This is a genomic window from Pseudoalteromonas sp. 1181_04 (assembly GCF_052850545.1).
Genome location: NZ_VXCS01000001.1, coordinates 1 through 57,671, shown reverse-complemented (window position 1 = coordinate 57,671; position 57,671 = coordinate 1). Strand labels below are relative to the sequence as shown.

Here is a 57,671-nt window from a genome sequence, read left to right as displayed (position 1 = left end):
CGTGCAAAACATGCCCCAACGGTAGAGCTATCAATCCTTCCTCTACCCTACTCTCTCGAAGACGAATAAATAGGAGTGACTATGATCGTTGCAACAAATAAAGTGGTAAAAATGCATTATTCAGTTATGGATAATGACAAAAACTCTATCGATAACTCATTTGATGGTGAGCCACTGATCTTTATCGTTGGTACCGGTTACTTAATTCAAGGCCTAGAAGATGCCCTGCAAGGTAAAAAAGCGGGCGACACACTCAGCGTTACTGTGCCACCAGAGCAAGGTTATGGCGAACGCCATGATGATCTGATGCAAGCAGTACCTAAGTCGATGTTTGAAGGTATGGAAATTGAAGTTGGTATGCAATTTCGTGCCTCAACAGATGACGGCGATCAATCTGTAATGATCATTGATATTCAAGAAGACGATGTAATTGTTGATGGTAATAATCCACTCGCTGGCATCACTTTAAACTTTGATGTAGAAATACTTGAAGTGCGTGATGCAACAGCAGACGAGCTAGAGCATGGCCATGTTCATGGTGATGGCGGCTGTGGTCACGATCACTAATATCGACTTAGTGAACTAAACCGACAATAAAAAAAGCGCTACTGCGCTTTTTTTATATCTATAATTTAATCAAACGGGTGTAGGCTCTGCTACTGGCTCACTTATCTTACCCGCCAACGCTGCCAGTAAACCATCTTGGTCGTTAGTTCCCAAGCGATATTGGCTACCATCTTTTAAAGTTAGCTGTACCGCGCTAAATCCTGACACTGTGTATACCCAACCATCATGGGTAATACGTAAGCCAATACCATGACGAAAAGAATTTTCTACTGCTTTAGCTTCAATAATATCCACTAACTGTAACTTATCACCAAACACACCAGGACCAAAACCCCAGCTAATTTGGCTGTCGTCAACTTTAATGGTTAAACCATGGAACAAAAAACCCACCAGCACTAAAATCGCTGCAAATACCATTAACGGCATATCAGCACCAATTAAATACCAAGCTAAACCAACAAAGCTGGCAATCCAACTTAGAATAACAAAAATGAACAATGCAAATTGCTTATGTTGATACATAATACTCTCTTAAAAACTATAAACTAATGTCGCACTTAGTTCTGAATCAAACTTTAACTTATCGTCTTCCGGCTTAGAATTATAACGATATAAATAAGTAAACTTTAATGATACAGCGCCCATTAGTTGGCTGATCAATGATGTTTCTGACTTTAATCGTGAGTTTAATCCTGACAATGATTGCTCAATACTTAAATCTTGATTGAAACGTGTTCGAGTCGAGACCGTACGCTCCCACTGCAGTGCTAAACGTAATAAATAACCGGTTTTGGTTTTGTCTTGCTCATCTTCAAGCTCAGCATCATCTTGTGCTACCGAGCGGTATAAACCAGGCCCTATATCAAAATCAACTTGGTTTTTTACCCCTTGATATAAACGATTACCATAACCTGCCGCAAGTGTGCTTTTAAACTCAAGACCACTGAATTCATCTTCTTCATAATCACCATACATAAAGAATGAGGCATTTTTTACCCCAACTTTATAGTTGCCCTGCGCAGAGAAAAATATACGGTTTGCCGAGACTTCATCATTGCCAGTGGTGTCGTTACGATCACGTTTATATAAACTATCTATTTTGAATTGATTACGCCAATTCTCAAGATCTTGATATAAGTTACCTTTGAACTTAAAACTGGTCGAATTAGTATTACCGCGACTAACAATAAATCCAAATTCAGTATCGCCGTATAATAGTTCGCCTTGATGGATTTTATGGATCTCTTCATCTGAGAGTTGACCATACTCATGAAAGTCTTCAAAAGGATCAACCGCCCAGACTCTAAAGCTAAGCAGACAGCCCAACAACAGCAGTAACCTAATCACTGTTCGCTCACTGTGTTGATATTTAAAACAAGGCTGTTTTCACTAAGATACTGCATCGAGATTATTCGCTATCTTTCCATAATATATGACAAAACGGCGCGTCTTTATCACGGCTAATCAAAATTTTAGCAAATAAAATATCTTGATTATCGAATTCAAGTCCCACTAACACCTGAATAAATAATTCTGGCTCTATTTCTAATGCGACAAAATCTTGCCATTGGTCATCAGGCTCACCTTCTTCAATAAAGCCAAGCTCTTCACGATGCTGGTTAAAATCATCAACATCTTGCTCACTAAGGTTATCTGGGGCTAACTCTAAAAAGATATCGTAAGCTTGATGCGTTACTTCTTCTTCACTGTATAAACGGGGTCCTGTCATTGCCATAAACCTTTCATGATGCTAATGCCAGATATAGTATCAAACCTCAGCAAATTTTTGACAAAAAAAAGCCAGGTTTCCCTGACTTTTTTTATACAGGGCTTATTTTACGTTTGCGTTGTCGCTGTGCCCTTTACTTTTTCGCGCATTGACTGCACCAAACTATAAAATAATGGCACCAGCAAAGTACCCAATATAGTCGCGGCTAACATGCCGGCTAGCACAGTGACACCAAGCGATACGCGGCTTCCAGCACCCGCGCCAGTTGCAAATACTAACGGTAATACACCTAATACAAATGAAAGAGCAGTCATTAATACCGCACGAAACCTCATTTTGGCTGCACTAAGAGCCGCATCAAAAATACTCTTGCCGGCAAGCCGTTCTTCCATCGCAAACTCTACAATCAAGATTGCAGTTTTGGTCGACATACCTATAAGCAGTACTAACCCCACTTGTGCATAAATATTATTTTCCATACCCAGTACGTATAACGCTAACATTGCGCCAAACATCGCCAGTGGAATTGCGGCTATAACTGAAAAAGGGATCGTCCAACTTTCATATTGTGCAACCAAGAACAAGTAAACAAAGATAACGGCCAAAGCAAATAGCAACGGTGCCATATTGCCAGCTTCAATTTCTTGTTTAGATTGCCCTGCCCATTCAAATACATAGCCATTAGGTAACTGCTTAGCTAGCTCTTCCATGGCAGCTATTGCATCACCACTTGAGAACCCCGCAGCTGCTTGACCACTGATACTCGCACTACGATATAAATTAAAGTGCTTAAGGGTTGTTGGCCCAAGAATTGGTTCAAGTTTAGCAAGTGTCGTTAATGGCACCATGTCGCCTTCATTATTACGCACAAAATAATGCTGTAAGTCGGAAGGATTTTTACGGAACTCACTCTCAGCTTGCATGATTACTTTATAAGTACGACTAAACTGATTGAAATCGTTAATATATAATGAGCCGAGCTGGGCTTGGAGCGTTAAGAATATGTCACTTAATGCAACCCCTTGAGCCTTTGCTTTATTGCGATCTATCTCTAAAAAGTACTGCGGTACATTTGCTCTAAAAGTACTGTACACATTACTCAAGCTTGGATGTTGGTTCGCTTCATATACCAGACCATTAAGTACTTGCGCCAATTCAGTCGGATCCCGACCTTCACTGTCTTGTAGGCGAAACTCAAAACCAGCGCTATTACCTAAACCAGGAATTGGCGGCGGGTTAAATACCATTATCTGCGCATCTGGCATGGCCCACATTTTTCCCATCAAACGACCAATCACTGACTTTAAGCCTAGTTCAGCACTAGTGCGTTCTTCCCAGTCTTTTAAAATAACAATACCTAAAGCATTATTTGAGCCCGCCCCGCCAATCAAAGAAAAACCGGATACCGCAATAAAATCAGTTGCTGCAGGTTCTTGTTTAATAATGTCACCTATTTTATGCATCACATCAGCAGTGCGACCAGAAGCCGCCGCATCTGGTAATTGCACATCTACAAACACAAAACCTTGATCTTCGGCTGGCACAAATCCTGTTGGAACGCTTTTAGCCAGCCAGCCTGCCACCACAAAAATAACTAAGGCAAAAATACCCACTCGTGCCGAGCGTTTTAAAACAAAGTGGATGATTTTAGAATAGATGGAAGTTGATTTAACAATGCCTTGCTCGACTGGCGCCAGCCATTTTATCGGTTTCATTGACTTTTCTGTTAACAATAGCGCACATAAAGCTGGACTTAGGGTTAATGCGTTAACCGATGAAATTAATACCGCAAACGAAATCGTTACAGAAAACTGCTTATAAAGCTCCCCGGTAATACCAGGCATAAAGCCTACAGGCACAAATACGGCTAATAACACCAACGTGGTCGCAATAATAGGCCCGGTTACTTGCTCCATCGCTTTAGTGACCGCCTCCTTAATCGGCAACTTTTCTTCTTTGAGGATCCGCTCAACATTCTCAATTACAATAATTGCATCATCTACCACAATACCAATCGCCAGCACTAAACCAAATAAGGTAATTAAGTTAATTGAGTAACCCATAGCCATCATAAAAGCAAACGTGCCCACCAACGATACTGGAATGGCAATAGTTGGAATAAGTGTCGCGCGCCAATTTTGTAAAAACAAAAACACCACTAAAACAACCAGGCCAACAGCTTGAAATAATGTAACAATCACTTCTTCGATTGAGCGATTGATAAACTCTGTCGTATCGTATGGTATTGAGTATTCAACACCATCTGGTAATTGCTTAGCAAGCTCTGCCATGGTGGCTTTAACATCACTTGCCACTTGCGTTGCATTGGCATCGGTTAATTGGTAAATAACTATAAAAGCGGTATCTTGCTGATTTAACTTAGCGTTAATACTGTAATCAGCTGAGCCAAGTTCGATGCGGGCAATATCAGTTAAACGTACAAAGTTACCATCTTGATTAGCACGAATAATTGTTTGGCCAAACTCTTCTGGAGTTTTTAAACGCCCTTTAGCTTGAATTGAATATTCAAACTGCTGACTTGGTAAACTCGGTGCAGCACCTAATTTACCAGCTGCCACTATGGTATTCTGCTCTTGTAATGCTGCTCTAACTTCGCCTACTGTCAGCCCTAACGCCGCCATTTTATCTGGACGTAACCACAATCGCATTGAATAGGTTTTCTCACCCATAACCTCAGCCGATGCCACGCCTTTAATTCGTCCCAGCGGTTCCGTTAAGTAATTTGTTGCATAGTTACTTAAAAAAATAGCATCAATGTTTGCTTGGCTAGAATACAAGTTAATACCCAATAACATTGAACTGGATTTTTTCTTAACCGATACACCTTGGCGTGTTACTTCGCTGGGTAACCCCGGCTCAGCTAACGCGACACGGTTTTGTACATTGACTTGAGCAATATCAGTATCCGTGCCCACCTTAAAGTATGCAGTTATCGTAGCAGTGCCGTTATTGCTGGAGCTGGACTCGATATACATCATATCTTTTACACCATTAACTTGCTCTTCAATGGGTCTGACCACAGACTCTTCCACTATTTGCGCACTGGCACCTGGGTAAACTGCGGTGATCTGTATTTGCGGTGGAGTAATCTCGGGATACATATTAACTGGCAGCAAACCCATGGAAATCAAACCCGCTAGCGTAATCACTATCGAAATGACTAGGGCAAATTTAGGCCGCGCGATAAACGTTTTACTTATCATGTGCGTTTCCTTTAGTTTGCAGCGTCTGATTGACTAGAAATTGTACCGGTGGTGTGATCGACCTTTTTTTCAACTGGTTTAACTTCGACCCCTTGACGTACTTTTTGTAAACCTTCAACAATCACTTGCTCACCTTCTTCAAGGCCCGATTGAACGACCCACATCGCATTAATGCGCCGTCCTAGTTGCACAATGCGCGTAGCAACTTTGTTATCTTCACCCACCACGAGTACAAATTTACCTTGTTGATTTTCTTGTACTGCTGCTTGAGGAATAAGTGCTTGTAATTGCTTATCTTTACTTTCAACAATTAAGGTGACAAACAAGCCTGGCATTATAATGTTTTGTGGATTGGCAAATGTCGCTCTTAATTCAACTGTGCCAGTACTGCGATCAATTTTCGTATCGGCAAAATCTAACTGCCCTTTAGCCCCCAAGTCCGAGTTATTTGGCAAACGCAGGGATAAATCGATTGGTACATTTTGAGGGTTATTAGCACTGTCTTGATGTTTTTGACGATAACTAATGTAATCACCTTCTTCGACCTGGAAGTTAACATAAATTGGATCCACATCGGTCAATTCCGCTAGTTCATTTGAGGAAGGACTCACAATATTGCCTACATCGTAATTAACCTTACCAATACGCCCTGCAAACGGCGCTTTAATTTCGGTGTAACTTAAATTTAATTTTGCTTTTTCAAGGCTTGCCCTTGCTGAGATAACAGCCGCAGCAGCTTGCTCATACTTAGTGGTTAATTTATCCAAATCAGATTGTGAGATAAACCCTTGTGCAGCAACTTCTTTACCGCGTTTTAAATCGCGAGATGCGCCATCTTCGCCAGCAAGCTTACTTTTTAAGTCCGCTTCAATTTCAGCAACAGAAGATTGATATTCACTTGGATCGATTCTCAGTAGTAGCTGTCCTTTTTCAACAAATGAGCCTTCATCAAAATGACGTTCTATTAATTCACCCTCAACACGAGCGCGAATTTTCACTTCCTGATGAGCTTCCGTGCGAGCAACAAACTCTCGATAATTCCCCACCTCTTGGGTAACAACATTAAATACTGAAACCGCAGGAGGCGGAGCGACTTGTTTGGTAGCATTATCATCTGAGCAACCAGCTAAAAAAGCGATTAATGTTGTACCAACAACCCCTTTGATCGCTAATGACATGTAAGTTCCTAAAATGCTAGGCGTGAACCTTTTTAGCATGGTTTATCTCCTTAGTAGCTGCGCGCACTACCTTTATATGTTTATTTTAAATTGTGTTTAAACGCCAAGTTACGTTCAGAGGCTATTATGGGTCGATCATATAACAAGCCACCCGATTAAAAATATAGACCACTTTGTAATCATTTGTATCTGAGGTTCACAATAACAGGCTATAAAATAGCTTGCTTTTCAAACAAGAAAGCCACGCTTTACATCAATTCAATTAGCTCGTAAGCTAAACTTAAACAGGTCAGAGGAGTTGACATGATTAATTTTGAAACACAGCAGGCAATCGCCTTCGTTACATTATCCCGAAAAGATAAACAAAATGCGTTGAATTTTGTCATGTTCAAACAGCTGACAAGTATCATTAAAAAAATTAAAAAAGACCCGACTATCCGCGCTGTCGTTATTCAAGGTGATGGTGAGCATTTTTGTGCTGGACTGGATGTTGCTGCCGTTATGAAAAGTCCCATAAATATTGCCAAGTTGCTATTTAAATGGTTACCGGGTAACTGTAATTTAGCGCAGCAAGTTGTGCTGGGTTGGCAATCACTAAGTGTGCCGGTATTCGCAGTCGTCCAAGGTAATTGCTTTGGTGGTGGCCTGCAAATAGCTCTTGGGGCTGATTATCGGATTGTGCACCCAGATGCTAAATTAGCCATTATGGAAGCGCGCTGGGGACTATGCCCTGATATGGGTGCAAATGTTGTACTACCTAGCTTACTAAAACGTGACGATGCCATGTGGCTTGCCAGTCATGCAGATCCTATTAGTGCTGATAAAGCGCTGCAATTAGGGTTAATAACCGAAGTAAATGCGGATCCAAAGCAACGCTGTTTAGCAATGATCAATACCTTATTAGCTCGCTCACCGGATACTTTAGCGGCAATCAAACGCGTTACCCAACAAAGTTTTAATACTCCAAGAAGACAAATTTTAGCAAAAGAAACCATTAGCCAAATTCGTCTGCTTATTAACAGCAATACAAAAAAGGCCATTGCAAAAGCCAAAGGCGTCGACAACATTGAGTATCAAAATAGTAAACGTTGGTAACAAATTCACTTAATATCAACGCTAAGCAATAAGTCGCATAGTTTTCAACAAGCAAATGTGATGAAGTATAATACGACCTGTAGTGAGTAAATAATCAATGGATCACCAAACACCAGTGCTTAAAAAAATCTTTCCTTATTTACTCAGCAGCTGTTTGATTTTGGGTTGCTTGGCGATAGCAAAAATAATCATGCACTGGCTGCAAGGTAGCTTTCCAGCCCCCCTATTAGCGATGCTAATGCTACTTACGTTACTTTTAACAAACGTAGTTAAAGAGCATCACTTAACTCCCTGTGCTAAGCCATTATTAAATGTCATGCCGCTTTTTTTCATCCCTGCAGGGGTTGGTTTTATCGAACACCTTGAAATCATCGCCCTGCAATGGCAATTTCTCAGTGCAGTTTTCATTTTGGTGCCATTGACCAGCTTACTGCTTATCGCAACGGTGATCAGTATATTTAAAGGCAGGATTGAACATGATTGATCTATGGTGGTTAAGTATTCCTGTAATTATCACGCTGTTTTTAGGGTTAAGGAAGCTCAATACAACCATTAACAATCCTTTATTAAAAGCGCTGACTAATCCCGTTTTTATCACTATTACGCTTATAGCCATATTACTAGTGAGTTTTTCACTGCCTTATTCGCAATTTGCTAGCCATAGCCAGCTATTAAGCTATTTACTGGAGCCTGCCATTGTTGCGCTTGCATTACCGCTATATCAACAATTTGTGCATATACGAAGAAATCTCTTGCTGATTGTTGGCTGCTGTAGTCTGGGCATAATCAATGCCACTGTGGTTGCAACCTTACTCAGTGCTGCATTTAATGTGCCTACACAATTAGCAGCATCTGTTGCCGCTTTATCGGTCACTACTCCCATTACTCTGCTAGTCACTGATTCACTCGGAGGCATCGCTTCGCTGGCAGCTGCGATGGTGATTTTTATCGGCTTATTAGGTGCTTTGTTCGCGCTACTTATTCTTCGTCAGGTGGGCATTTATAACCATCAGGCACAAGGCGTTGCGATTGGTACTGCATTTCATGCAATAGGCACCGCCGCCGCACTTGTTGAGCATCCGCGTATTGGTGCATTTGCTTCAGTGGCAATGGCATTGAGCGCATTACTTACCGCTTTAATCGTACCATTACTTTATCCTTTTTTGAGTCAAGCTCTGCTATGATGAAATAGTTTAACCACTTTATTTATGGATAATAGATGATCAGTACAGAAATCCAACAAGTTGAAAAATACTACACCATGATCACTGAGTACCTCGTTAAGTACAGCATGCAATTAGTTGGCGCATTGTTGATCTTGATTTTTGGTTTGTGGGTGGCACAAAAAATATCTAAGATGATTGCCGCTTTAATGGCGCGTAACAATATTGATATTACTCTCACTAATTTTGTCAGTAATGTAGTGAAAGTATTGTTTATCGTTATGTTCATTATTATTGCGCTGGGTAAAATTGGCATAAGTGTCACACCTTTTGTTGCTGCAATTGGTGCCGCTTCTCTTGGCGCTGGTTTAGCATTGCAAGGGATGTTATCAAATTATGGCGCAGGCTTGGCTATTATTGCCACCCGCCCCTTTATTGTTGGTGACACGATTGAAGTTAAAAATGTCAGCGGTCAAGTAAAAACCATTGAGTTAGGCTACACCATTTTGATCAACGAAGAAAAAGTCGAAATTACTATTCCTAACAAACACATCGTTGGCGAAATACTACATAACTCATTTAATTATTCATTGGTCAAAGGTGAAATTGATATTGCCTATAATGCTAGTGCTGAGCATGCTATAGAGCTTATAGAAAACGTATTGAAAGACCATGAGTTAGTCGCAAGTGAACCGCTATCACAAGTTGGCATTGAACGGTTTGCTGAAAGTGGAGTAACAATTAGTTACCGCTACTGGGTGCCGACAACGAAAATAATTGAAACCAAGCTGGCCGTAAACGGTGGCGTATATAGTGCGATTCAAGGTGCGGATATTGAAATTCCATTCCCACAACGAATTGTCACAATTAACCAACAAAGTATTGATAGCTAAGCTAGCAATACTGCAAACAAGGGAGCTAATTGCTCCCTTTATTTATACTACATCTTAACTTCATTAAAACTTATAGCGCACATTCGCAGTTACAGTTCTGCGTTGACCATAGAAGCAATCTCCACGCGCTAAACATGAGGTGATCACGGTCTTATCAGTAATGTTTTGTGCTTGCAAACTGAAACTGTATTGCCCAAAATCATAGCCAATCATAGCGTCAAAGAGTGTGTAATCGGTAGTTTTAATTGGATCAACTACTAAGCCATCTCGCTCACCATAGACACTACCGTCAGATGTCTCTCCCACATAGCGCGCACCTAAGCCCATTTTAAAACCATGCATAGTTTCTGGTCGCCATGTCGTCCAAATTGATGCTTGCTGCTTTGGTAACGCTGCAAGTGTTGCACCATCTTCACGTTGTTTATTGCTCTGACTGACGTAACCATCGCTGTATGCGTATGACGCATACACATCGACACTTTGCCAAGCTAATTGTGCTTCAAGTTCAAGTCCTTTTACCGTCACTTCGCCCTGTTGCACTTGGCCGTTTGGAGAAATTACTTTGCTATCTGTGGCTTGCTCTGCATTAAATGGGGTAGTGCGATTTTGCTCTACAATATGATATACGGCGGCCGTAAGTAGATGCTCTGTTCCGGCAGGTTGATATTTGATACCGGCTTCAACTTGCTCACCTGTTTTTGGTACAAACGCATTACCAAAGGCATCATAGCCTAGCAATGGTTCAAATGATTCACTATAACTTGCATACGGTGAAACCCCTGAGTCAAATAAATACATCAAGCCTAAACGACCGGTGGTCGCATACTGTGACTCACTTTTGCCGTTTTCAGGATTTGTTGTTGCTTTATCACGGCGTAGTGCTGCTGATACAATCCACTGCTGGGCTATTTTCATGCTGTCTTGAATATATAGGCCAGTTTGATAAGTCTTTGATGGGGGAGCGTCAATCAAATCACCCGCTGTTGGTAAATTATCTACTTTACCGTATACAGGACTAAATAAGTCTAGCGTGCCAGCGAGTCCAGAAACAGAGTCGTTATCGGTATAAGCATTTTGATAATCAAGCCCCATCACTATTGTGTGCTCAATATTACCGGTTATTATATTGCCATGAAACTGGGCATCACTGGCAATAGCCCGCGAATCAGCGGAGCTAAGATAAGACACTCGCTTGACGCTGCGCCCATCTTCTAAAAATTTAGGTGGCCAACCATAAATCGTATGATAATCAGCATGACTATCGGTGTAACGCGCAGCAAGTTTAAACTGCCAATCAGCATTAATATTTTGCTCTAAAATCGCAGTGATTGACGCTTGCTCAGTATCATAACGATCAAAACCCGGCTCAGAAACAAAACGGTTTGATGGAATTTTGCCGTTTTCGTTTTCTAAAATAGTGCCTGAGTGAGGTAAGAACGAGGTACTCGTGCCTGATTCATTCTTTTGCCAATTAGTTAATAGCGTTATTTTTGTATCATCAGTGGCATACCAGGTTAATGATGGAGAAAACACAATACTGTTATCTGGCACATAATCGGTTTGGGTATCACTCTCTCGCCATAAACCAATTACTCGCCCTTGTAATGAAGCATCATCATTTAATGCACCGGTAATATCTCCCGCAACTTGTTTGCGCGAGTAATTACCAACTTGCCCCCAAAGCTGTCCTGATGTTTCAGCTTCTGGTTTTTTACTGACTAAGTTAACAATCCCGCCAATTGACCCCTGTCCATAAAGTACTGAGCTCGGCCCTTTGAGTATTTCAATTTGCGACAATCCATAAGGGTTAGTACGAACATTATTATAACTACCATACAACGATTTTAAGCCATCTAAGTATTGTACGGGCGACACACCACGAATAACCGACCAATCGCCACGGGTATCAACACCGTATGGACCGTTATATAAACCAGACACATAACCAATTGCATCTTGAATAGTTAGTGCGCCTAAATCTTCAATTCGCTCTTGCGTTAAAACTGAAACAGACAACGGAGTTTCAATAATTGGCACGTCTGATTTTGCACCAGATGCACTCATGTATGAAATCAAACCTCGTTGGCTTTTTACCGTAATAACTTCTAAATCGTGACCTTCACTCACAGCTTGCTGTTCGGCAACAGCATTAGAAGGATTTAACAGTGAAAGAAGAGTCAAAGATAAAATACTTAACGGTGTATTTATTCCACTTAACTGCATTAATATTCCTTAGGACAAATTGAAATTGAAGGTAGTTTAATAGTACAATTATTGAAATGCAATATGAATGATAACAAATATCATTAACAATAGGTTTCACTATGGCTAAAGTAAGCAAGCGATTTTGGTTTCAATTACATGGCTGGTTCTCATTGCCTGTATGGGTTTTATTCTGTTTTATTTGTATTACAGGCACTCTCTCTGTAGTGAGTCATGAGCTTACCTGGTTAACCAACCCTGCTGCTCGAGCAAGTAATCCTAACAATTTGCCTGCAAAACCAATCGATGAATTAATAGCAGCAGTAGAACAACAACATCCAACTGCTGATATCACATCAGTATTGGTGTATGAACCGTATTTAGTAAACGCTATTATATTTACAGATCACAATAAACCCCAAGCAATTGCCTACGTAAATCAATACACAGGGCAAATACAAGCAGTTAATCAAGGCATCACCTTTATTGGTTTTATGCGCGCGTTACATGGTTGGCTGTTGTTTCCATGGCAATCTGGTTATAGCGTCGGTTATTATCTTGTATCTGCAATGGCAATAGTCATGTTTGGCGCATTAGCCACCGGGCTGATTATTTATAAAAATTTCTGGCGTGCTTTTACTCAGCCTAAATTGCGCTTCAATCAAGGTAAAAAAACCTTACTAAAAGATTTACATAGCTTGGCTGGCGTCTGGTCTATGTGGTTTTTACTCATTATGAGCTTAACGGGGTTTTGGTATTTAACTCAAGCAATTATGTGGCATAACGAAATTGATATTGAAGAGCATCCGCCGCTGGTAAGCATAGCTGATTTGCCCACCTCTAAAACGGTACCGGCCATCAGTCTAAGTCAGGCTCTACAGCTCACTAAGCAGCAGTTTACTGACTTTGAACCTCATTACATCATGTTCCCAGAACATAGCCGAGGCATGTACAGTATCAGCGGCTCGAACAACACTATTTTCTATGATGACTATGCGTTCTCAACGACGATAAATCCTTGGACAGGCGAATTAGCACAGACTAAAAGTCCCGGATCAATGAACGCTCTACAAACTATTTCTCATATTGCAGACCCTTTGCATTACGGCACAATTGGCGGGATCTGGACCAAGCTAGTTTGGTTTATTTTTGGCGTGATCTTAAGCGGTATGTCTATTACAGGCTTTATGATGTGGCGTAGTAAGTTAGCTAAGACAACAAAGGCGCAGCTGCTAACGACTGACTATATTCAGGAGGCACAATAATGGCGCGACTTAAAAGTACTTGGTGGCAACGCTATAAGTATCTACTACATGCTAGTATTTTAATTTTACCATTTTGGTTTTTATATCAATCAATGATTCTCATATTTCCTGACTCATGGGGCGAGCAAACAATGGGAGAGTTTACCCTTGCACCCATGCCACTTAATATGGCGCCCCCCTATAGCCACCATGGTGAATACGTTAAAGATTTTATGGTAATGTTTAATAAAGGAAAAATAGCAGATGTACGCCAAGGTTACATGAATATTGGCCCCACTCCTTTACCACTTAGTCAGTTATCAAAAGCCGATGAAGGTATTTTACATGGCACGCGTCATGGTCAACATGTGCACGCTATTGCACCAAAATTAATAACCAGCAAAGATAAGGCATGGATCACACTCCAAACGTGGCAAGGTGAATTGCTAGTTCAAAGCTGGGAAATTCCAAGCCAGTTTATTAACTAACAACAATGGGGAGCAAAACATGCTCCCACGCCCACCCAAACCCAACTTTTATTTAACTTAAATCACCATTTATCTTTACAAAAGTAATAATATAATAAAGTATTATAATTAACCTTTTAAAGGTTAATCGTTGAGCTGCTCATCGAATGCTAAATTTGCTTGAGCTATCGGATCATACACACACAGTACTTTGGAGATAAAATGAAATTTTCCACACAATTACTTTGCTGGCTTAGTTTAGCCGCCAGCCCATTTTTTAATAATGCATTCGCTATCGATAATGGTGTCTATACCATAAAATCAAAATATAGCGCCAAATTTGTCGAAGTCGCCAATGCATCAACTGCGGATGGCGCGAATATTAGCCAATGGGCTAATACTAATCACGATACCCAACGTTGGCTCATTACTCAGGTTGAAAATAATAACTACTCTGTAATAAACCTTAACAGCGGTAAAGCAATGGAGGTCTTTGAGTGGTCAACTAGTGATGGCGCAAACGTAGTCCAATATGACTATAGCGCTGGTGCAACGCAGCATTGGCAAATTAATAGCGAAGGCAACGGCTATGTGAGCTTTATCAATGCCAATAGCCAAAAAGCGCTCGATCTGTATGACTTTGACGGCAATGACGGGGCTAATATCAGCCAATGGGCATACAATGGCAGTGATGCACAGCTTTGGCAGCTCAATAAACTCGCCAACGTAGAATCCGCTCCCTTTGATCCTTCAACTACCAATGGCGCAACGGATCATTGGCCATTAACCGGTAGTTTAGTCACTCACGATCCAACCATCAGTTACGAAAATGGCACGTGGTGGATATTTCAAACTGGGCCTGGTATCGCTGGAAAGTGGTCAAATAATGGCGTTGCTTGGAATGATGCCGCAGCGATTTTTCCCAATGGCTTAAATTGGTGGTCTAACTATGTGCCTGAACACGATGGCATTGATGTTTGGGCGCCTGAACTTAAAAGTTACAATGGCCGCAGCTGGCTTTATTATGCAATATCAACCTTTGGCTCGCGTGTTTCGGCAATTGGTTTAACCTCAGCAAGTAGTATCTCTGCCGGTAATTGGCGTGATGATGGTTTAGTGATAAACACCACCAACAGCAATAACTACAATGCGATTGACCCAGATTTAGTCGTCGCCAAAGATGGTGCGCCATGGTTAACATTCGGTTCGTGGAATTCAGGTATCAAGTTAATGCGGATCAACCCAATAACGATGAAACCATTTGGTGAGCTCTATTCCCTTGCTAGCCGCTCAGGTGGCATTGAAGCACCAACGATCATCTATCGCCAAGGATACTACTACCTATTTGTATCTGTTGGTAAATGTTGCGCAGGAACCGATAGCACCTATCGTATCGCATATGGGCGTGCAACGGATATTCGTGGTCCTTACTTAGACAAGAATGGCAACAATATGCTCTCTGGTGGTGGCAGTATTTTAGATGCTGGTAACAGCCAGTGGGCCGGACCTGGCGGCCAAGATATTCTTAATACCGATGTAATGGTTCGCCATGCTTATGATAAAGGTGACAACGGTGTGCCAAAACTATTGATCAGCATACTAAATTGGGACTCAAATGGTTGGCCAAGATTTTAAACCAGCCAACTTAACAACATTTATAAAGCGTGTAATAACGCGCTTTATAAAAAACGCTCCATGATAGCGGAGGCGATTTGCGTAGCTATTCCACATCCCCACATATATGCACGTTGGATCGGGTAACCTCTAAAAATCCAACGCTTTCTAACATGATTAAAATTACTTAAATAATCAGCTTTGGCATCTGGCAGAGGTTGATCAGCAAGCTTTGCCCATGCTTTATAAACACCCGACATATCTGCACCACGCATAAATTGCTGTAACCAGCGAGGAAATCGCGCGTATCGTATCGTCGACTGAAAATCGATGATATACGGTTTACCATCATCACTACAAAGCACATTACCCAAATTGCGCAAATCTAAATGTACAACCCCTCGGCGATGCATTAATGCAACCAGTCGTTCAAAATCTTTAAAAAAACTAACGGGTAGCACTTCTTTTTGTTGTACTAACTGTTTAAGTGGTGTGCCTGTAATATAGTCATAGGCAACAGCAATCGGCGATAATCGTAAAAATCGCCCACTCACTCCAGTTATGCCAGCTAAACGAGCCAGCCCTTTATACTCTTGATTCACCGACAAAGGCGCAAAGGTTTTTCTGATCCACCATGGGCTATGTTGAAAATCTTTAATTACTAAATCGAGTTGCTGATCGGTATAACGATAGACAATAGCATTTGCAAAACGTCCGGTATGAACAACATTTAAATTTTCGGCTGCAAACTGATGTTCTGGAAATTGCTGCTGTAACTGCTGTAATAAAGTAGCTTCGATCATAACACCCTGCGATTTGTTAAATATAAATGCCTAGGCAACTATATTATCAAATCTCTGCACTCACAGCAATATAACCCTTAGCTAGATTTACGATTTCAAATTATGGATTGCTCTAAATAACAGCTTTGCCAACAGTTTTTTTTCATCATCAGAAAAGTCGATTAGTGCTGTGCGGTAAATATTATTCACAATAGGGAGTATTTCAGGGTAAAGCTGTTGGCCTTTTTCCGTAAGGCATAATAGCGTAGAGCGGCGATCTTCTGCGGATTGTTGTTTTGCAACTAAGCCTTTTTCTTCTAAACGAGACAACAAACGGCTCATCGCGCCACGATCATAAACCATATGCTCACATAGCTCTGCCAAAGTATGCACTTTGCCTCGAGCTAATAGCACCACAACAATATATTGCGCCGAAGTTAAATCCATTGGCGTAAGGCCAGCATCTAGATGAGTTACTAAATTTGACCGTAAATAAGCAACTAACCGACCCAGATCTTGAACGGGATCAAGATCATCAATACAACATTGTACAAGTGAAGCGGACTCTTTCATAAATTCTCAAAAACTGCGTGAAGGTCACTCATTGACCGTTAATAGCTATAATAATTCAATCAAACATAATTGCGTAGTGACACCTAATTAGTGTAGCGTCGAACAAGCTAACTAATGTTATTGAGGAATACATGCAAAGTAAACAACGAGATGTTATCAAGTATATTGCCATACTTATACTGCTACTACTTTGCTGGTCAGAGCAATTTAACAGCTACATCATGGATTTTCTTGACCAAACCTTAGTGCAGTCATCATTAGTTTATGCTTCTGCACGCAGTGTTAACGGCATTATTTCTTTATTACAGTCGGCTGAAGTCGGTATTGGTATAGCAAGCATAGCGCCTGCGCAATTGCTTGATCCGGTGAACGATTTAGCCGAATACATTGCCGATGCGATGCGCATATCATTAGGCTCACTGTTTATCCAGTGGATTTTATTTACTATTTCATCAGGGGTATTTTTTAGCGCCTTGTTTACCGCCAGCGTCATTAGTTATTTAGTCTGTGATTATTTTGGGTATTTAAAACAGCTTAAAGGTAAGTTACTCGCTAGCCTGATTTTAGTACGGTTTTTAATTCCATTTGTGGTACTTGCAACTGGGCTTGCCAGCCAAGCCTTTCTAGATGAAGAAATCAATTATCAAAATCAATATGTTGAAAAGACCGTTGACACACTTAGCGTACAGGCTAATGCAACCTCCACATTATCAGCACAACTGAGCGCAAAAATTAACAGTGACAAGCAAACAACCCTCGATGAACTCGAACTTATTGCCGTTCAGCAACAACAATTAAAAGCAATTATTACAGATAACCAACAGCAGCTTGAGCAATTAAATAAGCAAATTGACGCCATTCAAACGACCCGCAGTTTAGCCGAAAAACTCACCTTAACAGAGCTTCCCGAGGCTAAACCATTACTGCAAAAACAGCGCGAGTTAAAGCAACAACAAGCATCTATCAACAATCAGTTCGCCGCGTTATATCAACAGAAAGCTCAGCTGCAACAACAGCTGCATGATTATAACGACCGACTAGCAGGTAATTCTGGCAATTTAATTAGCAAAGTCGTTGATACCGTTACCACTGGCATTACCGATATGGCTAATTCTTTAGAGGGCTTATTTATTGAATTTTTAAACTTAGTGTCGTTACTAATCATCAAATTATTTATCATGCCTTTGCTATTCTTATATTTATTTAGTAAGGCATTTAAAGCTATTTGGCAACGTTCCGTGCTACAAGCATTAGCGCAAATGAAAACAGAAATACACACCACCATCACAGAAAAATAACCGCTATATCATGCTTAGGGTCACATCAGCTCAGCATGAAAGCGATGCTCTAATGCGCCATTTAAAAACTAAAAGTTAAAAATTAAAACCAATAAAAACAGATGGATAAAATAAAAAGCATTGAATGAAAGGAAACCTAAATAGCTTTACTCTCACTGCAGAAGTCTTTCTTTTGTCACGGTTTTGTCATAAAAGTTATTTAGCTTGCATCGCATACATGGCTAACTTAGGACTTTACTCGTGCCAACACTTAAACCACTTGCTTATGCACTGAGCATATTAACACTCACAGCAACATTAGGCGCTTGCAGCAGCCAAGATGTTAATTCCACTCAACCAAGCCAAACTACACTAAAGCTTAACAGCACACCATTTTGGCAACAAAATAATGCTCAAGGATCGCAAGCTGCTTGGCTTTTTGATGATGCATGGTTACTAGCCAGTGAAAGCCAAGGCTTAATTGTAGTAGAGCAAAATAAACAACATAGCGAAGTACTTAACGCGGGTAACTTTGAAACTCTGTCAGTGCGTACTATTGGCGATAATCGCTTTTTAGTGACCAGTATTGATAATGAACGTGATCTGGTTGCCGTTTTCACCCTAACTCAAAGTAACGGCAACTGGCAACTAACGGAGCACGCACCGATTGTTGCACCACAAGCAAAACCTGAAGCGGTCTGCCTATTTAACAATCACAATACCGGGAGTATTTCTGCTTTTGTTGCTGATGTTCGCGGCTTAATGCGCGAAACCTTAATTTATAACTTTGCCACAGAGCAAACCACTAACATTGCGGTCCGAGAATTTGCCGGTGTAAATGAAGCTGCGGGTTGTGCGGTTAATGATGTAAGCCAACAATTATTTATCAGTGAAGAAGAACTTGGCATTTGGCAAATGAACGCCAATGCAGAATCTTCAGCGAGTAAACAACCCCTTACCATGGTTGCTCCCTTTGGTGAACTGGCCAGCGGTATTGGCGCATTAACCACCAGCACTGATGGCAGCCTCTGGTTTACTAGCAGCAGCAATAACACCCTATACCGATATAATCCAGAGCAAGGTATACAACAAAAGTGGCGTGTCTCTGGAGATCTCAGTATTGGTTCTGTGGTAATTGATAATAACGCCACTACTGCTCAAGCCATTATGTATGACGATGAAAGTGGCGCGTACCGCAGCAGCCAGTTAATTTTAGACCCAATCACCAGTACGACAAAAACCAACACCACCACTGCAAAAACAGCACATGTGTATGCAAACGTGCAAACGACACCAGTTGCAGCATTTGGTGATGCCGCAGACGATCCAGCCATCTGGGTGCATCCAACCGACGCCGCTAAAAGCTTGATCATTGGCACAGATAAACGTCGCGGACTGATGATCTATAACTTAGCTGGAGAGCAAATTCAAAGCCTTGACGTAGGTAGAGTTAACAATGTTGACGTTCGTCAAAGTAGTAATATCAACAACCCAACTCACACTCTAATTGCAGCCAGTAACCGTAGTGAAAATAGCATTAGTTTGTTCACTGTCGACATACAAAACAGCGTACACCACTTAGGTAGCGTGGCTACCAATTTGAGTGAGATTTATGGCTTATGCATGTACTCATCGAAATCAGGTGACTATGTATTTGTGAATGATAAATCAGGGTTATATCAGCAATATAAAATAACCAGCCAACAGCAACAAGTCTCGGGCAAACTGGTGCGCGAATTTAATCTACCTAGCCAACCAGAAGGCTGTAGTAGTGACGATAAAAATGGGGAACTTTTTGCCGGTGAGGAAGACGCTGGTATTTGGTTTATCCAAGCAGAGCCTGATTCACAGCAAGCGCCTATTTTATTGCAATCCGTGAATGAAATGCTAGTTGATGATGTAGAAGGTATGGAGATTTATCATGGTAAAGACGAGCGCTTATTAGTGGTATCTAGCCAAGGTGACAATAGTTATGTCGTGTATCGCATAAATAAAGGTGAAAAACACCCTACCCTTGAGTTTGTCAGTAAGTTTAATATTCTTGCAAACTTAAATAACGGTATTGATGGCGTGTCAGAAACCGATGGCTTAACCGTTACAGCCAAACCGCTGCCTGGCTACCCTCTTGGCGTATTAATAGTGCAAGATGGCTACAATCGTATGCCACAGCAACCACAAAATTTTAAACTGGTGGATTGGCGCCAAGTACATTCACTTATCCATGGCGATGTTAAGTAAACTAAACAAATATAGCCGTCACTTGGCGGCTATATTACCGTTGTTAACCACCAAATAACTAACACCAACACAGTCAAACCAAGCATTGCTTTGGTTTTATGTTTTGTAATAATTCGCTCCGCTTGATTGCCAGCATAATACACCACCAGCGCCAGACCAAAATACCGAATTGAACGGGCAATAGTCGTCGCAATTAAAAACATTATTAATGAATATTTGGTCGCACCCGCTGCGAGCATAGCTATTTGAAAAGGGATTGGCACTATCCCCAACATTATTACAAACCAAAAACCTTGCTGCTGCATTTGTTGTTCTACGTGTTCAAACTGCTCTGGATTTGAAAAGGTATTGATCACCCAATCGCCAACCGCATCAAACAAGTAATAGCCAAGCGCGTAACCAAACAAAGCCCCAATAATACAGCCTAAAGTCGCCATTAAGGCTATCAGCCAAAGCTTTTCACGCCGCGCTTGCATCAACGGCACCAATACTGCTTCAAGAGGGATAGGAACTATCGTTGACTCTAAAAATGAAGCCGCCGTTATGCTGGTTAACATATGCTTTGAATCAATAAATTGTCGTGTTTTTTGCTTTAAGCGCTGCATAACAGCCATAGTATCACCTTGGTAGTGCTTATAAGTTATATTTATAAGCATATTGCAAGCTCAATACCAGCCTTGCATAATTAATAAGTACATTGTTTTATAAGCATTTTTTAATACAATTTAACAGGAACAGGCAAATAAATTTAACTGATAGTGTAAAAACCCCCAATTAAAATTGTAAATTTTACTGTAATCAATCGCTTAGGGATTAAGCAATGTAATATTGGCTACGGCCACTATTTTTCGCTTTGTACAAGGCTTGATCAGCACGTTTAACTACCTCATTAAACGCTTCTTCTGGGGCCTTAAATGACACACCAATACTTACACTTACCGTTCGATTAGCAGCAAGTTCAATGGTATGTGCAAGTGATAGTAATTGCTCACTTAAATCGCAGGCTTTTGGTCGGTCATCGCCGGGCAGGTATATTGCAAACTCTTCACCACCTAAACGTGCAAAAACACTATTATTAGGTAAAGCTTTGGCATATAAAGATGATAATTCGATCAGTACTTGATCCCCCCTATCGTGACCAAACTGATCATTAATCACTTTAAAAAAATCGATATCAATAAGCAAAATTGTATACGGGGCGGATTGATTTTTTTGCATATATTGATAAAAAAATTGGCGGTTCGCTATTTGGGTTAAGTAATCAGTGATCAGCTCTTTTGATAACTGCTGCTGCACACTTGTTAAATCGCCTATAGTTAACTTTAAACCATAACAAGTAAACAACATGCCTGCAGTACGTAAAACATCCTCAACATAAATACCAATAAACAAAGGCTGGATCAGCACTTCATCAAGTAGATCAAAGGTTAAACCCGCTGACCACAATAATAAACCGATGCTTAAATTAACATAAGCAAAAACTGATAAGTTGGCCCTTTGGACAATGATAAAAATAGCCACCACAATTAATAGGTTAATTGCGTCGGTAAGGACACCATTAAAAAAAATACTGTTATCTAATTCAGGATAGAAATAAATATACGAGGTAACTATTAAAAACAGAGTAACTACAAATACAGCTGAAAACACGGCTTGTAAGGTGTTTTTTGCCGTTTGTTGTTGAAGTTTATTATCACTGTATTTCATACACGTTTCGCTGATTAAGTGAGCGCTATATTAAATAACGCTATCACAAGCTAATGAATATATAGCTTTTAAATACAACTGCCGTTTTATATCACTGGAGCTGATTTTTTAAGTTCCTAACACCAGCACCAACCTGAGTTTACACACCTAAACAAGATATTTTAACCACAGCATTTTTTGTATTTTTTATTACTGCCACACGAACATGGATCATTACGTTGTGGTGTTTTTTCAAAAACTTGAGTAACAGGTTTATTAAGCACAATATCTAAAGGAGTAATATCTTCAGCAAGCGTACTATCAACACGAATATCTGCAAATAAATCGTTAGCTATCAAAATAGCGTTTATTTCAAGTTCACGTGCAGCGCTTTGCACCTGTAAAACGAGCGGATTTTCTTCGCTACCAGGTTTTACTTTCGGTTTAGGCTGATAAGTACCTTGATTATTTTTACCCATAATATCGGGCTTACCACGATAGAAAAATTTTGACACCTGCGTTCCTAACTGTCATTTAAAGCAACTCACCGCGAGTAGCTAAAGGCTGCGCAGTCTAACAGAATTTAATGCTGTTAGCGCGCATCTTTAAAATCGATAATGAAGCTAATAAACTTTAGTCGTCTTCAGGTGCTTGTGCTGCTTTTATTCGCTCTTGGTTTTCTTGCATTTGCTCAAATGCAGCTTTGATTTCATCAAGCACTGAATCAACATCAGCCTCAGCATGGTTATCTGCAACCTCACCGTAAAGAACAGTTTCTGCTGTTAATTCACCCGCTTGATACAAAGCCCACATTTCTTCACCAAAACGCGTATCGAGTATTTCTGGTGCGTACTGCCCGTAATACAAGCGCATATTGCGTACATCACGTAAAAACATTTCTTGCGCATTGTTATTCGCCGCCGCATTTACTGCCTGCGGTAAATCAATCACCACCGGACCGTAGCTATCTACTAACACATTAAATTCAGACAAATCACCATGCACAATACCCGCACATAGCATTAAGCGAATGTAATGAACCATAGTAGCGTGATCTTCAATTGCCTGCTCAGCAGTTAAACTCACATCATTTAAACGCGGCGCAACATCACCATCATTATCGGTGACTAAATCCATGATCAGTACACCATCGTAACAACCATGAGGTTGTGGTACTTTTACGCCAACCCGAGAAAGCGTGAAAAGCGCATCTACTTCCGCATTTTGCCACACGTTTTCTTGTTCTTTACGACCAAACTTAGAGCCTTTTTCCATCGCACGACCGCGGCGACTATTGCGTACTTTACGTCCTTCTTGGTATTTTACTGCTTGTTTAAAACTTCGGTGTTGTACATCTTTGTACACTTTCGCACAGCGAATATGCTCGCCACAGCGAACCACATAAACCGAGGCTTCTTTTCCACTCATTAATTGGCTGATGACTTCATCAACGATACCGTCTTCTATTAACGGTAAAATCTGTTTTGGCGTTTTCATGACACTCTTATACCGTACTTAGGCATACCTTGTAATCTTCTCGCAAACTATTTTATCTGACAGACCCTTACGTTAAAGCAAAAGCAGACGAAAACCAATGCTAATAAGCGCACAATTGAACTTATCAAGCATGTTAAAGAACAAAAAACTTGACTAAATCGGCTAAATCCACAAACTGCGAAGTTAACAGCCCAAATTATACTTACTTTATATGAATTCAGAAATACGCTATCGCTTTCAATCTGGTCAAATCGCTAATCGTTTTTTAAACGAATTAAAGCATTGGCCTGTCGCCCGAGTAAAAACAAAACTTCTTAATGGTGGTTTTGACGTTAAAGTAAATTATCAATTCGATGGCGCGGGGTTTGATTACACTTGCGCAGAACTTGATGAATTAGCCGCAAAACATGCCGGTGAAGAAGTTAGCTAAGTATATTAAGCATACAGCAATATACATTTTGAGTTCTCTCAGCTATGTTATTAAATCTTAAATCAATAACATATAGGCACTGCAATGAATAACCCACATTCAGATCACATTCCTCAAGAAGCCTTTGATTGGTACGATGAATACGCTCATGGCAAAATGGATAGACGCACGTTTATGAAAAAACTTGGTGGCTTAGTCGCCCTTGGTTATTCAATGACAGTGCTCACGTCAGCGTTATTACCAAATTATGCCTTAGCCGAACAAGTTTCGTTTAATGATGAATCAATTAAAGCAACTTATCAAAGTTTTGATTCTCCCAATGGTCATAGCAAAGGACAAGGTTATTTAGTAGTGCCAACGCAATTAAAGGGCAAGCGCCCGGTAGTCTTAGTGGTGCATGAAAACCGAGGCTTAAACCCTTATGTAAAAGATGTGGCCCGTCGTTTAGCCAAAGCGGGTTTTGTCGCTTTTGCACCCGATGCGCTATTTCCGCTAGTTGGTTATCCGGGTAATGATGACGAAGGGCGAGCCATGCAAAGCTCAATGGATAAAGAGAAAATTCAAAATGATTTTGTTGCCGCAGCCCACTATTTAAAATCACACCCACTCAGTAATGGTAAACTTGGTGCCGTTGGATTTTGTTTTGGCGGTTATATTGTCAATTACCTCGCTGCGGTTGATTCATCATTATTAAGCGCTGGAGTACCATTTTACGGCACGCCCGCCAGCGAAGCTCTGCGCAAAAATATTAAAGCCCCGTTAATGATCCAATTAGCCGAGCTTGATGAGCGCGTAAATGCAACATGGCCTGACTATGAGCGCGATTTAAAAAGTCTCAATGTAGATTACAAAATGTATATGTATAAAGATGCCAATCACGGTTTTCATAATGACTCAACGGGCCGTTACGATAAACCGAATGCAGAACTTGCATGGCAACGAACTTTAGCATTTTTTGAGCAACACCTTGTTTAATTATATCTTGTTTAATTGCATCTAGTTTAATTGCACCTTGATTAATTGCATAATGGTTAGTGCCAAGCATAATAAGCTAGCACTAACTTCATTCAGAATTAAGTACTTCAGTTAAGAAAAATCACCGACTCTATGACTAAATTTTTTCTCCTAAAATACATCGCTTTTTTTAGTGGATGTGTTGCTTGTTTTACCCTTCATACGCAATTTGCAGTGCCTGCGGTTATTGCATCTTGCCTAACCGGACTTATTGGCAGCTTTATTCCTTTTCCAAAACAGTATGCAAATCATCCTTACGCAGCTGTTTATGCTGGTAGTTTTGCTGGAATGTGCTCTCAGGGGTTGATTAATACCTATTGGGAATTAGCAATTATTTCATTGATTGGGGCTATTTTATACGTACTGACGACTAAAGTGTTTACTGGCTTTGGTGGTAAATTAGGAAGTATTGCCTTTATTAGTGTTGCTTTGTTTGTATTAGCTAAAGGGCTCGCGGCATGAGTTTATCATCAGTAACACTTGCTTTACTTGGCGCGTTTTTGACCTTTTATTTAGCTAAGCATAACCGTCTAGATGCGATTAGAGCGTCAGCAATTTTAGCTATTATCGCTTACCTTATTTTACTTACCACCGAGTTCAACGCAGAGCTATATAGCAGCATTTTTTTTGGTGGAACATTTATAGGCATGAGCGCACCAAAACGCTTTGGTATTTACACGCTGTTTTCTGCCAGTGTTATTTTTTCGATTTTGTTTGATAATTTAGTGCCTTACCTTAGTAATTTTGGCGGAGCTTTGGGCATAAGTGGATTTTTGTCGATATGTGTCTGCCAAATAGCGATTGTACTAGGCGCTCCTCGCAGTAAAAAACGCCACTAGTTGAGATGCGCTTTGTGGCAATTAAACTAAATAAAACACATAATTTTTTACTTAAAATAGTCTACAAATCAGCTTAAATTGTAGATTTTTAATAACGATGAAACGTATTATACCGTATTGATACAGAGCGAAATAACAGGATAGTTATGCCAAATCGTTTATTTATATTAAGTTGTATAGCACTACTTAATGGCTGCACAACGTTAAGTCAAGATGAGTGTAAAGTCGCTAGTTGGCAAAGTTTAGGTTATGAGCACGGCGTAAACGGTGGTGATTATGCCGATGGCATAACAAAGATCGCGGCGTGTAACGATTACAATATTACCCCAAATATAGCACAATTCAAAAGTAGCTACGAACGTGGTTTAGCGGTGTATTGTCAACCTGAAAACGGCTTTACTCTTGCTATGCGTGGAGTCTCGTATAACGGTGTATGTAACAGCCGTGCATTTCGAAAAGCGTGGGAAGAAGGTAACGACCGTTATCAAATTCAACAACGTCGTATAGAAATTGATAACCGTCTAACCGAGCTAAAACAACAACTCTCTGAAACTAATCAGCAATTAAACAGCAATAACATCACGCAAACGCAGCGTAAAGAGTTAAATACACAGCAACGCCAATTAGAACGTGAGTTAAAGGACTTAAGACGCGAAAAATCCTTATTACCACTATTGAATAAAGCCTCAACATTTGAAATTACCTTTCCTTAATTACCTTCTGCCCAGCCTGTAATAATAGGGCAGGGTTAATGCAAAAAGCGAAAGCAAAATTCAGGTTAAAAAAACCACTGTAATTTATGTGAATAAATCTTAACTTGAACTGTCAAAGCAAGTCTGAGCCAGTAAACACTGCTCGAGTTTAACTAATTCTGACAATATATTAAGAGCTTCATAGTAGTGATGAAAGCCCTCACGAAGAGAGCTTTGAATCCTTATAAAAAATAATTCGGCAGAGCACTAAGATTAGCGGTAAATTAAAGAAACATACCGCCAGACGCTTCAATACGCTGTCCGGTAATCCAGCTGCTGTCTTCACTCAGTAACATGGCAACGGCTTTACCAATATCGTCAGCCTCCCCAACCCGACCCAAGGCGGTAACAGATGCCACCATTTGGTTCACTTGTTGGTTGTCACGCACATTACCACCGCCAAAGTCTGTCGCGATGGCGCCAGGTGCCAAGGTATTTACGCGAATTTGTCGGTTTGCGAACTCTTTTGCCATATAACGCGTCATGACTTCGACTGCACCTTTGGCCATCGCGTAGGCACTTGAACCTGGCATACTAAACCGTGCCAAGCCAGATGAAATATTAAGAATATGACCGCCGTCTTTAATATGTGGCAATAATGCTTGGGTTAAAAAGAAAGGTCCCTTTACATGGATTGCCAGCATATTTTCTAACTCTTCATAAGTGGTTTCTTCCACACTTGCACGCAAACCTGTGCCAGCGTTATTTAACAAATAATCGAAATCGCTTCGTGCAAATTCATTGGTCAACAATCCGTCAACCTGACTAACAAATTCAGGAATGGCATCAAAATCGCGCGAATCCAATTGAAGAGCAAAGGCTTTTCGACCTTTTTGTTTAATCTCTTCAATCACATTTTGTGCCGGTTGAACATTATTGTGATAAGTAAAAATAACGTCTATGCCTTTGTCAGCTAACGCTAAAGCACTGTTTCTTCCTAACCCTCGGCTAGCACCAGTAATAATTGCTAATTTATTCATCACTCTCTCCAATCTATTCTGTAACAATTTTAAAACCTTAAACCATAGCGGCTCTGACCACGTAGAACAGAGTAGATAATTTATTGTGTTAGATATACATGACAAAAGTGATAACATTGTTCGGATAAAACAAACAAAGGTAGAAGATGTGGACAAATTTGAAGCCATGCAGCGCTTTGTATTGGTTGCTCAATTTGGCAGCTTTACCAAGGCAGCAGACGCACTTGGCCTGCCAAAGTCAAGCGTATCAAGTGCTATTCAAGGGCTTGAAAGTGAATTAGGCACGCGGCTTTTTCATCGCAGCACGCGCAGCGTCACCTTAACTCAAGACGGCGAGACTTACTTACCACAGTGCCAAGTACTGCTCGCCGAGTTAGACGCTTTGGCAAGCCAGTTCCAACGTAACTCTGATGATGTTCGCGGGGTACTCAGAGTCGACATGCCTAGTCGTTTTGCCACTACGGTTGTCATTCCGCATTTATCCTACTTCCTCGAAAAATACCCCAACATACGCCTAAAGATCAGCAGCGCAGATTATCGAGTTGATATAATTAAAGAAAGCATTGATTGCGTCATTCGAGTGGGTAATCTTGACGATAGCAGCCTTATCGCTCGCCCATTAACGCTGTACCGAAGCGTAAACTGTGTGTCGCCAAGCTATGTTGAAAAATATGGTATTCCACAGAGTCTTGCAGAATTAGCCAATCATAAACTGATCGAATATTCTCATACGCTTGGTAATCTCGATGCCCAATTTGAATACATGGAAGGCGACAAGGTAAAACAACAATCCATGCCAAGTAGCCTAGCGGTTAATGGCACAGATGCTTATTTAGATGCTTGCTTAGCAGGGCTTGGCATTGCCCAACTCCCCGCGATTGGTGCAGAAAACCTCATCAAGAAAGGCCAGCTCATTTCTGTCCTACCTCAATTTGAAGCCGAGCCAATGCCGGTGTCTTTGCTCTATTCTTCACGTAGACAACCAACTAAACGCCTAACTGTCTTTATGGATTGGCTGCAATCAATCACCCTAGCAAGATAATAAAAGTCACAGCGCTTTGGGTCACGTTATTGAAAAACACCTATTGTGAAAAACGCCTTATACATGTTCCAAAAAAGTTTATTTGAAAATATTTTAATAACTAAACCTTTTAAGTAGTCACACTCTCAATATAATTCTCTGCTTCCCAGTTAAGGGCACTATGAAATATAAACAGCATTTTTGAAATCTTGAGGGTTATCGCTCACAGCCGTAATATCGGCAAAGTGGTAGAAGCGGACATTGATGATTCTTGATGTGTGAAGTCAAGATTTGACCCCTCTGGCTTTTACTGGCTTGACCCCTCTGGCTTTTAATTAAAGATTTTGGCTTTAAAAAACACTACAAGCTTAGCGGCAAAGTCCATTATGTTTGTTTTTTCAACGGTCAGGTGATAAATGTTTATGACCGTTTTGGGCGTTAGTTTCCCTTTTAAGATGCGAACTAGACTGACAATTTATCGCAAAATCAGTTTAACTGACGTGACTTCGAATGACGGGCATTGGCACAATGTTCTCGTATGGTTCTGAATGACGTACGGCCGCTCTTGCCGTTTTTGCGACTGTCAGCAAGCAAATCTTGCATGTCTCATTATCTATTAGCCGACCATAAAACTTTGTAACGTGAAACTAAGTTTATTTGTTAGATAGCGCTCCTCCAGGTTACTAAATTATTAAACAAAAAAACGGCTCAACATGAGCCGTTTATTGTTGTCTGTTACATCAATCACAATTGGCTGATTTCCTGCCCCAACTCAAACTTGCTATCGGTGACTATTTTTTCAAGCACTATCACTCTTTTAGCCAGCTGCTCTACCCTTTTCTGCATGTTATTCACCGCTTCGGTATCTGTGTCTTTTTGCAGCGCTAATATCTTCTGATTGACCTCAGATTTGTAATTAAAATAATTACGCACAAAGATGATAATTAAAATCGGTGAGGTAAGGGCTAGCATAACTAAAAATAATTCAAACATAGTGGTTCTCCTAGTAGCTGTTTTGAGTGGTTAGTTCTGATTGAGGTTGTGAATTAACATCGCCATTGTTGCGCCATAGTGTTTTAAAGGCTATTTCCCGTGTTTTCCCTTTACGCACCAGTATATGCACATAAATTATACTTAGAATAATGGCAGTGACCTTGAAAAGGTTGCCTTCTAGGTCACCAGCGGCGCCGCCTGACATGCCAAATATACCGTAAGCTGCATTCATGAAAATATGCATAAACATAGGAAACCAAATGCGGTATCCACATTCACAATATAACCACGCAAACCATGTTCCAGCGATAGTTGTGATGGTTAGCGCCATAACAACAGACATAACATCATGCCCTTGGTAAATATGCCCTAGACCAAAAATAACCGAGCTAATTAATGCGGCAGGAATAAATCCCCAACGACAAAAGTGAAATAACACCCCAAATAACGCTGCCCTAAAGATAATTTCTTCAAACAACCCAGCATATACTGAGCCGGTAATAATGCCAGGCAGTGAGAGGTCTAATTCGGTACTTAAGAATGCATACCCTAAGGTCATAGGCAAACAACAAGCTACAGCTGCCAATAAGTAGTGCTGACTGCCAGACACGTTTACACCTATTACGTCATACCAAGGGTGTTGTTTAAATAATAAGACCGCCACTAAGACAAGTGGCCCGTAGATAAATAGATATTTCGCCAAGGTGTGTAAAAGATAAGTTTGTTGATCTAGGTTAAGTAATACTTCGCTCCAACTCTCGCCCCAAAAATCACGCATAAAATAGTGACAGAACATAAAGGTGGTTAATAATATTAGTGATTTGATTGTGTGATTCATAGTTACCTGCTTAGTAAGAAATTCAAAATTCGAGCTAAGCATGCCAAGCCCAATTCATCATGGCGATGAGTTAGGGCTAAAGCTGATTATTTAGGGTTTAGTGACAAAAATTTGCGGTGATTAACAAGCCTTAGGGGCGAATGACAAGGCCTTTTTTGTTGCTTCTACATAGGTTCTAGAGACGGGCACTACCAAATCGCCAGCCTGCATAGTCAATTGCAAACCACCGGCGTTACCTTGCCATAACTTAACTAAACCAAGATTTACTGCATAAGATCTATGACAACGTACCACCTGAGCGTCAGCTGGAAGCTGTTTTAACAGTTTGGTTAACGAGCCGCGCAATAACTTACGACTGCAATTTTCATCTTCGAGCATACCAAGCTCACAATAATTATCCGCAGATTTGATAAATAAAATCTGCGACAAACTGACTTGTACAATGTCATCTTTATTGTCACCTCTTAAGGTTATTTGTTTTTCTAAGGTTAGCGTAGCGTTTTTCGCTTGGCTTGACTCAAGGGCAATTGGCTGAGACTGAGTAATAGCAACTGAATGTCGATTAACTAAAAACATAAAAATAATCGGAAACAAACCAATGGCTAAAATATAAAAAACAAACAACAATTGATTCTGCCAATGCCAAACACCTAATATGGCCACCACAAAATAACTGTGATTAAATACCGCTACAAAGCCAATATACAAAGTAGCAATAAGGCCTTTTCTAATGTGGCTATTTAACCGTCTACGGCTTAATAATATCTCTATGAACCCAGCCAGCAATAAAGCACAAAAAGTCACTAAACCATAACCAGACAGACGCAGATATTTATAGGAAATAGTATCGCTGTGCGTGCCAAAAGGTTGAAACAAGAATAATATTACTAAGGTGACCACAGAAAATAGCATCGCTCTTTGAATAAGCGTTTTTTTTGAGTCCAAATCATCCTTAAGCCACAACTTCACTATTTATACACCTTCTGAAATTTTCGACCGTTAAAATACCACAGTTCTACTATCTGCTTTTAAGGTTTAGATAAATAAACAATTTACAGACATTCGACCTTATCTAAAGATGCCAAAAAACCAAAAGGGGTCAAATCTTGACTTCAGATATCAAACAATCTCGAAGTTTTTCTAATTGTAATTCAACCTTCTTATCTTCAATCATTAATGCATTTAATCTACCGACAGTTTTTGATATCGCCGAATAGTGTTTAACATTAAAAACATCTGCTAATGCCTGCAAATTTAATCCCGTTAAATCTTGGCATAATTTTATAGCAAACCAGCGTGGTAAATTTTTCTCTTTTCGCCCCTTTTTAACCGTTATAATCTCATCAACTTCAACATTAAAGTGTTTAGCTAAGTAAGCTATAACATCATCTGCTGAGCGTTTTTTACTAACAAGCTTTCTTTCGCTATCTGATTTAACAATATAGTCTTTTATGTTTTCAATAAAGTCCTCACAACCCAAAACCGACAATAACTTTTTAGCACTATAAAAAGCGCTTATTTCTTTATTGTTTTCATATTCAACAAATTGCTTATAAGCAGCATATTTACGCTTTTTGCCTTGCAGCGAAAATATAAAGCCTCGGACTAGCCATTTAGGCGTCGCTCCCCTTTTAATGAAAGCTGGATAACTAGACCATTTATACTTAGCAAGCTCTTCTACCAACGGTATGTTCGTTTCAATTGGGTTACGATGAATATACCGACTAACATGCAATAAATAGTTATCAGCATCCACCAGCACCGCTTTGTAGCGCCCTCGAAACAGCGCACCATCGGTGTTATGTACTCTATTAAAGTATTGGGTGTAAAGGCCATTAATATGCTTCATGGCTCGGCCTAAATTTGCATCAGGGGTTTTGATTAGCAGGTGGTAATGATTGGTCATTAAACAATATGAATGCACTTCAATATTAAAGCGAATACTTGCTTGCTCAATGCAATGTAAAAAATACTTAAAGTCGTTATCACTTAAAAAGATATTTTCGCGCCCTCTCCCTCGATTCATTACATGATAAAACGCATTTTCATACTCTATTCGCAGCGGCCTAGACATAGTAATTCACTCAATGAATAGTAAACTATAAATCTAGACCTTTGATGTCTGAAGTCAAGATTTGACCCCTTTTATTTACTAAACGATGACTGAGGCGAAAGCCAAGGGCCTTAATTAATCATCAATGATGCTTAATTAAACTGCCTAAATTCATATGGGTGACTGGTGCATATTCACACCAATCGACGTCATTACTGGATGCATAGTCATATTTAAAGTGAGTTTAAAAAGTAACAACACTTGGTTTTTTGAATAAAAAGATCAAGAAAACACAGCTGCCTGCTTGACCGGAACTTTCTAATGGGTGACCCCTTTGAGTTTTAAGTGCCAAAAACTGCCGTTCGGTAACCGCCCAATTAAGGTGTGAGCCACGCTTAAATTGTTTGTTATGCCTTTTGCCTCTTAACTATGATTAAGTCTAGAATTTTTTTCTTCCAGTACTCCCAATAATACGAAGAATCCTCACTCCACTTTTTGTAAATGATTCGATATCGAATTGAATTACAAGTGAGTAGTTCAGCAATAAAATAGAACTGTAAACAAGCTGCCCTTTGAGATACCAAGTCTTGAACACTAGCTTCATGAATAAAACCATCATTTTCATTGCACTTTTTAACAAACACTTCACTTTTTTCCAGCGAGGTTTTTAGATGTTTCATCAAGTTAGCAAATGGAAGGTAAGGAATAAATTTAATCATGCCCATAGTAAATTTAATTCTATTGACTGGATCTAGTTCCATGATTATGACTGAACTAAGCTCTTCGCCTCGCAAACGAGTTTTTACCAAATGATTATAATACGAGACCACTTTTACTGCGTTTCGTTTTTCATAATACAAAGAAGTATATAAAATAATAAGAGGGGTCATCAATGTACAACAAAATAAAATCACACTCGATATAGTCACAATTATCGCCTTGGTTAAACGCCAACGGAGGCAACTCCGCGTTAAACGGCTAAATATAGTTGGTTACAATGTTGAACGGAGTGAAAATAACCAACTGTATTTTTTCCGATTTTTAAACGCCTTGTTAGGCGAATTACACTCCATTTATATTTATTAGATACTCTATGAACTGACTTTCCCACCCTTGCATTCTCATTGTCTTTGGATGAGGAGTTCGGTAACTTTTAAACGGTAAATTTGGGTGCGAAAGCTTGCAGAAATGTTTCGTAGGCAATCCGTGAATATCCTCCATCAGCAAACCGTCATAAATATTCTTTAATCTCCAGTCGTATTTATGATTCGTGTAGAACAGGCAAATATCTGGCTTAAGAATTTTAATTTCATCAACTAGGATTCTGTCAAACTGTGGCATTTCAAGCTCAACATCACCAACGGGAGAGCCTCCATTATGATCAAAGCGATTCAAATTTGACCAAGCACATGAATAAGGCTCAATGTTAAGTAGCCTCTCTACTTTTCTTGTCACGTTCCAAAATGGTGAACTAACATAGTTTTTACCTACATTAAATTCTTCATAGCATGAGATTTGCGCATTTATATCAGTATATTCTGATGCCCAACCATAGGTTTCCTGACCAATGATCAGTAACTTTGTTTCTTGACCGTAATATGCTTTTGGATTAATCAATAATGGACCATGAAGACATTCTTCACTAAATTTATCAGTAAAACACTGAAAATCATTTAATGATTTTTGGTAAAGATTTTTTAGTAACTCATTAGATGAAATCATTTTAGTCCTTACAATTTATATACTTATTAATTCTACCCGCGACACTAATGCGCCTAACGAGGCTGTAGAATAACTCCAACAGCCACATTCAATTAAAAAACGAGCTCCTGAAATTAACTCTAAGCGTGTTTAAAGCATTAGGTAATGCATTTGGAACCCATAAAACGGGCTGTTTTTCTTAAAAAAGAGTAATTCTACAGCCTCAACGCCAAAATCAGCGGCGAGTTTACGAGTCTGCTGCATTTTCTTGTTCAATGTATTTCATGTGGCGAGCCAATTCATGCTCAAGCTGCATTGTGCGGTGCTGCAGCTCTTCATACCTGCCTTTTGACTCTTCTAGTCTGCTTCTTACTGAATGATAATTCTCATTTATATCTGAATAGTGACGCATGAACGGCTCCATATCTATTTCACGATCATCCTCTGAATAGCTTTCTCTATATTTTCTCAACTCCATTCTTTCAGCGTCTAACATATGACGCTTCTCTTGCAGAGAAGACATTTCACTTTCATGTTTCATCATTTGATGACGAGTGTGCTCAAGTTCTTGCATCATATGATTAATCTTAGACTTTTGGCGGTTGAGTAGTTCATATTCTTGTTTTTTCCGAAACGCCATTCTATCTCGGCGCCTTACTTCACGAATCTCTTCAACAATCTCTGGGCTAACCTGCTCACCAAGATTTTCCCTAGCTAGCTCAAGGAAGCGATCAGCTTGATACATATGAAAGGTATTTTTAGCGTTATCCTTAAACTCCTTCACCAACTCAGGACGGGGGCCAACCGTCTTGCCTTTGAACTTTTCCCACCAATCTTCTTTCTTATCATCAGTAACAAGTACGATACCTTTATCAACTTCAATAGAGTGCTCTAAAACTTGCTTCCAAACTATCAAATCACCAAACTCGCGACACTTGTCAGAAAATACCTCAGAATCCTTGGATTTTGATCCATCTTTAAATCCTGGCGGAATCTTTTGTCTATAGCGTTCTTCGCCTTCAATTATCAACTTCTCTAATTTTTCTTTTTCAAAAGGCTCGCCGACCCTATTTTCAAATATTTTTGATAGTGAATCCTTTATCTCATCATTCGATATTCGCCTTGTATGAAATTCTTTGTTGCGTAACAATTCCTCGCATAAGCTATTAAACACAGAGTCAACTTTACGCATTGTCGGTGCGCTGACAAAAGGATGCTGCCTAGCATTGTCCAAGTCACTTTTAAGACTGTTAATAGATTTAATCGTCGAATCGTAGGATTGTTCTTGCTGACCTATTACTGATAATCGGTTATTTAAGTATTCTTCGGCTGCTCGATGTGGCAACCATACCCTGTCATTTATTTTTTCTAATAGGCTCAAAAATTCGTTTCTAGTAGCATCTGAGTATCGATATAAATTTAGCAATATATTTGCATCAAATACAAAAACACATGAGTCCCATACTTCCCTTAGGTTTTCTTGGGACTCTTTAAAGTGTCCTGGAAATAGATCTTTCATCGATACTCCTACATTGAACACCATCTTGGTGGTTTATAACACACCAAAACGGCGTATATTACATACCATGATAATTTCACCAATAATTACCTTTGTAAACAAGTAATTAAAACATCTAGAAATTAAGCATGTTATTTTGCCCCAAAACGGCGTTTAATAATGTTATTGGACAAAATTAGATTTCTACTCAAAACACAGGAATAAATTTAACTTTTTCATGGCTGCTTCTCGCTCATAGCTGTCTTTCAGATGAAATATAAACCTATTTTTCAAAACTATGAGATCAGATATCAGCCACTGTAATTTATGCGTCTTCTTCTTTACTGATCAGATCAACCATGCGTTGACTAATCTCGTCATCGCTGAGGTCTTCTTTATGAGTGCCTATTGTCCATACATGGCCAAATGGGTCTTGTAATGTACCGGCCCTATCACCGTAAAATTGGTCATGTACTGGGCGTATTTCTTTACCACCTAAGGCAACCGCATTAGCAAATACGGCATCTACATCTGCAACGTAAAGCATTAAGCTCACAGGCGTTCCGCCAAGCTCATCAGGGCTTTTAAAATGCGCTTCAGGGCACATATCTGAAAGCATAATATGCGAATCACCAATTTTAATTTCTGCGTGAGCAATCCCGCCATCTGGCAGCGGCATTTGCATAATGAGCTGGGCATTAAATACCTTCTCATAATACTCTATTGCTTTTGCTGCGCCGTTAATTATCAAGTAAGGAGTAATTGCATGATACCCCTTTGGTATTGCTGAAACCGTCATTTTACGCTCCAAATATGTGACCTTATTAAATAAAGGTTAGTCGATATCAGCTGAAAGTCAGCTTTACAAAAATGAAAACTAAATACTCTGGTTTAAGTAATAAAGTGGTTCTAGCCCTTTAAAAATAAATATCTCCCCCAAGGTCTATAAACACAGTGAGCAATTTAGCTATTTTTTGAAGGAGTTAATGATGAGCAAAACATTAATCATAGGCGCAAGTGGCCAGATTGGTAAAATAACGACACAGTTACTACTTAATGATCAGCATCAGGTTGTTGCTCTCGTACGTGATAAAAATAAGTTAAGCGATTTAAGCAGTCCCTACCTCAGCGTGACCGAGCAAGATCTCGAGGGTGACTTTAGCCAAGCATTTGCAGGCTGCGAACAGGTGATTTTTGTTGCCGGTTCTGGCGGAAATACCGACGATGATAAAACATTATTAATTGATTTATGGGCTGCGGTTAAAGCCGTAAATTATGCAAAGCAATATGATGTAAAAAACTTTATTATGGTCAGTTCGATTGGCGCAGATGATCCTGATGCAACAGAAAGCGATTTAAAACCTTACTTAGTTGCTAAACATATGGCTGACGAACATCTAATCAATAGCGGCCTAAATTATACCATTGTACGCCCAGGTTCACTTACCAACGACAGCGCTTCATTGCAAATCACCACACAACGGCCAAGTGAACGTAAAGATGCAAAAGTCAGCCGTGAAAACGTGGCAAATGCCTTGTTGCAAGTGGTAAAAACGGCTCCTGGTGACAACCGAATATTTGAGTTATTTGATGCCAATTAAAGCCAGTATCTGGCTGTAATTACCGAAATACCAGGAGCTATAGCAGAATAATTTTCTGTATGCTCCTGCTGTTACTTAGCCTAACAATATTTATTAGTTTGGTGATTCAATGTATTACGCTAAACGTTATTGCGTTGAACTTTATATTGAATTACTAACTAATATTTTGAACACTCTGACCTTAAACCCTGTTTAGTAATCAATATCACTCCTGACTTTAAACAGCACATCGCCAATTTTCAAATCATTATATTTGGGTTGTACAACCTCAATGTTATCTGCATCAATCAGTGTTTTTAGTAATTTAATTTGCTCGGGATTATCGATAGTCATGTATTTTGATTGCCATTGAGTACCATCATGAAACCACAGATTAGCTTCAGTTGAGTTATTCGTTTCATCTATAAATACATAATCGAGTTGTTCATCTTGATTTAAATCTATGGCGATAAAATAAAATGAATGACTTTTAAGCGGTGTCCAGCGGTTGAAATGTAAGCTCTCGAATACAGCCTGAATCAACTCATCCGAAAACACCTGCTGCCTAGGCCAAAACGTCGAGTGCGTAACAAACTCTGTTATTGATGTTTGCTCGGCTAAAGCCTCAAACTCTGGATTATCTGGGTTGACATACATTCGCTCAATGATCATTGCTTGCTCTGGATGAGTACTTTGAATTTGCGCTTGTAACTTTTGCATTGCAAGATAGCCTTGGCGTCCTAAATTACTTGAGAAGTAATAATAATCAAATTCTTCAATACTCACGTCACCTTCATTTAAGCGCGCGATTTGACTCTCGGTAGATAAACGCTGAAAATTCAAAACTGGCGAGTTCACTAGTAGCATAAATATTAAAATCACCACTCCCATCACAATATTAACTTTGCTTTGCACTTGTTGCCATGCATCGCGCTTTTTAACGATCCCGACTAAATACCCGAATGAAAAACACGCAAGTAAAAGACACACTAAAATAGCCCAGCAGCGACCCACCGTGATCCCGTATTGTTCAACTCTAAGCCAAATGCCATAAGCGGCAATCACACTGTAAATTGGTAATAAAGCAATACCAAAAAATACTAACCTATGTATTACAATTTTATAAGGTCGCTGATCAGCAGCGTATTGATAAACCGTATTCACAAAAAATAAAGTGAGTACCTGTAACCATAAAACTAACGAGCTACCACTGCCTGTTTGCCATAATTTATCTAGCCCCGTAAACGGTAGCGTCGCTAAAAAGCCTAAAGAAATAACCGTAAGTACTGGCAGTAAAAACTTAATCAAGGTTTGCAATAAAAATGAGATGTTATCTTCTATATGCATAACCCCTCTAAAGATCACCGTGGCAAAACCGAACGCTAAGGTTAAAGTTGGGATCCAAAACCAGTCTTTTTTGAGTAGCTCAGAGAAAAATGTAATCTCTAACGCATTAAATAGCGCCGCTCCTAACTGCAAAATTCCCCAGAAAATTAAAACGAATAACCAACACTCTGCAAATAAAATAAAGTTACGCCATGAGAGCTTGAATAATTGGCTATAACTAATTGCTTCATTATCAATCAGTTGTTGGATATACATAAGTGCTTTAAAGCTGGCAATTAAGGCTGTGAATATAAAAATGGCCGTTAAAGCATCGTTATTAACCAGCGCAATAGGGTATTGCTGAGCACCAATATAAGCACCAAGGAGTGATAACAACAGACTAAATGGTAACAAGTAACTAAGCAGTTTTTTAATATTAGCTTGCTCTACAGCAAGTAAAGTCAGTAGCACAAAACTAATGGTAAAAGTAACTAAAGAAAACAACCAAACTGGCTCTGTCGCAGGCCATAGCTGATTTTCAACACTACGATATAACAAAGTAAGAACAATGCCTTGCACTAAGGAAAGTACAAAAATAAAAGGTTTAGGTAGTTGATTATCCATATCTATCACCGAGGTTTTTCATCAGTGTGCGATAAATGTACCTTTTATTCAATGATGATTACATTTTCAAGTAAAAGTCTTTACATAAAGCTATATACTCATCGCTATATTGAGCCCCTTGGCCATGAATCGTTAAACTGGTCAGCTCGCATTCTTGCATCTGATAAGCAAAGCACATTAAGCTCCTGCTCGGCGCTTTAGTGGCAGTAGTTTGTACTAAACAATGGCGCACTAAATACAAACCTTGTAATTGCGCTTGTGCAATAAACAACTGCGCTTCTGGGCAAGGTAGAATCACATTTAAAAAAGCATTTTGGTGACTAAGGTGTTTGAATGCAGTGATTAACTCACTAAAACTTAAGCTATCTGTATGACGTGCGGTATTACGGGCTAAGTCCTGCCCTTTTAAACTGGCATTAAAATACGGAGGGTTACTGATCACAACATCAAACTCAGTTGTGGTGGTTACTTGCTGAATAGCTTTTTGCATCAATTTAATATCGGACCATGGGCTATTTGTAAAATTTTGCTGCGCATCAGCACATGCATTGGCATCAATTTCAACAGCATTAACCTGCATAGTTGGTTTGCGTTGCTTGCACATTAATGCCAACAACCCAGTACCTGTGCCAATATCAAGTAACCGCTGTGAAGTAGTTAAGTCAGCCCATGCACCGAGTAAAATTCCATCCGTCGAGACCTTCATCGCACTGCGCGTTTGCGCTACTTTAAATTGTTTAAACACAAAGCCTGACATTTTTTCACCTTTTCATTCACCAACTGGCGGATAGCGCGTATAATTACCAGCAATTGTCCTCTATTTTTGACACTCTATGCAATTTTCTGATTTTGATATTGATAACAAGATACTACAAGCCGTTGCTAAAATGGGTTACGAAACCCCAACTAGCATTCAACAACAAGCGATCCCTGAAGCGCTGCAAGGCCGTGATATTTTAGCCTCCGCACCAACCGGTACTGGTAAAACAGCGGCATTTTTGATCCCGGCGATTCAATACTTACTTGATTTCCCGCGTCGCGAGCCTGGTTTTGCCCGTGTTTTGATCATGACTCCAACGCGCGAGTTAGCTTATCAAATTCATGAACAGTGTGAACTACTTGCTAAAGGCACTAACCTTAAAATTGGTGTTGTTACTGGCGGTATTAACTACGGTACGCATAAAGAAATTTTTGAAAAAAATAACGATATATTAATCGCCACACCAGGGCGATTAATGGAATATTTAGAAACCGAAAACTTTCATGCCGAAAACGTCGAGATGCTTATTTTAGACGAAGCAGACCGCATGTTAGACATGGGCTTTCGTAAAGAAATGATGCGTATTTGTGAAGAAGCAAAAAATCGTCGTCAGTGCTTTTTATTCTCAGCCACTCTTGAAGGCGATAGCGTTGAACGATTTGCAGAGCAAATTTTAAAAGATCCAGCCCTATTAGAAGCTGAATCTTCACGTAAAGAAAAAGCTAAAATCCACCAATGGGTACACATTGCTGATGATTACAACCATAAATTAGCAATGTTGGTTGAAATACTAAACAGTGAAGACTTAAGCAAAGCTATTGTGTTTGTTAAAACCCGTGACCGCCTAGAAACATTAGTCGGCGAGCTGACCAATGCTGGGGTTCGCGCAGCCTGGTTACGTGGCGAGATGCCACAAGACAAACGCATGAAGGCAATGGAAAATTTCCACAGTGGCCGTACAAGAATATTAGTTGCGACTGATGTTGCCGCCCGCGGTATTGATGTGGCTGATATTAGTCATGTGATCAACTTTGATATGCCACGCACAGCAGACGTGTATGTTCACCGTATTGGCCGCACTGCTCGCGCAGGTAAGAAAGGCATTGCAATTTCGTTAGTAGAAGCCCATGACATTGCAGTATTAGCAAAAATTGAACGCTACATTGAGCTGCGCCTTAAACGCCGTGTTGTTAAAGGATTTGAGCCGCGTCATAAAGAAGCTAAAGCGCCAATCAAAAAACATAAAGATCCGGTAAAAATCAAAGCCCGTAAAAAGGCCAAAGCTAAAGCCAAGAAAAAGAAATAATTCATCTGCTTTAACGCCACATAAAAAGCCGAGACTTATCATAGTCTCGGCTTTTTACATTCAGTTTTACCTACTCGCAGTAAGTTATTAAACCCTCTCATAGCAGTCATGCAAATTAATTATCTTGTGTCCCCCATTTAGCTTGCTCATTACAAGCTTGCAGCTACGACCATCACTTAACAAAAAATATATTGCATCGCTATAGCTGCACTAAACAGCAACTACAAATCTAAATTAGTTAGCTAATCGCCGTACTTTTTACTCAGTTGAATGTAAAAAATTCCAAAAACATTACCCGAACTTAAAATACCACTTCAATTTCAATACGTTAAAGTTGGAATAAATATTGTAACAGTAAGCTTACTATTCACTAAACACATACAATAGATGTTATGAGGGAAATCATGGACCGCTTCAAATTAACTGTATCATTGGTATCACTTTGCTGTGTATTTTTACTCGCCTGCGCAACGCAAGTCAGTGCAGCCACTAGTACAATTATGATCAGCAGCGTTTCTCCTCAACCAACACTACAGCAGACTATAATTCATAAACTGCGTAGCAATCCAAACCTAAACCTCTCGCAACTGCGAGTACACGTTGATGGCAACAAAGTAGCCATTTATGGTCTAACCGAAACCGGCTTTGAACGCGCACTGGCACAAAAGTTTTTAGAAAACACCCAAGGAGTGGCAATTATTGAAAATAAAATGCAGGTGAGAGATTGAAGAGTTTAAAGCTGCTAGGCTAAAGATTAAAGAGTTAAAGCAACTGATTTTCTGGTGATTCAACTTAGGTTTACTTAAAACACAGAAAACGCAAATCTCCAGAACATGACTTACAAAGTAAAATCCCAGCTAAACGCATACTTATGGTTTAGCTGGGATTTATCTGTAATAAAATTAGAAATTGCGTATTTCTACCGTTGAATTATTAAACTCAAATTTATTAATTTTGCCGCATTGAGCAACATGATTAGTACTAGCATAAGGGGTGTTTGCTTGCGCGATATTGCCCTCCCAGCCCTGACCATTTTTAATAAACGCTTTTACCTCAAACCATCCATTAACCGCTTTGCTGCAATCCATATCAACATCAAGCAGCCAATAATGTTCACCCCAAATATTCAGTGGTGTAACACCAAAGCCATCATTAGCAACGGTTTTTTCTGCTCCCCAAGTTGCTGGCCAAATATTAGTTGTCCAATCGGTTGCGGTCCCTTGCGCCTCACTACTTTGGCCCGTTTCAATACCATACCAATCTAGGTAATTATCGTTTGCTTTCCAAGGACTGGTAGTGGCACTTTGCAAATTATTATGGCGAATTGGCATAGCACATTCAAAGTTGCTTGTTTGGCAGTTACGCCCAAGGTTTGTGTTTGCATAAACATGGTCAATTCCGCCGCGAATAAACATATCTTGGCCAGTTTGCGTTTGTGCGTTAATAAATATCACAGTTCGCTGCCAATCACTCTGAGGATCAGGGGTTGAGTTAGTGGTTAACTTGGCATTTTTATGAATAGCCATTGCATCCCACGCGGCTACATTTAAGTTTATAGTGCCATTTGCATTAACAGTAATAACTTCACCAGTACAACTTGTTGCATCATTACTCAGTGCTCCTTTTAGCACGTTACAGTATTGCCCTGGAGCCATATCTGTTTGCACGGTGGTATTGAGTGTTGAGCCTTCTTTATTAATGGCAACATGACCTGAACTTCCTCTACCAAAGGCTATTTGATTGTTAGTATTATCCCACCAATTGGTTGTTGCCCAGCTATCAGCCGTATTATTTCTAAAATCTACGCCACCTGCAATGTATGCCCAACGATGCTCACATTGCCAATTACTCGCAAAGCATTCTAAATTACCGTTGTTATGCACAGGTACGCTTGGACCACCAGCATCTGTGTCACCATGATAGTCGTAACTAGACATTACTTTTGGATAACCATACGGGTAAGCCAACATAAATACGTTTGCTAAGTCGTACAAGCGGCCATCTTCAAAGGTAATTACATTACCGGCACCACCATGACCGCGTTGATTATCATGATTATCTACAAATACTACAGCTGATGCACTTGGCATAAACCCCCACCCTTCACCAAAATTACTTAACCATGCGAGCGAGCCATTTCTAAAGGTATTGCCAAGTTCAGTGCTGTATTTAAACTCCGTAACTAAACCTGACGCTAAATACTCAGAGGCACCAACAGCCTCGCCACCTTGATCAATTACTTCTTGAAAGACCACTGGCGAGCCATTCACTTTCGCCATTAAACTTTGAATATCACTGGCTGCAACATGTTTAGAGGCATCAAACCGAAACCCCTTAACACCAATGGCTTGTAATTCATTAATGTAAGCCGCTAATGTGTTTTGGACATACGTTGCAGCGGTATCTAAATCTGCTAGTCCAACTAACTCACAGTTTTGTACTCGGTAACGATCGTTGCCGTAGTCAGAGCCATTAATGGTGCAACTGGTGTGAAAGTCTTGTGGGCTATAAATTGGGTATTGTTTATTACCATAGGTATTACCAGCGGTACCTGTACCACTGCCTGCAGCCATATGATTGATTAAAGTATCTACATAAATATCAACGCCAGCGGCATTACAGCGATTAACCATATCAATAAACTGCTCGCGGTTACCGCCTCGGCTTTGCAATAGGTAACTGACAGGTTGATAACGCGTCCACCATTGGCTGCCTTGTATATGTTCATTAGGCGGCGATACCTGTACCGCAGCATAGCCTTTAGGTCCTAAGTATTGTTCACATTCGAGGGCTACATCTTGCCAGTTCCATTCAAATAGATGGACGAATGTTGTTGGTGTTGCATTTGCAATCGACGTAGCACTTAGGCCAATACTTAGCCCAATAGTGGTTACTATTTTTTTAATTTTCATTGTGTGTTCCGTTGTGTTGTCAAGTAATAGGTATTATTTATTTACAAAGAATTAACAGTAGAGGGATTCTCACAAAATGAAAATTGAATACGTATGCAATCAAAAATTCAAAAACACCATCGATTATGGATGCTTAGCACAAATGCAGTGGCACGAGTGTATCGCTAACTTATTCTTTGTGTGTGTTGGAGTGTTTATTAACGGGCAGTACAGAGCAGTAAAAACTAGTATACGGTTTTTATCTTTATTACGAAATCTTGAAGTTTGGGGTTAGCTTTTTCAGACTGCAGTTTGCTCTACAAAGTGATTATTTATGTTGCGCGTTTTTGCGATTTTGGCATTCATTAAGAACCTGTAGCTTTTGTGCAGGGCTTGCACTGTGCCACGCGAGAATTTCATCAAGGGTTCTAAAGCAACCGATACAGGTATCGTTTTTATCCAAACAACAATGCCGAATACATGGGCTACTTGGTTCTTCATTGCTCACTTTAATGTTATTCATTAATTTTACCTTCGACTTTACTTATTAGACACTAGCCTTAGTTTTAGCTCGTGTCTAATAAGTGCAGTAGATAATCGGCTAGCGATAACTAAACTATGACCACTGCCTTTTACTTGTTTTGATGCTTCGCCATAAATGCTGTCTATCAGTAGAAAACTTAATACTGGTAAATATGCGCCAATCAACAACTGTATTACCAGCTGTAAATTTGTGTAAATTAGCACTATCAACAGGTAAATATTACCTGTTGATAGAACCATTTATTGTTCTGAGTGCTGGCGCTTTTCAGTGATCATCGCATCGAGTTTTTCACCGCCTTTAATACCAAAATCAAGGGTGCGAATTGGGAATGGAATACTAATATCAGCGTCACTTAGCGCTTGTTTGACTGCCACAATTGCTTTATGGCGTACGGTCATAAAGTCTGCCTCGCCGGGGTATTTTATCCAAAACCACACCAGTAAGTTGACACTACTGTCGCCAAACCCTTCAGCATAAACAGCGGTTTCGTCTTGTTTAATTACAAAATCAAATTCATTGATTTTTTTAACTATCACCTCAGCTGCCAGCTCTGGGTCATCACCATATGAAATGCCCACCGGCACTTCAATGCGGCGTACACCTAAGGTACTGTAATTACGTAATACATTACGAAAAAGTATTTTGTTAGGCACTAAAATCAGTTGCCCATAAAAGTTTTCGATAAGCGTGTTACGCAAATTTATTGAGCGCACATTGCCAAACACATCATCGGTTTTTATAACATCGCCTGTTTTAAAGGGTTTGCGAATACCCATAGCAATACCAGCTATTAGGTTCTCGGTCATATCTTGAAAGGCAAAACCAATTGCTAAACCAACAATCCCAGCACCAGCCAGTAATGACGTTACAGTGCCTTTTAGCCCTATAAAATCGAGGGCAACAAATAACCCAACACACAGTACTATCATCTTGAATATCGATGCCATTAAGTCTGCAATTTGTTGGGAGTCTAACGAGCGGCGTAAAACATTGCGCATCATCGAACCTAAAAAACGCGCGAGAATTGAGAAAACAATGGCGATGATCACCGCCACTATAAAATTAGGTATATGACTTATTACGACATCAAACCAGCCACCGAGTTTTTCTTCAATAAGTTTTTCGGCATCGCTGATAGAAGGTATTTTTAGCATTGCTTAACCTTGATTATTTTATAAATAGTGTCAGGTTATTGCAAAATAAGCGCCAAAACTAAAAAGCCATGCATTGCAGGGCTTTTAAACAGATTAATAACTAGTTTTGTTCATCTCTTAGAAATACTGGCTCCAGCTCTTTTTGGGTCGCTTCGCTACTGTAGTAGTAACCATCAACAGTAAACTTTTTTAAATCACTTAACTGGGTAACTTTATTCTCAATAATGTAGCGAGCCATCAAGCCGCGCGCTTTTTTAGCATAAAAGCTGATAATTTTATATTGGCCGTTTTTACAGTCTTTAAAGTGTGGAGTAATGATTTGCGCGTTTAAGGCTTTTTTATCAACCGCTTTAAAATACTCGTTTGATGCTAAATTTACTAGATATTGGCTATCTTGCTCAGCGAGTACGCTATTTAGTTTATCAGCAATAATACTGCCCCAAAATTCATAGAGGTTTTTACCACGGCTGTTATCAAGCTTAGTGCCCATTTCTAAGCGATACGCTTGCATTAAATCAAGTGGTTTTAATAACCCGTAAAGGCCTGACAAAATACGTAGGTGACTTTGCGCGTAATCAAGTTGCCCGGCAGTTAAGCTGTTTGCATCTAAACCACCATATACATCGCCATTAAAAGCCATCACGGCTTGTTTAGCGTTGTCGGTAGTAAACGGTTGCGACCACTCACTAAAGCGCGCAGCATTAAGGCCTGCAAGCTTATCGCTAATTTTCATTAAACTGCCAATTTGTGCCGGCGTTAATTCGCGGCACACCGTCATCAACTCTTCGCTGTGCTCAAGTAACTCAGGTTGCGTGAATTTATCAGTGCTTGCTTGGCTCTCGAAATCTAAATTTTTTGCAGGTGAAATAACAGTGATCATAGTTAGCTATTGACTTGGAAATTATTTAATGTCAATTTCAACATTAAATGAAACGAAAAGCACGTTTTGTTTATATCAATTAGTTAGAATTGATTGGTATGATACCTACCTTATTCGCACAGCAAATTATGCTATGCACCTTCGTTCTTCACTGATACGGACATAAGACCTATTAAGCGCTGTCACAGTGCTGCAGTATAAGGTAGTTACAGTAGATTTTCTTTTAACTTGCTTGGAATGAGGAAAGCAAATGACTTCAGCTCTACAAAGGCTCAAACAACATTCATCTATCGTGGCCGACACTGGTGATATTGAAGCGATTAAAAAACACCAACCGGAAGATGCAACAACTAACCCTTCATTGCTATTAAAAGCCAGTGAAATTGAAGCCTATAAGCCGTATTTAGATAAAGCGTGGAGTTATGCTAAAGAAACCGAGCAAGACGCTGCTAAACAATTAGAACTAGCCTGTGACTACTTTGCTGTATTACTAGGTAAAGAGATCAGTGACATTGTGCCGGGTTATATTTCAACAGAAGTTGATGCGCGTTTATCATTTGATACTCAAGCAACAATTGCTAAAGCACACACATTACTAAGCCTTTATGAAAAAGAAGGTGTGAGCAAAGATAAAATCTTAATCAAAGTTGCCTCAACGTGGGAAGGTATTAAAGCCGCAGAGCAACTTGAAAAAGAAGGTACTAAGTGTAACTTAACGCTGCTATTTAGTGATGCTCAAGCCCGTGCTTGTGCAGATGCTAACGTATTTTTGATTTCACCATTTGTTGGCCGTATTTTAGATTGGCACGTTGCTAACGGCTTAGAAAAACCAACCGATCCATTACAAGATCCAGGCGTGCAATCAGTACGCAGTATTTTTGAATTTTATAAGCGCCATGATTATAAAACGGTTGTTATGGGCGCAAGTTTCCGTAACACCGGTGAAATCATCGCACTAACTGGTTGCGATAAACTAACCATCAGTCCTAACCTTTTAGAAGAGCTAGGCAACCTTGAAGGTGCACAGGAGTATTTACTTGAAAGTGATATTGCTAAAGAGCCTAAACCTGCACCACTAACTGAAGCTCAGTTCCGTTGGTTACATAATCAAGATGCCATGGCGACAGAAAAACTAGCTGAAGGTATTCGTTCTTTTGCTGATGCACAAGAGCAACTAGAAGCGCGTTTTAAAGCAATGTAATCGCTTTTATCGTTTAAATTAAACGTCGCATTTGCGGCGTTTTTTTATGCCTGAAAATAATCTCTATTCATTAATTTATCACTTACCTGTAACATAAATGTCACTTTTTTATTCTATTTTAGTGTGGCCTGTGGTATAGGTATTTTCGAGGTTCAAAAAATTCAATAGGAGAAGTTCATGGATAGCCTAGACGATATTTTAGAGATATTAGAAGGTCCTGATACAACAAGAAAGACCTCTCAGAAAAATAAAAAGAGAAAATGGCGCGAAATCGAAGCTTTAAAAGACAAGCAACGTTTACGTAAAGAACTACAGGAACTAGACTTTTTTACAGACAATATTGCGATTGATGAATTAGATTTTTAATTTCGCAATAGCTACTAACCAACTAAAAGGCCCTTACCGATAAAGTAAGGGCCTTTGTTTTTATCAGTTAACGTATATTCTGCGCGGGATAAACTCGCACCTACAATTCCTAAACTTGCCAATCGATCGCTGTTTGCCCTTGCTGTGTTAATAACTGATTGGTAGCGGAAAAATGCTGGCAACCAAAGAAGCCACGATGCGCAGACAACGGCGATGGGTGCGGGCCATTTAAAATATGGTGACGCGTACTATCAATGCCTTTACCTTTCTTTTGTGCGTGAGCACCCCATAAAATAAATACCACACCTTCACAGTGTTGATTAATATGGGCAATAACCTTATCGGTAAACTGCTCCCAACCTAAGTGTTTATGGGAATGGGCTTGGCCTTGCTCAACAGTCAGTACGGTATTAAGTAAAAACACCCCTTGCTCTGCCCAGCGTTGTAAATAACCGTGCGTAGGCACGCGAAAACCATCGATATCTGTAGCCAGCTCTTTATAGATATTTTTTAATGAGGGAGGAAGTTTACCAACCTCTGGTAATACCGAAAAACACAAACCATGTGCTTGTCCTTCGCCGTGGTAAGGATCTTGTCCTAAAATAACCACTTTTATATTACTTAACGGTGTTGCATCAAATGCACTAAATACATACTGCTCTGGCGGATATACAGCAATACCTTCGCTGCGCTTTTGAGCGACTGTATCCAACGTCTGCTGCATATAAGTTTTTGCACATTCGGTTTTTAAAAAGTCTTGCCAATCACTCATTGTGGCTCCTTAATTGCAACGCGTGAATCATCTATTTTAGTACACATATCAGCAAGACCATCCAACATACGCGTGGTAAAGCGGTGTAGTAAATCAGCATTGACGCTAATAAACTGGTGGTGCTTTACCGCGGGTACTTCGGGCCATTGTGTCCAATCAATCACAGTTTGCTGCGCTTGTGACTTTTCATTAGGCAATATAATGATCTCTGGTTTTGCCACGATCACATTTTCAATACTTATCAGAGGGTAATCAGTTCGGCTACTAGCAAATACATTACGACCTTGGCAAATTTCGATTAACTGATTGATCCAGGTATTTTTACCCACCGTCATCATCGGTTCTGCCCATAGCTGGTAAAATACCGCGACCTTACTTTTACCTTGCTGCTTGGCTTTGATTACAGCAATTTTCTGCTCAAATTCAAGTGCGGCTTGCTCGGCTGATTGCTCATGTCCAGTAAGCTCACCTAAACGGCGCAGTTCATTGGGCACTTTATCTACTTCACTCGCGTCACTGTAAATTATATCAATGCCAAAACTTTTAATACGTGCTAAATCCTCAGCTTTGCTACCCGTTTTCCATGCTAAAACTAAATCAGGTTTGAGGGCCAGTAGCTTTTCTATTTGAATACCTTGGTGACCACCGATACGTGGGATATCATTGGCCGCAGCAGGAAAATCAGCATATTCCACGGTTCCCACGATTTGCTCACCAGCGCCGATGGTATAGAGGTTTTCAACAATATGCGGGGCCAAGGCGATAATTCTTAATTGCTGCTTGTTAGGATCAGCCACGAGCTTAAAGCAGCACAGAGCCAGCGATAAAACGAGTACAAGCCTAAGCGTAGCCATTAATAATCAAATCCTATTTGCGCTTTAACACCAGCATCAAATGCATGCTTAACATTGCGCACTTCACTAACAGTATCAGCTAAGTCAGTTAACTTGCGGTGCGCACCACGGCCAGTAATAATTAAAGATTGCATTGGCGGACGATTAGCGATCACTTCGAGTGCTTCGTCTAAATCAATGTAGCCGTAGGTGATCATATAAGTAATTTCATCAAGTAATACTAAATTAATTGATTCGTCAGCCAACATACGTTTTGCTTCTTGCCAAGTCGCTTGCGCCGCTGCGGTATCTGATTCTTTATTTTGCGTCTCCCAGGTAAAACCTGTGTTCATAATGGCAAATTCAACCCCTGCGCCTTGCAATACATTACGCTCACCACACGGCCAAGTACCTTTAATAAACTGGCACACAGCAGCTTTCATGCCATGGCCTACACAACGTGTTACCGTGCCAAACCCTGAGGTTGATTTACCTTTACCATTACCAGTGATCACCTGAAAAACGCCTTTCTCAGTTTGTGCTGCGGCTATACGCTCATCAACTTTATCTTTTACTTTTTGTTGGCGTTGTTGGTGCTTGTCGTTATGTGTGTCGCTCATGATTAACTCCTTCCCAGTTTTGGTAAATTTGCGTTATTTTGTCTAAATCTAAATGTTCTTTACACATCGTGGCTAAGCGCGTTAATTGCTGCTCGCGATGTGTGTCTATATCTATTAATTGGGTAATACCACTATTTGGCAATACCCAATCCAGTATTAGTTGCGTAGCTGCACTGCTATCAAATAAGCCATGTAAGTAAGTACCTGCTATACAATCATCATCTGATATAAAACCATCTTGCACAACATGCTGTGGATGCTGAGTAAATTGTAAAAAAGGCTTTTTAAATGCTGGGCCAGCGCTGCAACCGGCGTGTATTTCATAGCCTGCCACTTTTGCTTGTTGACCGCCAAGATGGATCACACCAGCAGCTTGAGTTAGTACTTTATGCTGCCCTAAATGAGTGGTAAAATCAGCGAGCCCTAAAGCTTTACAGTGTGTTTTACTTGATTCCACACCCTCAGGGTCATAAATATCTGTGCCGAGCATTTGCAAACCTCCGCAAATACCTAATAACTTACCGCCATAACGCAAGTGACGCTGAATCTGCTCGCCCCAGCCTTCATTGTTTAAAAAGGCTAAATCATTAATAACATTTTTACTGCCAGGAATGATGATCAGATCAACGTGTGGAATTGCTTGAGTATGGCGAATGTAATTAATGTCAATTTGCGGGTTTAAACGCAGCGCATCAAAATCAGTGTGGTTACTAATATGAGGAAGTAGCAATACTGCGATTTTTATTTTTGCTTGGCTTACTTGATTATCTATCGCTACCGCGTCTTCAGCATCTAGGGCGAGATCATGTAAATACGGCAACACCCCTAACACTGGTTTACCGGTGTACTCTTCAAGCCAATCAAGGCCACCTTGCAATAAGCCTATATCGCCACGAAAACGGTTGATCACAAAGCCTTTTACTCGGGCTTGTTCTGACTCGCTTAATAGCGCAAGAGTACCGACCAAATGCGCAAACACACCGCCTTTATCTATATCTGCAATAATGATCACGGGGCAATCAACCGCTTCGGCGTAACCCATATTAGCAATATCACCCGCACGTAGATTAATTTCAGCCGGACTGCCCGCACCTTCAACTACCAGTAGCTCAAACTCTTCGCTTAAACGCTGTTGCGAAGCCAGTACCGCATCCATCGCGACTTTTTTATAATCATGATAAGCACCTGCTTCCATATTACTAATGGCTTTACCGTGAATTATCACTTGAGCGCCAGTATCACTATTGGGCTTGAGTAAAATGGGGTTAAAATCAACCCGTGGCGCCACTTTAGCTGCAATCGCCTGTAGTGCTTGCGCACGACCTATTTCGCCGCCATCTTCTGTTACAGCGCTGTTTAAGGCCATATTTTGCGGTTTGAATGGAGCAACTTTGATCCCGCGTTCAACAAATACTCGGCACAATGCTGCAACTAAAGTACTTTTCCCTGCATCAGAAGTAGTACCTTGTACCATTAATGTTTTCATCATGACTGCCCTTTCAGTGTTAAGGCAAGACCTGCCATTATAAATTCAACTCGCGCAGCTTTTGCGGCAATGGCTTGATGTAACCAGCCTGATTCATCTACAAACCGGCGGCTTAGCTCGCCCAAAGGCACAATACCGTGGCCAACTTCGTTACTGACAAAAATCACTTGCCCCGGTAAATTTTCAAGGGTATTTAGTAGTGCTGATTTCTGTTCATCCCAACAATCACTTGTGGCGTGACATAAACAGTTACTTAACCATAAGGTTAAGCAATCAACTAAAATACAGTTATCTTTGCTGCTGTGTGTTTGTAACGCTTCAGCCAATGCAATTGGCTCCTCAACTAACGGCCAATCGACAGGGCGCTGTTGTTGATGATGGACTATACGATCTTGCATTTCAGTATCGTGGGCTTGCGCCGTTGCGAGGTAAATAACGCTTTTATTGCTTTGCTGTGCAAGCTGTTCAGCAAAGCGGCTTTTTCCACTGCGTGCGCCGCCTAAAATAAATGTGTGGTTAGCGTTCATAATACACTCACAAAAGTTAAGTAAATGGCAATTTCACTTAGCTGCTGCGCGGCACCTAAACAATCGCCAGTGTAACCACCTAACTGCTGTTTAAACCAGCGGATCAAAATGACTCTTAGGATCAGTAATACTGCTACAAGAATGAATACGGTTTGCCATAACAATACACCAACAGCAATCAAGCTAACCAGTAAAGTAGCGGCGGTTACAAGTAACGTAACTAAACTAGTGACCGATAGGTGCATAGCAAGCGGCTTTACTTTTGAAGTCGCATCTTCACTTACATACTCCATCCCCATAATTAAACTGGTTGCCACTACTCGGCTTACACATTGCCCGATAACAATTGCACTCAATACAGTAATCAATGACTCACTAAGAAAGAGTAGGCTTTGAAATTTAACCAGCAGCATAATAAATAATGCCGCAGCACCATAAGTACCAAGACGACTATCTTTCATAATGGCAAGCTTTTGCGACACCTGCCAACCACCGCCAAAACCATCCCATACATCGGCCCAGCCATCTTCATGAAATGCGCCTGTTAATAACAACCCGGCCGCCATCATTAGTAATACACTTATTGATGCTGGTAACAGTAATTGAAAAACGCCGTAGCTGAGTGCTAATAATCCACCAAGCAGTAAACCCACTAAAGCAAAATAGCGACTTGCTTGATTTAAATGAGCACCGCTTACATTAAAGCGCAACTGCACCGGTAGCCGGGTTAAAAAGCTAATTGCTAATAACAGTAACTGCCATTGCGTTACTTTATTTGCCTCTGGGTTAGGCATTAACTGACAACCTGCTTAACACCAGCATCAGCAAAACTAGCCATCTGATTATAAAAACCAAGTGCGGCTTGCAATAATGGTAAACTTAACGCAGCGCCAGTGCCTTCACCCAAGCGTAAATCAAGTTGCAGCAGTGGCTTAACATCGAGTACGTTCAACATCAGTCGATGGCCTTGCTCATTTGAGCAATGTGCAAAAATTAAATAATCTTTCACTGCTGGGTTAATATTAATTGCGGCCATTGCCGCAGCACTACAAATAAAGCCATCAACTACTACAGCCATGCCTTGCTCAGCCGCAGCCAACATAGCTCCCGTAATATGCACAATTTCAAAGCCACCTAACGCTGCAAGTAGTGAAATAGGATCTGCTAAATGTAACTGATGCAATACCAGCGCTTGCTCTACAACTGTTATTTTACGCGTAACAATATCATCACTAACACCCGTGCCTTTGCCAACACACTGCTGTGCAGGTAAATTCAGCATAGCTGCCATAATCGCTGCTGCACTGGTGGTATTACCTATGCCCATTTCGCCAAAGGCAATTGTATTACAACCACTATGACTGAGCTGTTGCACCAGCTGTTTAGCATTATTAAAGCCTTGCTGTACCTGCGCGGTATTCATTGCCATGTCTGTATTAAGTGGCTTTGTTATACTTCCTAGACGGCAATTATGGACACTTGGCGCTGTGACTGGATGCAAAATACCACAATCAATCACTTCTAATTGCCAACCTAACTGTTGGCAAAAGACATTAATAGCGGCACCACCGCTGACAAAATTAGCTACCATTTGTGAGGTGACATCACTGGGCGCTATCGATACCCCTTGTGCAGCAACACCATGATCTCCTGCAAATACCAGCAAAGTAGGCTTATTGATTGCAGGTGCAAAGGTTTTAAAAGCATCTTCGCTTGCCACTTTTTGGCTAAACAAAGTAACCAGTTGTATTGCACATTGTTCTAACTGTCCAAGTGCACCAAGCGGTTTAGTTTTTTGGTTAATCTTATCAATGATGAGGTGACCAAATTGATTAGTTACTGTGGGTATATTAAACATCTGACTAACTCTCTCGCTTGCGAAAATAAAGTAACGATAAAAAGAAAATACTGCCTATTGCAGAAGTAATAACACCGATTGGCAATTCTTGATTTGCAAGTAAAACACGCGATAGCACATCAACCCACACCATAAATATACCGCCAACTAAAGCCGTCATGATCAAACCAGTAATAGTGCCTTGCGACACAAAAAACCGTACTATATGCGGGATCATCAAACCAACAAAACCAATACCACCACACATCGCCACTAACACTGCAGTGATCAATGAGCTCAATACCAACATTAATAACCGAAACCGCTGTACCGGTATTCCTAAAGTTGCAGCACTTTCATCACCTAGTAACATTGCATTTAGTTGCCGACGAAAACCCATCATCAGCCCGGTGCAACTAATAATAACTAAAGCGGGTAACCATAACGTTGACCATTGTGCGCGAGCAAAGCTGCCTAGCGTCCAAAATAAAATAGCCGTGATCGCCTGCGGATCACTAAAATATAAAAGTAAGCTGGTAAAGGCACTGAATAAAAAGGATAAAGCGACCCCAGCCAAGAGCATGCTTTCAACTTGTCCGCGACCTGCTCGTCCGGCAATAAAAACCAGTAATAACATAGTCAATAAACTACCAACAAATGCCGCGGCCGACATTGTTATTCCCGCGCTGGCTCCTGTTAGTGTCATAAAACATACCACACCAAATGAGGCTCCCGATGAAATACCAAATAAGTAAGGATCGGCTAACGGGTTACGGGTTACGGTTTGTAAAATTAAACCAGCAATAGCTAGACCAGAGCCAGCTAAAAACGCCAACAATGTTCGTGGCATTCGCAGTTGCCATATGATCCGCGCTATAAAGGAGTCATCTCCCTGACCTATAATACTGTGGTATACATCAATGAATTTACTGGGCGCAGCACCAAAGCTAAGTGCTATAAAAATGCTCGACAAGGCAAAAAATAGCGCCACGCTGACTGCAAAATAATTATTTTTTTGCATCAACGCCACCACCTTGATAGCCGTAAAAATAGGTAATACGCGGAATGACCTTATTTAATTGTTTACTCTGTGGATGCGCCGAGACTTCGGCACAGACACCAAATACTTCGCTGAGCATTTCTTCCGTGATGACATATTCTGGGCTACCCGTTGCAACTAACTCACCTTGCTTTATCACCAGTAGTTCATCACACATACTTGCTGCAAGATTAAGATCATGGAACGACGCTAATACCGTTACATTTAGCGATTTAGCCAACTCCATTAATTGAATTTGATATTTAATATCTAAGTGGCTGGTAGGCTCGTCCATAATTAATAATTGAGGGCTTTGTACAATTGAACGTGCTATCAATGCGCGTTGCTTCTCGCCACCGGAAAGGGAATCAAACGATTGCTGTAAATGATGGCTCAAGCCAACTTGCTCAATCGCCTGAAAAATAATTTGTTGATCATTTTTAGTTGTCGAACTAAATAAGCTTTTATGCGGCGTAAGGCCAAGACTCACTACATCATAAAGCGATAGGTTAAATTGCGAAGGTGTTTCTTGCAGCACCACAGCAACCTGCTTGGCATATTCATCCGCACTTAGCTGCCAAATATTTTTCCCTGCAAATATAACCTCACCGCACACTGGTTTAGTGTAACGGTATAAACAACGCAATAAACTTGATTTACCTGCGCCATTAGGCCCTAACAAACCAATAAATTGGCCTGGTTTTATTGCAAAATTAATATCGTGCAAAATGGCGGTATTTGCCACCGACCACGATAAATTAGCTACTTCAAGTAAAGGGGGATCAATTACTGCTGGTATTTGCAATGTGTTATCTCTCTAGCAATAGCTAAACCCAATACACTACAAACCATTATGATCATGGTGATAATAGAAGAGTTAGCCCGCTCAATAGGTAATAAATTAACGTATTTTGTATCTGACTTATCGCGCTTGCGACTTACAGTTGCGGGAACAGTTGAGGAGTTACACCCCATTCCAAAATACATAAGGCTCTATTATGGGCGGGTGAGTAAATATTTCAATTAATATCTTTCTAGACGGCTAAAAATAGTCTTTTAAAACACAATTCTGGGCCATGCTTTATCGCTATCATCTATGTAAATATCAATACAAATAAGCTTCCCATAACCGATTGAAAATATGTTTTGCTGATTCGACTCTTTTGGTAACTGACAAATAATACCTAATAGTTGCTTGATCACTCCGGCATGCGTTAAAACTAATTGTGCTTGAGTACGATTACTTGCAATATCAATTAGTAACGTTTGCCACCACGTTGCTATTCGCTGATAAAAATCCCTCATACTTTCGCCATGAGGGGGGGTTACTTGCCAAGGGCTTTGCCAGAAATCGCCAAGACTAGGAGAATCCGTCTGTTGCCACAAATCATCATATTTACAGCCATCCCAATCACCAAAATTAAACTCTCGGAGCTGATCAGTCAGAAAAAGTGGTATTTGCTGGGCATGGCTAAAAGATCTGGCAAATTCGCTACAACGTTTCAAAGTCGAACTTTGTACAAGCTCAATATTAGTTAGTTCATTGCATGCTTGATGTAATTGCGCACGGCCAAGTTCACTGAGTAAAAAATCTGTATGTCCGGCCAAGACTTCTTGCTCAATCAATTCGCCATGGCGTAATAAGTAAACGCGACTAGAAAATGGCGGCATAAAGCCCTCTTACATTAAAGAAAAGTACTTTTAACAATAGCATAATGATCATCCTAAACGGATTAAGCGCACATCAAAATGTAGAACGGCATTAGCTCCTATTTTCCCACCATTCCCCTTGCGCCCCCACGCCAGCTCTGCAGGAATTACAAATTCATAGCGAGAACCAACCGACATCAATAAAATACCTTCTCGTAATCCTTCGATTGCCTCATCTAAGGTAAATACTTCAGGCATTCCAGCTTTATAACTATCAGCTATTACGCTGCCATCAGCAAGCATAATACGCTGATTGATGACCACGGTATCTGTGTCAGTTACTCGCTCACCAGAGATCTCATCTATTACTTTATACATCAAACCAGAAGCACACAGTTGAGTATCAGCATGATTACTAAATTTAACTATGAAGCTTTCACTGTTTTTACGATTGAGTCCTGATGAACCTTTTGATTTAGTTGTTTTTTTACGTGCCATGAAGCCCCACTATTTGTATGATAAATATAATGATTTTATCGCATAGGTAGAGGCCTAAACGCAAGTTTTATAGTGAGTTTGCGAGTTTTTCAAAACAATAAAATGATCTTATACCAATCGTGTTAAGTTACTGACCATTTATAGCGACAGATAAATGCAGTGATAACAAGGCATAAATTTTGACATGTAGTTGTTCTACATGAAAAATTTATAACGCAGTTAGCGCTTT

The 57,671-nt window shown here is 40.2% G+C and carries 60 protein-coding genes and 1 riboswitch (1 of these 61 running past the window's edge); of the genes, 22 read left to right on the top strand and 38 right to left on the bottom strand.

Going from position 1 to position 57,671, the window contains the following annotated elements:
- Together ygfZ and FW757_RS00295 are read left to right on the top strand one after the other, a co-directional pair.
- Positions 1 to 69: the end of a tRNA-modifying protein YgfZ gene (gene ygfZ / locus FW757_RS00300; protein ID WP_182783805.1), read on the top strand. It extends 843 nt beyond the left edge of the window; only the last 69 of its 912 coding nucleotides appear in the window; its start codon lies off the left edge, out of view; the stop codon is at positions 67 to 69.
- A 12-nt stretch (positions 70 to 81) separates the two neighbouring features.
- Positions 82 to 567, top strand: coding sequence for an FKBP-type peptidyl-prolyl cis-trans isomerase (locus tag FW757_RS00295; protein ID WP_182717001.1), 486 nt, complete (start codon positions 82 to 84; stop codon positions 565 to 567).
- 69 nt (positions 568 to 636) lie between these two features.
- On the opposite strand, the gene FW757_RS00290 is transcribed toward FW757_RS00295, so the two are convergent.
- The 5 genes from FW757_RS00290 to FW757_RS00270 all read right to left on the bottom strand — a co-directional run bounded on the left by FW757_RS00290 (position 637) and on the right by FW757_RS00270 (position 6,698).
- Positions 637 to 1,089: a hypothetical protein gene (locus FW757_RS00290; RefSeq protein WP_149980905.1), complete on the bottom strand. Its 453-nt coding sequence runs from the start codon at positions 1,087 to 1,089 to the stop codon at positions 637 to 639.
- Between the two features lie 9 nt (positions 1,090 to 1,098).
- Complete coding sequence (locus FW757_RS00285) at positions 1,099 to 1,914, bottom strand: DUF481 domain-containing protein (protein WP_149980906.1); 816 nt, start codon at positions 1,912 to 1,914, stop codon at positions 1,099 to 1,101.
- Positions 1,915 to 1,975: 61 nt separating this feature from the next.
- Positions 1,976 to 2,296: an HI1450 family dsDNA-mimic protein gene (locus tag FW757_RS00280; protein WP_145237630.1), complete on the bottom strand. Its 321-nt coding sequence runs from the start codon at positions 2,294 to 2,296 to the stop codon at positions 1,976 to 1,978.
- A 107-nt stretch (positions 2,297 to 2,403) separates the two neighbouring features.
- Positions 2,404 to 5,520 carry an efflux RND transporter permease subunit gene (locus tag FW757_RS00275; protein WP_182716999.1) on the bottom strand — a complete coding sequence of 1,039 codons (3,117 nt, stop codon included), beginning with the start codon at positions 5,518 to 5,520 and terminating at the stop codon, positions 2,404 to 2,406.
- 11 nt (positions 5,521 to 5,531) lie between these two features.
- Complete coding sequence (locus FW757_RS00270; RefSeq protein ID WP_149980909.1) at positions 5,532 to 6,698, bottom strand: efflux RND transporter periplasmic adaptor subunit; 1,167 nt, start codon at positions 6,696 to 6,698, stop codon at positions 5,532 to 5,534.
- A gap of 303 nt (positions 6,699 to 7,001) precedes the next feature.
- Between FW757_RS00270 and FW757_RS00265 the strand changes: the two genes are divergently transcribed.
- The 4 genes from FW757_RS00265 (at position 7,002) to FW757_RS00250 (ending at position 9,849) form a co-directional block, all read left to right on the top strand.
- Entirely contained in the window at positions 7,002 to 7,793 is a 792-nt protein-coding gene (locus FW757_RS00265) for a crotonase/enoyl-CoA hydratase family protein (RefSeq protein ID WP_182739413.1), read from the top strand.
- A gap of 97 nt (positions 7,794 to 7,890) precedes the next feature.
- On the top strand, positions 7,891 to 8,277 hold the full coding sequence (locus FW757_RS00260) for a CidA/LrgA family protein (protein ID WP_182739414.1): 387 nt from the start codon (positions 7,891 to 7,893) through the stop codon (positions 8,275 to 8,277).
- Positions 8,270 to 8,977, top strand: coding sequence for an LrgB family protein (locus FW757_RS00255; protein WP_149980912.1), 708 nt, complete (start codon positions 8,270 to 8,272; stop codon positions 8,975 to 8,977). Before FW757_RS00260 ends, FW757_RS00255 begins: the two co-directional genes overlap by 8 nt.
- A 35-nt stretch (positions 8,978 to 9,012) precedes the next feature.
- The gene (locus FW757_RS00250; protein ID WP_182739415.1) at positions 9,013 to 9,849 is read left to right on the top strand and encodes a mechanosensitive ion channel family protein; all 837 of its coding nucleotides are present in this window, start codon (positions 9,013 to 9,015) and stop codon (positions 9,847 to 9,849) included.
- A 63-nt stretch (positions 9,850 to 9,912) separates the two neighbouring features.
- Here the strand turns inward: FW757_RS00250 and FW757_RS00245 are convergent, their stop codons facing one another.
- Entirely contained in the window at positions 9,913 to 12,072 is a 2,160-nt protein-coding gene (locus FW757_RS00245; RefSeq protein ID WP_446440722.1) for a TonB-dependent siderophore receptor, read from the bottom strand.
- A 101-nt stretch (positions 12,073 to 12,173) separates the two neighbouring features.
- On the opposite strand from FW757_RS00245, the gene FW757_RS00240 reads away from it, so the two are divergent.
- The 3 genes from FW757_RS00240 (at position 12,174) to FW757_RS00230 (ending at position 15,397) form a co-directional block, all read left to right on the top strand.
- Positions 12,174 to 13,316 (top strand): PepSY-associated TM helix domain-containing protein, encoded by a 1,143-nt coding sequence (locus FW757_RS00240; RefSeq protein WP_182794061.1) that lies wholly within the window; start codon positions 12,174 to 12,176, stop codon positions 13,314 to 13,316.
- Entirely contained in the window at positions 13,316 to 13,783 is a 468-nt protein-coding gene (locus FW757_RS00235; RefSeq protein WP_149980916.1) for a hypothetical protein, read from the top strand. The genes FW757_RS00240 and FW757_RS00235 overlap by 1 nt, the downstream gene beginning before the upstream one ends.
- A 201-nt stretch (positions 13,784 to 13,984) precedes the next feature.
- Complete coding sequence (locus FW757_RS00230; protein ID WP_446440721.1) at positions 13,985 to 15,397, top strand: family 43 glycosylhydrolase; 1,413 nt, start codon at positions 13,985 to 13,987, stop codon at positions 15,395 to 15,397.
- A 44-nt stretch (positions 15,398 to 15,441) separates the two neighbouring features.
- On the opposite strand, the gene FW757_RS00225 is transcribed toward FW757_RS00230, so the two are convergent.
- Both FW757_RS00225 and FW757_RS00220 read right to left on the bottom strand, forming a co-directional pair.
- On the bottom strand, positions 15,442 to 16,179 hold the full coding sequence (locus FW757_RS00225; protein ID WP_446440720.1) for an RIO1 family regulatory kinase/ATPase domain-containing protein: 738 nt from the start codon (positions 16,177 to 16,179) through the stop codon (positions 15,442 to 15,444).
- A gap of 87 nt (positions 16,180 to 16,266) precedes the next feature.
- Entirely contained in the window at positions 16,267 to 16,731 is a 465-nt protein-coding gene (locus FW757_RS00220) for a MarR family winged helix-turn-helix transcriptional regulator (protein ID WP_149980919.1), read from the bottom strand.
- Positions 16,732 to 16,862: 131 nt separating this feature from the next.
- On the opposite strand from FW757_RS00220, the gene FW757_RS00215 reads away from it, so the two are divergent.
- Together FW757_RS00215 and FW757_RS00210 are read left to right on the top strand one after the other, a co-directional pair.
- A complete protein-coding gene (locus FW757_RS00215) occupies positions 16,863 to 18,029 on the top strand; it encodes a hypothetical protein (RefSeq protein ID WP_446440719.1) in 1,167 nt (388 codons plus the stop codon).
- A gap of 240 nt (positions 18,030 to 18,269) precedes the next feature.
- Entirely contained in the window at positions 18,270 to 20,246 is a 1,977-nt protein-coding gene (locus tag FW757_RS00210; protein WP_446440718.1) for a phytase, read from the top strand.
- Between the two features lie 29 nt (positions 20,247 to 20,275).
- Here FW757_RS00210 and FW757_RS00205 read toward each other — a convergent pair whose 3' ends face one another.
- The 4 genes from FW757_RS00205 to FW757_RS00190 all read right to left on the bottom strand — a co-directional run bounded on the left by FW757_RS00205 (position 20,276) and on the right by FW757_RS00190 (position 23,429).
- Positions 20,276 to 20,860, bottom strand: a complete 585-nt coding sequence (locus FW757_RS00205) for a YqaA family protein (protein ID WP_145237660.1) — start codon at positions 20,858 to 20,860, stop codon at positions 20,276 to 20,278.
- Between the two features lie 199 nt (positions 20,861 to 21,059).
- Entirely contained in the window at positions 21,060 to 21,953 is an 894-nt protein-coding gene (locus FW757_RS00200) for a GGDEF domain-containing protein (protein ID WP_446440717.1), read from the bottom strand.
- A 161-nt stretch (positions 21,954 to 22,114) separates the two neighbouring features.
- Positions 22,115 to 22,447 (bottom strand): PBPRA1643 family SWIM/SEC-C metal-binding motif protein, encoded by a 333-nt coding sequence (locus FW757_RS00195; RefSeq protein ID WP_145237663.1) that lies wholly within the window; start codon positions 22,445 to 22,447, stop codon positions 22,115 to 22,117.
- Positions 22,448 to 22,565: 118 nt separating this feature from the next.
- Positions 22,566 to 23,429 carry a PA4780 family RIO1-like protein kinase gene (locus tag FW757_RS00190; protein ID WP_145237666.1) on the bottom strand — a complete coding sequence of 288 codons (864 nt, stop codon included), beginning with the start codon at positions 23,427 to 23,429 and terminating at the stop codon, positions 22,566 to 22,568.
- Between the two features lie 211 nt (positions 23,430 to 23,640).
- On the opposite strand from FW757_RS00190, the gene FW757_RS00185 reads away from it, so the two are divergent.
- From FW757_RS00185 to FW757_RS00165, 5 genes are all read left to right on the top strand, one after another.
- Positions 23,641 to 23,859, top strand: coding sequence for a hypothetical protein (locus FW757_RS00185; protein WP_145237669.1), 219 nt, complete (start codon positions 23,641 to 23,643; stop codon positions 23,857 to 23,859).
- A gap of 84 nt (positions 23,860 to 23,943) precedes the next feature.
- Entirely contained in the window at positions 23,944 to 24,834 is an 891-nt protein-coding gene (locus FW757_RS00180) for a dienelactone hydrolase family protein (protein WP_446440716.1), read from the top strand.
- Between the two features lie 132 nt (positions 24,835 to 24,966).
- Entirely contained in the window at positions 24,967 to 25,335 is a 369-nt protein-coding gene (locus FW757_RS00175; RefSeq protein WP_179959150.1) for a hypothetical protein, read from the top strand.
- On the top strand, positions 25,332 to 25,712 hold the full coding sequence (locus tag FW757_RS00170; RefSeq protein ID WP_149980924.1) for a hypothetical protein: 381 nt from the start codon (positions 25,332 to 25,334) through the stop codon (positions 25,710 to 25,712). The genes FW757_RS00175 and FW757_RS00170 overlap by 4 nt, the downstream gene beginning before the upstream one ends.
- 146 nt (positions 25,713 to 25,858) lie before the next feature.
- Complete coding sequence (locus FW757_RS00165) at positions 25,859 to 26,425, top strand: DUF2799 domain-containing protein (protein ID WP_446440715.1); 567 nt, start codon at positions 25,859 to 25,861, stop codon at positions 26,423 to 26,425.
- 263 nt (positions 26,426 to 26,688) lie between these two features.
- On the opposite strand, the gene FW757_RS00160 is transcribed toward FW757_RS00165, so the two are convergent.
- On the bottom strand, positions 26,689 to 27,444 hold the full coding sequence (locus FW757_RS00160) for an SDR family NAD(P)-dependent oxidoreductase (RefSeq protein ID WP_446440714.1): 756 nt from the start codon (positions 27,442 to 27,444) through the stop codon (positions 26,689 to 26,691).
- Between the two features lie 148 nt (positions 27,445 to 27,592).
- On the opposite strand from FW757_RS00160, the gene FW757_RS00155 reads away from it, so the two are divergent.
- Entirely contained in the window at positions 27,593 to 28,486 is an 894-nt protein-coding gene (locus tag FW757_RS00155) for a LysR family transcriptional regulator (protein WP_182783791.1), read from the top strand.
- Positions 28,487 to 29,209: 723 nt separating this feature from the next.
- Here the strand turns inward: FW757_RS00155 and FW757_RS00150 are convergent.
- The 8 genes from FW757_RS00150 to FW757_RS00115 form a co-directional block, all read right to left on the bottom strand.
- Positions 29,210 to 29,458, bottom strand: coding sequence for a hypothetical protein (locus FW757_RS00150; protein WP_145237690.1), 249 nt, complete (start codon positions 29,456 to 29,458; stop codon positions 29,210 to 29,212).
- A 10-nt stretch (positions 29,459 to 29,468) separates the two neighbouring features.
- Complete coding sequence (locus tag FW757_RS00145) at positions 29,469 to 30,296, bottom strand: CPBP family intramembrane glutamic endopeptidase (RefSeq protein ID WP_182783789.1); 828 nt, start codon at positions 30,294 to 30,296, stop codon at positions 29,469 to 29,471.
- Between the two features lie 120 nt (positions 30,297 to 30,416).
- Entirely contained in the window at positions 30,417 to 31,265 is an 849-nt protein-coding gene (locus FW757_RS00140) for a LytR/AlgR family response regulator transcription factor (RefSeq protein WP_145237698.1), read from the bottom strand.
- 130 nt (positions 31,266 to 31,395) lie between these two features.
- Positions 31,396 to 32,370: a transposase gene (locus FW757_RS00135; protein WP_182719669.1), complete on the bottom strand. Its 975-nt coding sequence runs from the start codon at positions 32,368 to 32,370 to the stop codon at positions 31,396 to 31,398.
- 386 nt (positions 32,371 to 32,756) lie between these two features.
- Positions 32,757 to 33,278, bottom strand: a complete 522-nt coding sequence (locus tag FW757_RS00130; protein WP_182719668.1) for a hypothetical protein — start codon at positions 33,276 to 33,278, stop codon at positions 32,757 to 32,759.
- Between the two features lie 133 nt (positions 33,279 to 33,411).
- Complete coding sequence (locus FW757_RS00125) at positions 33,412 to 34,071, bottom strand: hypothetical protein (protein WP_220493439.1); 660 nt, start codon at positions 34,069 to 34,071, stop codon at positions 33,412 to 33,414.
- A gap of 226 nt (positions 34,072 to 34,297) precedes the next feature.
- Entirely contained in the window at positions 34,298 to 35,569 is a 1,272-nt protein-coding gene (locus tag FW757_RS00120; RefSeq protein ID WP_182794053.1) for a PIN domain-containing protein, read from the bottom strand.
- Between the two features lie 304 nt (positions 35,570 to 35,873).
- The gene (locus tag FW757_RS00115) at positions 35,874 to 36,347 is read right to left on the bottom strand and encodes a VOC family protein (protein ID WP_145237712.1); all 474 of its coding nucleotides are present in this window, start codon (positions 36,345 to 36,347) and stop codon (positions 35,874 to 35,876) included.
- A gap of 190 nt (positions 36,348 to 36,537) precedes the next feature.
- On the opposite strand from FW757_RS00115, the gene FW757_RS00110 reads away from it, so the two are divergent.
- The gene (locus tag FW757_RS00110) at positions 36,538 to 37,149 is read left to right on the top strand and encodes an SDR family oxidoreductase (protein WP_182719510.1); all 612 of its coding nucleotides are present in this window, start codon (positions 36,538 to 36,540) and stop codon (positions 37,147 to 37,149) included.
- A gap of 192 nt (positions 37,150 to 37,341) precedes the next feature.
- Here FW757_RS00110 and FW757_RS00105 read toward each other — a convergent pair whose 3' ends face one another.
- A complete protein-coding gene (locus FW757_RS00105) occupies positions 37,342 to 39,078 on the bottom strand; it encodes a DUF4153 domain-containing protein (protein WP_182719509.1) in 1,737 nt (578 codons plus the stop codon).
- 58 nt (positions 39,079 to 39,136) lie between these two features.
- Positions 39,137 to 39,835: a tRNA1(Val) (adenine(37)-N6)-methyltransferase gene (locus FW757_RS00100; protein WP_149983404.1), complete on the bottom strand. Its 699-nt coding sequence runs from the start codon at positions 39,833 to 39,835 to the stop codon at positions 39,137 to 39,139.
- 76 nt (positions 39,836 to 39,911) lie between these two features.
- Here FW757_RS00100 and srmB point away from each other — a divergent pair, with 76 nt between their 5' ends.
- Together srmB and FW757_RS00090 are read left to right on the top strand one after the other, a co-directional pair.
- On the top strand, positions 39,912 to 41,144 hold the full coding sequence (srmB, locus tag FW757_RS00095; protein ID WP_145237725.1) for an ATP-dependent RNA helicase SrmB: 1,233 nt from the start codon (positions 39,912 to 39,914) through the stop codon (positions 41,142 to 41,144).
- A gap of 404 nt (positions 41,145 to 41,548) precedes the next feature.
- Positions 41,549 to 41,872, top strand: a complete 324-nt coding sequence (locus FW757_RS00090) for a BON domain-containing protein (RefSeq protein ID WP_149983403.1) — start codon at positions 41,549 to 41,551, stop codon at positions 41,870 to 41,872.
- 174 nt (positions 41,873 to 42,046) lie between these two features.
- Here FW757_RS00090 and FW757_RS00085 read toward each other — a convergent pair whose 3' ends face one another.
- The 4 genes from FW757_RS00085 to yaaA all read right to left on the bottom strand — a co-directional run bounded on the left by FW757_RS00085 (position 42,047) and on the right by yaaA (position 46,613).
- Positions 42,047 to 44,056, bottom strand: a complete 2,010-nt coding sequence (locus FW757_RS00085) for an alpha-amylase (protein ID WP_446440713.1) — start codon at positions 44,054 to 44,056, stop codon at positions 42,047 to 42,049.
- 307 nt (positions 44,057 to 44,363) lie between these two features.
- Positions 44,364 to 44,558: a DUF1289 domain-containing protein gene (locus FW757_RS00080; protein WP_145242920.1), complete on the bottom strand. Its 195-nt coding sequence runs from the start codon at positions 44,556 to 44,558 to the stop codon at positions 44,364 to 44,366.
- 260 nt (positions 44,559 to 44,818) lie between these two features.
- A complete protein-coding gene (locus FW757_RS00075) occupies positions 44,819 to 45,733 on the bottom strand; it encodes a mechanosensitive ion channel family protein (protein ID WP_145242916.1) in 915 nt (304 codons plus the stop codon).
- Positions 45,734 to 45,833: 100 nt separating this feature from the next.
- Entirely contained in the window at positions 45,834 to 46,613 is a 780-nt protein-coding gene (gene yaaA / locus FW757_RS00070) for a peroxide stress protein YaaA (protein ID WP_149983400.1), read from the bottom strand.
- A gap of 250 nt (positions 46,614 to 46,863) precedes the next feature.
- Here yaaA and tal point away from each other — a divergent pair, with 250 nt between their 5' ends.
- Positions 46,864 to 47,814 carry a transaldolase gene (gene tal, locus FW757_RS00065; RefSeq protein ID WP_145242912.1) on the top strand — a complete coding sequence of 317 codons (951 nt, stop codon included), beginning with the start codon at positions 46,864 to 46,866 and terminating at the stop codon, positions 47,812 to 47,814.
- Between the two features lie 177 nt (positions 47,815 to 47,991).
- Positions 47,992 to 48,180, top strand: a complete 189-nt coding sequence (locus FW757_RS00060; protein ID WP_145242910.1) for a DUF3545 family protein — start codon at positions 47,992 to 47,994, stop codon at positions 48,178 to 48,180.
- A gap of 109 nt (positions 48,181 to 48,289) precedes the next feature.
- Here FW757_RS00060 and ung read toward each other — a convergent pair whose 3' ends face one another.
- From ung to FW757_RS00005, 11 genes are all read right to left on the bottom strand, one after another.
- Positions 48,290 to 48,952 (bottom strand): uracil-DNA glycosylase, encoded by a 663-nt coding sequence (ung, locus tag FW757_RS00055; RefSeq protein WP_145242908.1) that lies wholly within the window; start codon positions 48,950 to 48,952, stop codon positions 48,290 to 48,292.
- The gene (locus FW757_RS00050; RefSeq protein ID WP_182762360.1) at positions 48,949 to 49,806 is read right to left on the bottom strand and encodes a cobalamin-binding protein; all 858 of its coding nucleotides are present in this window, start codon (positions 49,804 to 49,806) and stop codon (positions 48,949 to 48,951) included. Before FW757_RS00050 ends, ung begins: the two co-directional genes overlap by 4 nt.
- On the bottom strand, positions 49,806 to 50,405 hold the full coding sequence (gene cobO, locus FW757_RS00045) for a cob(I)yrinic acid a,c-diamide adenosyltransferase (RefSeq protein ID WP_145242905.1): 600 nt from the start codon (positions 50,403 to 50,405) through the stop codon (positions 49,806 to 49,808). Before cobO ends, FW757_RS00050 begins: the two co-directional genes overlap by 1 nt.
- Positions 50,389 to 51,891: a cobyric acid synthase gene (locus tag FW757_RS00040; protein WP_182719512.1), complete on the bottom strand. Its 1,503-nt coding sequence runs from the start codon at positions 51,889 to 51,891 to the stop codon at positions 50,389 to 50,391. Before FW757_RS00040 ends, cobO begins: the two co-directional genes overlap by 17 nt.
- On the bottom strand, positions 51,891 to 52,418 hold the full coding sequence (gene cobU, locus FW757_RS00035) for a bifunctional adenosylcobinamide kinase/adenosylcobinamide-phosphate guanylyltransferase (protein WP_145242903.1): 528 nt from the start codon (positions 52,416 to 52,418) through the stop codon (positions 51,891 to 51,893). Before cobU ends, FW757_RS00040 begins: the two co-directional genes overlap by 1 nt.
- Complete coding sequence (locus FW757_RS00030) at positions 52,415 to 53,212, bottom strand: adenosylcobinamide-GDP ribazoletransferase (protein ID WP_182794049.1); 798 nt, start codon at positions 53,210 to 53,212, stop codon at positions 52,415 to 52,417. The genes cobU and FW757_RS00030 overlap by 4 nt, the downstream gene beginning before the upstream one ends.
- A complete protein-coding gene (gene cobT, locus FW757_RS00025) occupies positions 53,212 to 54,276 on the bottom strand; it encodes a nicotinate-nucleotide--dimethylbenzimidazole phosphoribosyltransferase (RefSeq protein WP_182794048.1) in 1,065 nt (354 codons plus the stop codon). The genes FW757_RS00030 and cobT overlap by 1 nt, the downstream gene beginning before the upstream one ends.
- A 4-nt stretch (positions 54,277 to 54,280) precedes the next feature.
- A complete protein-coding gene (locus FW757_RS00020) occupies positions 54,281 to 55,276 on the bottom strand; it encodes a FecCD family ABC transporter permease (protein ID WP_182794047.1) in 996 nt (331 codons plus the stop codon).
- Entirely contained in the window at positions 55,263 to 56,099 is an 837-nt protein-coding gene (locus FW757_RS00015) for an ABC transporter ATP-binding protein (protein ID WP_220493306.1), read from the bottom strand. Before FW757_RS00015 ends, FW757_RS00020 begins: the two co-directional genes overlap by 14 nt.
- Positions 56,100 to 56,185: 86 nt before the next feature.
- A riboswitch (cobalamin riboswitch) is annotated at positions 56,186 to 56,328 on the bottom strand.
- Positions 56,329 to 56,350: 22 nt separating this feature from the next.
- Positions 56,351 to 56,965 carry a histidine phosphatase family protein gene (locus tag FW757_RS00010; protein WP_182719502.1) on the bottom strand — a complete coding sequence of 205 codons (615 nt, stop codon included), beginning with the start codon at positions 56,963 to 56,965 and terminating at the stop codon, positions 56,351 to 56,353.
- 48 nt (positions 56,966 to 57,013) lie between these two features.
- Positions 57,014 to 57,442 (bottom strand): FKBP-type peptidyl-prolyl cis-trans isomerase, encoded by a 429-nt coding sequence (locus FW757_RS00005; RefSeq protein WP_149983394.1) that lies wholly within the window; start codon positions 57,440 to 57,442, stop codon positions 57,014 to 57,016.
- Between the last annotated feature and the right edge of the window lie 229 nt (positions 57,443 to 57,671).

Coding starts and splice junctions, on each gene's coding strand:
- FW757_RS00185 (WP_145237669.1), top strand. CDS start 23,641: ATGAATTCAGAAATACGCTATCGCTTTCAATCTGGTCAAATCGCTAAT.
- FW757_RS00235 (WP_149980916.1), top strand. CDS start 13,316: ATGGCGCGACTTAAAAGTACTTGGTGGCAACGCTATAAGTATCTACTA.
- FW757_RS00200 (WP_446440717.1), bottom strand. CDS start 21,953: ATGAAATACAGTGATAATAAACTTCAACAACAAACGGCAAAAAACACC.
- FW757_RS00150 (WP_145237690.1), bottom strand. CDS start 29,458: ATGTTTGAATTATTTTTAGTTATGCTAGCCCTTACCTCACCGATTTTA.
- FW757_RS00030 (WP_182794049.1), bottom strand. CDS start 53,212: ATGCCTAACCCAGAGGCAAATAAAGTAACGCAATGGCAGTTACTGTTA.
- FW757_RS00165 (WP_446440715.1), top strand. CDS start 25,859: ATGCCAAATCGTTTATTTATATTAAGTTGTATAGCACTACTTAATGGC.
- FW757_RS00225 (WP_446440720.1), bottom strand. CDS start 16,179: ATGATCGAAGCTACTTTATTACAGCAGTTACAGCAGCAATTTCCAGAA.
- FW757_RS00255 (WP_149980912.1), top strand. CDS start 8,270: ATGATTGATCTATGGTGGTTAAGTATTCCTGTAATTATCACGCTGTTT.
- srmB (WP_145237725.1), top strand. CDS start 39,912: ATGCAATTTTCTGATTTTGATATTGATAACAAGATACTACAAGCCGTT.
- FW757_RS00290 (WP_149980905.1), bottom strand. CDS start 1,089: ATGTATCAACATAAGCAATTTGCATTGTTCATTTTTGTTATTCTAAGT.
- FW757_RS00105 (WP_182719509.1), bottom strand. CDS start 39,078: ATGGATAATCAACTACCTAAACCTTTTATTTTTGTACTTTCCTTAGTG.
- FW757_RS00190 (WP_145237666.1), bottom strand. CDS start 23,429: ATGAAAACGCCAAAACAGATTTTACCGTTAATAGAAGACGGTATCGTT.
- FW757_RS00040 (WP_182719512.1), bottom strand. CDS start 51,891: ATGAAAACATTAATGGTACAAGGTACTACTTCTGATGCAGGGAAAAGT.
- FW757_RS00250 (WP_182739415.1), top strand. CDS start 9,013: ATGATCAGTACAGAAATCCAACAAGTTGAAAAATACTACACCATGATC.
- FW757_RS00230 (WP_446440721.1), top strand. CDS start 13,985: ATGAAATTTTCCACACAATTACTTTGCTGGCTTAGTTTAGCCGCCAGC.
- FW757_RS00175 (WP_179959150.1), top strand. CDS start 24,967: ATGACTAAATTTTTTCTCCTAAAATACATCGCTTTTTTTAGTGGATGT.
- FW757_RS00110 (WP_182719510.1), top strand. CDS start 36,538: ATGAGCAAAACATTAATCATAGGCGCAAGTGGCCAGATTGGTAAAATA.
- FW757_RS00100 (WP_149983404.1), bottom strand. CDS start 39,835: ATGTCAGGCTTTGTGTTTAAACAATTTAAAGTAGCGCAAACGCGCAGT.
- FW757_RS00060 (WP_145242910.1), top strand. CDS start 47,992: ATGGATAGCCTAGACGATATTTTAGAGATATTAGAAGGTCCTGATACA.
- tal (WP_145242912.1), top strand. CDS start 46,864: ATGACTTCAGCTCTACAAAGGCTCAAACAACATTCATCTATCGTGGCC.
- FW757_RS00085 (WP_446440713.1), bottom strand. CDS start 44,056: ATGAAAATTAAAAAAATAGTAACCACTATTGGGCTAAGTATTGGCCTA.
- FW757_RS00205 (WP_145237660.1), bottom strand. CDS start 20,860: ATGGCTGTTATGCAGCGCTTAAAGCAAAAAACACGACAATTTATTGAT.
- FW757_RS00160 (WP_446440714.1), bottom strand. CDS start 27,444: ATGAATAAATTAGCAATTATTACTGGTGCTAGCCGAGGGTTAGGAAGA.
- FW757_RS00170 (WP_149980924.1), top strand. CDS start 25,332: ATGAGTTTATCATCAGTAACACTTGCTTTACTTGGCGCGTTTTTGACC.
- FW757_RS00220 (WP_149980919.1), bottom strand. CDS start 16,731: ATGAAAGAGTCCGCTTCACTTGTACAATGTTGTATTGATGATCTTGAT.
- yaaA (WP_149983400.1), bottom strand. CDS start 46,613: ATGATCACTGTTATTTCACCTGCAAAAAATTTAGATTTCGAGAGCCAA.
- FW757_RS00050 (WP_182762360.1), bottom strand. CDS start 49,806: ATGGCTACGCTTAGGCTTGTACTCGTTTTATCGCTGGCTCTGTGCTGC.
- FW757_RS00275 (WP_182716999.1), bottom strand. CDS start 5,520: ATGATAAGTAAAACGTTTATCGCGCGGCCTAAATTTGCCCTAGTCATT.
- FW757_RS00075 (WP_145242916.1), bottom strand. CDS start 45,733: ATGCTAAAAATACCTTCTATCAGCGATGCCGAAAAACTTATTGAAGAA.
- FW757_RS00215 (WP_446440719.1), top strand. CDS start 16,863: ATGCAAAGTAAACAACGAGATGTTATCAAGTATATTGCCATACTTATA.
- FW757_RS00090 (WP_149983403.1), top strand. CDS start 41,549: ATGGACCGCTTCAAATTAACTGTATCATTGGTATCACTTTGCTGTGTA.
- FW757_RS00120 (WP_182794053.1), bottom strand. CDS start 35,569: ATGAAAGATCTATTTCCAGGACACTTTAAAGAGTCCCAAGAAAACCTA.
- FW757_RS00080 (WP_145242920.1), bottom strand. CDS start 44,558: ATGAATAACATTAAAGTGAGCAATGAAGAACCAAGTAGCCCATGTATT.
- cobO (WP_145242905.1), bottom strand. CDS start 50,405: ATGAGCGACACACATAACGACAAGCACCAACAACGCCAACAAAAAGTA.
- ung (WP_145242908.1), bottom strand. CDS start 48,952: ATGAGTGATTGGCAAGACTTTTTAAAAACCGAATGTGCAAAAACTTAT.
- FW757_RS00125 (WP_220493439.1), bottom strand. CDS start 34,071: ATGATTTCATCTAATGAGTTACTAAAAAATCTTTACCAAAAATCATTA.
- FW757_RS00005 (WP_149983394.1), bottom strand. CDS start 57,442: ATGGCACGTAAAAAAACAACTAAATCAAAAGGTTCATCAGGACTCAAT.
- FW757_RS00270 (WP_149980909.1), bottom strand. CDS start 6,698: ATGTCATTAGCGATCAAAGGGGTTGTTGGTACAACATTAATCGCTTTT.
- FW757_RS00180 (WP_446440716.1), top strand. CDS start 23,944: ATGAATAACCCACATTCAGATCACATTCCTCAAGAAGCCTTTGATTGG.
- cobU (WP_145242903.1), bottom strand. CDS start 52,418: ATGAACGCTAACCACACATTTATTTTAGGCGGCGCACGCAGTGGAAAA.
- FW757_RS00260 (WP_182739414.1), top strand. CDS start 7,891: ATGGATCACCAAACACCAGTGCTTAAAAAAATCTTTCCTTATTTACTC.
- FW757_RS00020 (WP_182794047.1), bottom strand. CDS start 55,276: ATGCAAAAAAATAATTATTTTGCAGTCAGCGTGGCGCTATTTTTTGCC.
- FW757_RS00010 (WP_182719502.1), bottom strand. CDS start 56,965: ATGCCGCCATTTTCTAGTCGCGTTTACTTATTACGCCATGGCGAATTG.
- FW757_RS00145 (WP_182783789.1), bottom strand. CDS start 30,296: ATGAATCACACAATCAAATCACTAATATTATTAACCACCTTTATGTTC.
- FW757_RS00295 (WP_182717001.1), top strand. CDS start 82: ATGATCGTTGCAACAAATAAAGTGGTAAAAATGCATTATTCAGTTATG.
- FW757_RS00240 (WP_182794061.1), top strand. CDS start 12,174: ATGGCTAAAGTAAGCAAGCGATTTTGGTTTCAATTACATGGCTGGTTC.
- cobT (WP_182794048.1), bottom strand. CDS start 54,276: ATGTTTAATATACCCACAGTAACTAATCAATTTGGTCACCTCATCATT.
- FW757_RS00245 (WP_446440722.1), bottom strand. CDS start 12,072: ATGCAGTTAAGTGGAATAAATACACCGTTAAGTATTTTATCTTTGACT.
- FW757_RS00280 (WP_145237630.1), bottom strand. CDS start 2,296: ATGACAGGACCCCGTTTATACAGTGAAGAAGAAGTAACGCATCAAGCT.
- FW757_RS00135 (WP_182719669.1), bottom strand. CDS start 32,370: ATGTCTAGGCCGCTGCGAATAGAGTATGAAAATGCGTTTTATCATGTA.
- FW757_RS00265 (WP_182739413.1), top strand. CDS start 7,002: ATGATTAATTTTGAAACACAGCAGGCAATCGCCTTCGTTACATTATCC.
- FW757_RS00115 (WP_145237712.1), bottom strand. CDS start 36,347: ATGACGGTTTCAGCAATACCAAAGGGGTATCATGCAATTACTCCTTAC.